Raw genomic sequence first — 57,217 nt, forward strand, 5'->3', positions numbered from 1 at the left:
GTCATAGCGTAGTGAAATAACTTCGCTTGCCGAAGAAATCAGCACGTAAGAGCATTGCCAAAAGTTTAAACAAACAGGGGACATCAATGTCTGAGCCCACGCAGCTCTGGGGTGGACGCTTCAAGTCCGGTCCGTCCGAAGCCCTGGCCAATCTGTCGCGCGCGCCGCTGTCCTACTTCCGTCTTTTCCGGGAAGACATCGCGGGCTCCCGCGCCCATGCTTCCGAATTGAAGCGGGCCGGCGTTCTCGACGAGGCCGAATTCACTGCGATCCGATCTGCCCTTGACGGCATCGAGACGGATGTTGCCAGCGGCCATCAGCAACCGATTGCCGGTGATGAGGATGTCCACACCTTCCTCGAGCGTCTGCTGATGGCACGCCTCGGCGTGCTCGGCGGGAAACTCCGCGCCGGACGGTCCCGCAACGACCAAACAGCCAACAACACGCGCCTCTATCTGCGCCGCTTGGCGCGCGAGCTCTCGCGGGAGATCATCTCGGTCCAGGAAGCATTGATGGATCAGGCTTCGCATCATGCCGAGACTGTCATGCCGGGCTTCACCCATCTGCAGCCGGCCCAGCCGATCGTCCTCGGTCACCACCTGATGGCGCACGCCCAGTCCTTGTTGCGCGACCTGCAACGCCTCGAGGATTGGGATCGCCGCTTCGACCGCTCGCCGCTCGGCGCGGCGGCCCTTGCCGGTTCCGGCATCGCGTGCCGTCCCGACCTGTCCGCCATCGAGCTCGGCTATTCGGCAGCCTGCGAGAACTCCATCGATGCCGTGGCCGCCCGCGACCATGTCGCCGAGTTTTTGTTTATCTGCTCGCTGGTCGCGGTCGATCTGTCGCGGCTGGCGGAGGAAATCTGCATCTGGAGCTCAAAGCAGTTCAGTTGGGTGCGACTGCACGATTCCTATTCCACCGGCTCCTCCATCATGCCGCAGAAGAAGAACCCGGATATTGCCGAGTTGACGCGCGGCATGTCCGGCACTCTCATCGGCAATATCACAGGCTTCCTGGCCACCATGAAGGCCATGCCGCTCGCCTACAATCGCGACTTGGCTGAAGACAAGCGCGTGCTGTTCGAAACGATCGACATTCTCCAATTGGTTCTGCCCGCCTTTGCCGGCATGATCGCAACGCTGGAATTCGATATTGGGAAGCTGCGCGAAGAAGCTCCCAAGGGCTTCACGCTGGCAACGGAAGTCGCCGACTGGCTGGTCGGCGAGAACGTGCCATTCGCGGAGGCGCACGAGATCACCGGCGCAGTCGTCCGCTATTGCGAGGAACGCGGTTACGATCTTGCCGGGCTTACCGAAGATGATCTGCCGAAGATCGATCAGCGGCTGAAGAAGGACGTGCTTGCCGCCATCACGCTCGACAAGGCACTTGCCAGCCGCACCGGCTACGGCGCCACCGCGCCGGTTCGCGTGCGCGAACAGATTGCCCGCTTCGAAACGGCAATCGACGCCTGCCGCGCATTTGCCGGCGCGCCGATCAAAGCAGCCGGTGCCACCTACGGAGAGAGCGACCCTCAGGAGCTTCGAAATCGATGACAGCCGCAAGCGCCAGCCAGTCTCCCAGCGATGATAAATATGAGATCGCCCATCTGCACTTGGTGCCGAAGCGACATATCGGCCGCATGGTCGCGGCAGCCATCGTACTCGTCCTGCTCGCAGGGCTGGTGCGTGCTTTCAGTGTCGGACAGATAGAGTGGAGCTATGTCCGCGAGTTCTTGTTCGCGCCGGCCATTCTCGACGGTCTCACGAATACGCTGCTGATGACCGTAGCCGCCATGGCAGTCGGCATCGTGCTCGGCGTCCTCATCGCCATCATGCGCATTTCCGGCAATCCGGTGCTCTCCTGCATCGCCATCGGCTATGTCTGGATCTTTCGCGGCGCGCCGGCGCTGCTGCAGCTGATGCTGTGGTTCAATCTGGCGCTGATCTTTCCGACCATGGGCATCCACGGCCTTATTGAATTCCGGACCGTTGACGTGATGACGCCCTTCGTCGCCGCCATGCTTGGCCTCGGCATTTCCCAGGGCGCCTACACCTCCGAGGTCGTCCGAAGCGGGCTGCTCTCCGTCGATAGCGGCCAATACGAGGCCGCCCGGACCATCGGCATGACGCAGATGAAGATGCTGCGTCGCATCGTGCTGCCGCAGGCCATGCGCGTCATGGTTCCACCGATCGGTAACGAGGTGATCGGCATGGTGAAGCTGACATCGCTTGCAAGCGTTATCCAGTATGCCGAGATCCTGCACAACGCCCAGATCATCTACTTTGCCAATACCCGCGTTCTCGAGCTGCTGCTCGTTGCCAGCTTCTGGTACCTCGCCGTGGTCTCCGTCCTCTCAGTCGGCCAGCACTATATCGAGCGTTATTTCGGACGCGGTTCGAAATCGATCAAAGCGTCCATGTGAGGTCGACCATGAAACAGGATATTCTCGTCAAGGCCGTCGACGTCACGAAGAACTACGGCGATTTCTGCGCCCTCGACAAGGTCAGCATGGAGGTCGTGCGTGGCGAAGTCAGCTGTATCATCGGCCCCTCCGGCTCCGGCAAAAGCACGTTTCTGAGATGTATCAACCTTTTGGAGCGGATGGATGGCGGCGCCATCTGGGTCAATGACGAGCTGATCGGCTACCGCCGCGAAGGCAACAATCTGCACCAAATCAGCGATGCGGAAATCTCCCGTCAGCGCCGCCGCATCGGCATGGTCTTCCAACGCTTCAATCTCTTTCCGCATAAGACCGCGATCGAGAACATCATCGAGGGACCGGTGCATGTCCTCGGACAATCCGTTGAGCAGGCCCATGAACGAGCCTCCGTCCTTCTGGAACGTGTCGGTCTTGCCGAGAAGGCGAACCATTATCCGTCGGAACTTTCCGGCGGCCAGCAACAGCGCGTCGCCATTGCTCGCGCTATGGGCATGCAGCCGGATCTCATTCTCTTCGACGAGCCCACATCGGCGCTCGACCCCGAACTCGTCTCCGAAGTTCTCGACGTCATGAAGGATCTTGCGGCGTCCGGAATGACCATGATCGTCGTCACCCACGAATTGGGCTTTGCTCGCAACGTGGCTAACACCGTCACCTTCATGGAAGCAGGGAAAGTCGTCGAAACAGGCTTGGCATCGGAGGTTCTCAACACTCCGAAAAGCGCCAGAACGGCGGAGTTCATCAAAGCCGTTCACAGTTGAGAGAATGAAGCTGGCGGAACAAGAAGCCCTCCGGCTTTGAATCAGAGTCAATAATGGGGAACCACATGAACACGCATCTCGTCATGCTCGCAGCCCTATGCACGGCCGCAACCACGGCCAACGCCGAAGGCCTTCCGGAAAGAATCAAATCCGCCGGCAAGGTTGTCGTCGCCAACCAGGCGAACTATCCGCCGATGGAATACAAGGATCCGGCCACCAACAAACTGATGGGCCTCGATATCGATCTTGGCCTCGCGCTTGCAAAACAGCTCGGCACCACGGTGGAATGGTCCGATATCGGCTTCGAACAGATGATCTCGTCTCTGACCACTGGCCGCGTCGACCTCATCCATAGCGGCATGAGCGACCTGCCCACCCGTCGAGACACGCTCGATTTCGTGGACTATATGAAATCGGGCGCGCAGTTCTACACGTCCTTTGCCCGCAAGGATGAATTCAAGACCCCGACCGACTTCTGCGGCAAGACGATTGGCATGAGCCGGCGCACCTCGTTCCCGGACGAAACGGCGAAGTGGAGCGCTGCGCATTGCGAAGCCGCCGGCCTGCCCGCCATCAAAGTTGTCGGAACGGAAGGCTCGGCTGACGCCCGTGTCCAATTGAAGCAAGGTCGCGTCGATGGTGCGGTGCAGGGTTCGGAAACGCTCCCCTACCTGCTTTCCCTGGAGAAGAACACCTACGCAGTCGTTGGCGAACCCTTCACTGCCGTCTATCAGGGCATCGGCTTTGCCAAGAAGGACAAGGAGCTGCACGACGCCTATGCCGCGGCTTTGAAAGCGATGATGGCGTCTGGCGAATATAAGACGATCTTCGCCAAATACGGCCTCGAAGGCGCGATGCTGGACGGCATTTACGTCAACGGCGAAGCCGTAAAGTAGCACCAGTCGTCTGTGGCCTCGGGGTGGAAGCGCCGGGGCTGCAAAGCACATCCCAGTGAAGGCGGCTCTGATGAAGGCAGCCTCGTTCGGGACGATCATTCCCAGATATGAAAGAGCAGACAATCATGTCCCGCGTTCTCGGTGACGCCCCGATCGACCGACTGGCATCCTTCATTTCGGCACTCCGGTTTGAAGCCCTTCCCGCTGATGTTGTCGAAAAGACCAAAATCCATATCGCCGATACATTTGCCGCCGCCCTCGCCGGCGGGCGTTCGAACGAATTCCGGATCGCAAGACGTCTTGGCCGGACGCAGGGAAACGCGAGAATCTGGGGTACCGCTGAGCGGGTATCTGCCCGCGACGCCGCGCTGATCAACGGCGTGGCGGCGCATGCCTTTGAACTGGACGATGCCGGGGGATGTGATCACTCCGGCGCCGTCGTCATGCCCGCAATCCTTGCTGCCATGGCGGAAGAATCGCTCACGATAACAGGCAAGGACCTGATCGTGGCCGTGGTGGCCGGATATGATGTCGGGCGGCGGATTCTGGAGGCAACCGGCGGATATGACAGCCACAACAGCCTCGGATGGCACTCGACGGGAACCTGCGGCACCCTTGCAGCCGCGGCTGCCGTCGCCAATATCTCCGGCCTCGATGCCTCTTCCACACGTGATGCGATCACGCTTGCGACCAGCTTTTCGTCCGGCCTGTGGGCTTTCATCCACGACGGTTCGCAAGCCAAGAAGATCCACGCCGGCCGTGCCGCCGAAGGAGGCCTGCTTGCCGCGCGGCTGGCCGCGGAAGGCTTTGCAGGACCGTCCAAGGTCTTCGACGACGTATGGGGTGGCTTCTTCCGCTCCTTCAACAAATCGGCTTGCGAGGTGGAAAAGCTTAGCGACGCGCTCGGTGAAAGCTGGAAAGTGAAGCGCGCTGTCCTGAAACCCTACGCATCCTGCCGTGGCGCCCATTCTGCCGTGGATGCGCTGGACGACCTCCTTCAGGAAACGGACCGTGACGCCACCGAGATAGCGACGATCGAGGTGCAATTGAGCCCCATGTTGATGGGCATGTGCGGCGCTAAGGAAAGTGATGCGATGGCGCCGACCCAGATGAGCCTGCCTTACGCTCTTGCTGCGCGTTGCATTTTCGGCACCGCCGGGCTGCAGGCTTATTCGGCGGAACGGCGGGCAGATCCGCGTTTGCACGACATTATGGACGGAATGCGCCTCATCGTGGATGATGGTATGCAACCGCTCGACGAACCGGTCGTGACGCTGATCTTCACGGATGGCTCCAGCGCCTCGCGCATGGTGCCGCGGGCCACCGGCTCGGCTGAACGGCCGATGCGGCCGGCCGCAGTCTCTGCCAAGTTTCAGGAGCTCACGACCATGACTCTGGAACTGGAGCAAGCTGATCGGCTTTGGACCATGCTCGCCGATCTGGAGAATTTGGAAGACTGCCGCCGGCTCGAAGCCCTGCTGGCAGGCAATGCGGACAACCGCCCGGTCTTTTGCTGAGGATATTGCCATGACCCACGACCTGACCCCGCGCCCTCTCAATCCGGCTGAGAAAACCCCGCCGATGATCTGGCCGAACGGTGCGCGAAGCGCCCTATTCATCGGCTTTGACGTCGACGCGGAAACCGCATGGATCGGCAATAACCCCTCCAATGTCGACCGTATGGTCACCACCTCCCACGGCGGCTATGACGCACGTGTCGGGATTGCCAAGATCCTTGAGCTGATGGAGGAACTGTCACTGAACGCAACCTTCTTCACGCCCGGATGGACAGCCCTTGCGCATCCTAAAGTCTGCGAAGGCATCCTCAAAGCCGGACACGAGATCGGCCATCACGGTTATCTGCACAAGATGCCGGATCGGGAAAAACTCGATGAGACATTCGAGGAAATCGATCGCGGTTTCGAGGCATTGCAGAAGACATTCGGCATCCGGCCCGTCGGTTATCGCGCACCCTCCGGCGAAAATTTTCCGGAATTGCTGGACTATCTTTCCAAATCCGGCATCCGCTATTCGAGTTCGTTCCGCGACGATATTCTGCCTTACCGGCATCGATCCGCGGGCGATATGCCGGGCTTGGTCGAAATCCCCGTCAACTTCGCCTTTGATGATTGGAACTTCGGCATGTCAAGCCGAACGAGTCCGCGTCCGCTTTTCGGGCGGGACGCAGTGCTTCCTCTCTGGATCGAGGAATTCGAGACAACCCATGCATGGGGCGGAGTGACAACGCTTGTCCTGCATCCGCAGGTGTCCGGCCGACCGATGCGCTGGCACATACTGCGCGACTTCCTGCGCCACGTGCAGTCGAAAGGCGACGTCTGGATCGCGACCGGCGCGCAGATCACAAATCACTTTGAAGCACTGGAAACAGAGCGCAAAACTCTTTCAGCTTAAGAAGCGGGAGTATCCAACATGGCATTCGACCACGAAAAACTGCAGCAATTGCGTGAAAAATTTTCGGAAGGACATGGAGGCAACATCCACGATCCGGAATTCCGTGCCGTAGCCGACAAGATCTTTTCGGCAAGCGGCACGCGTGCTGCGCCCTTTAGCGGCGTGCCGACCCTGCTCGATGCTCCCTATCGGCCGATTGACGCCGAAAATCCGGACTTTGGCGATCTCGACGTCGCCTTGATCGGGGTTCCGATGGATCTCGGCGTCACCAATCGCCCCGGTTCGCGTTTCGGGCCGCGGGCGTTGCGGGCGATCGAACGGGTCGGGCCTTACAATCACGTCCTGAAATGCGCTCCCCTCTTTGAAGCGAAGGTCGCCGATATCGGCGATGTGCCGTTTCGCAGCCGATATCGGCTGGAACTCAGTCACGAGGATATCGAGCGCCACTTCCGACAGATCGTCAGCGCCGGGGTCGTACCGCTTGCCGTCGGCGGAGACCATTCGATTACACATCCCATCCTCAAGGCCGTGGGCGAGAAGCGCCCGGTCGGGCTGATCCATATCGACGCCCATTGCGATACCGGAGGAGCCTACGACCTGACCAAGTTCCATCACGGAGGACCGTTTAGGAATGCGGTGCTGGATGGGGTTCTCGATCCCACGCGCACCATTCAGATCGGTATTCGCGGTGCTGCGGAATATCTGTGGGAGTTCTCCTATGAAGCCGGCATGACCGTCATCCATGCCGAAGATATTGCCCGCATGGGCATCGATGCCATCGTCGACAAAGCGCGTGCGATCGTAGGAGACGGCCCAACCTATCTCTCCTTCGACGTCGACAGCCTCGATCCCGCTTTTGCCCCCGGCACGGGTACGCCTGAAATCGGCGGGCTGACCAGCCGAGAGGCGCTGGCAATCCTCCACGGATTGAAGGGCATCGATTTCGTCGGGGGTGACGTGGTGGAAGTCGCTCCGCAATATGACGCCACCACGAATACCGCCCACGTGGCGGCTCAGATGCTTTTCGAGATTCTCAGCCTCATCCGCTTCAGCCCGTCCTTGAAGCTCTAGAGCGCCGTGCGTTCATTTGAACGCACAAAGGTCGCTCTAGTCTTTTGAACCTAGAGCATCTTATCCGCTTTAAGGTGATTCCACCTGAAAGCGGGATGCTCTAGCGCACATTCCATCGGTCGCTCACGCGCGGCCGGCCGATGATTGCAGAATGCGGGCCTTGAAGCATGCCCGCCGCAAATGAAAGGACTTCCTCCAATGACGCCGGACGCGACGAAAGCGGACCTGTCGGGAGAACAGATACGACCCGAAAGGATTAGGGAGGCGATCGGACGTCTGAAGCGGGCGGTCGGACCTTCCGGCTGGAGCACCCATCCCGGCCTCCTTGAGCCGCATGTCGTCGACTGGACCGGGCTCATTCGCGGCACGTCGCCCTTGCTGTTGAAACCGGCGCGGACAGAGGAGGTTGCCACTATCGTCTCCATCTGCCGTGAATATGGGCTGAAGATCGTGCCGCAAGGTGGAAATACCTCCCTGGTTGGCGGCGCGGTGCCATCCGGCAGGGGCGTCGAGATCCTGGTCAACCTCGCCCGCATGAACCGGGTGCGGACTATCGATACCATCAACGATACGATTGCCGTTGACGCGGGATGCCTTCTCGCTTCGATCCAGGCGGAAGCCGAGAAGAACGAACGTCTATTCCCACTACGACTTGCCTCCGAAGGCAATTGCCAGATCGGCGGCAATCTTGCCTCCAATGCCGGTGGCAGCAATGTCCTTCGCTATGGAAACACGAGAGATTTGGTGCTCGGTCTCGAAGTGGTTCTCGCCGATGGCCGTATCTGGAACGGCATGCGCGCTCTTCGTAAAGACAATATGGGCTATGATCTCAAGCAGCTGTTCATTGGCAGCGAAGGCACGCTTGGCATCATCACGGCGGCCGTGCTGAAGCTCTTTCCGAGACCGACTTCGGTTGCCACCGCCGTGTGCGCGGTACCATCGGTTAAGGGAGCGCTGGATTTGCTCGCACTTTGCAAGCAGCGAACCGGCGGGCAGGTCACAGCTTTCGAGCTTATGCCGGGAGCCGGTTTGCAGCTCGTTCTCAAGCATTTTCCGGCTTGCCGCTTTCCCTTGGAGAGAATTTGCGAGTGGCAGGTGCTTATCGAATTTTCCTCAAGCGATGCATCGACTTCGCTTGAGGAAAGGATGGAGGCGGTGCTCGCCGAGGCCTATGAGGCCGGACTGGTCACGGACGCGGTGGTTTCGGCGTCTATCAGCCAAGGCAAAAGTTTCTGGGCTCTGCGCGAGGGACTAGCCGAAGCCGATATGATGGAGGGCCCAACGATCCAGGGCGATATAGCCGTTCCGATTTCCTCCATACCGGATTTCCTTGCGACCTGCTCAGCGGCGATTTCTGAGGCCGTAAAAGGAGCACGCATCATTGCTTTCGGCCACCTCGGCGACGGAAACATTCATTTCGGGATTATCCAGCCAGATGACGTTTCCGCGGAGGAATTTTTGGCCAGATCGGATGAGGTCCACGGCATCATCAATCGCTGTGCGCTTCGCTTCGATGGGACCGTTTCAGCCGAACACGGGCTCGGCGCTCTCAAGGCGGGCGCGGTGCTCAAATATCGGGGCGAGGTCGAGCAGGACCTCATGGTTGCGATCAAACGTAGTCTCGATCCTTCAGGCATAATGAACCCTGGCAAGGTCCTGGAGATGAACCGTCCATCACTTTAATTCTGTTGTACCCGGTCGCCAATCTCTTCCATTCTGTTCATGTGGCGGGGATTTCAAGCGGCGTGCCTTGTCGGGTTTTCCTTCAAAGCGCGCGGAAAGCACCAGTTTGCGGATATAATCCGATCGACGTCGACAGGTCGACCCGATCAGTCGTGCCTATTCAAGAATTCCGAAACGGTTTTCAAGCAGAGGTCCTTCTCCTCGACATGCGGCATGTGGCTTGAATTCTCAAAGAGCACCCATTCGCAGCCCTTGATGCGGTCAACGTAAGGTCTGACCACCAGCGGCGTGGCCTCGTCATATCTGCCAGAAATCAGCAAGGTCGGCGCTTCGATGAGGGCAAGCCGGTCCTCGATCGTCCAATCCTTCATCGTGCCGATGACATGAAATTCGGTCGGGCCGTTCATATTGCGGTAGACGGTATTGTCCTCGTCCATGATGGCGAAGGTACGGGCGACTTCCGGCGGCCAAGGCACAACACGGCAGACATGGCGATCGTAGAAGACGCGGGAGGCGGCGATGTATTCTGGATCGGTGATCGTGCCGGCTTGCTCGTGTTTCAGCAGCCTGTCCTGCACATCCTGCGGCAGTTCCTCGCGAAGGCGGTTCGCCTCCGCGACCCAGGTATGCATGTTGGCCGGCGAGTTGGCGATCACAAGCGCTTTCAGACCTTTCGGCTGTCGCACGGCATGTTCAGCGCCCAGCATGCCGCCCCATGACTGGCCAAGAAAGGCATAGCGGTCCTCAATGCCGAGATGCTTCAGTAGCGCATCGAGTTCTTCGAGGAAGAGCGCCGGTGTCCAGAAGTCGGGACCTTTTTCGGGCAGGCGCATGGAATTGCCGTTGCCGAGTTGATCGTAGTGGATCACAGGGCGGCCATCGATCTCGGTGATACCTTTGAAGCTATCAACATAATCATGGGTGCAGCCCGGGCCGCCATGGGCGACGACGAGCGGCAGCTTGCCGGAATCGAGCGAGCCGGTGATGCGATACCATGTCCGGTACTCGCGAAAGGGCAGAAAGGCTTCCTGTGTCGGGACTGCGGCCACGGGCTTCTCCATCTCTAGGCTTTGACGGACAAGACCATAACGCGACCCAACCGGAGGCGGCAGCTATCACAAGTTATAGGATGGCCGCTCGTCCAGCAGGCGATAATGCGTGGCGCGGACGACGGCCTGCGTGCGGTTCTTGGCGCCAAGCTTCTTTGCCGCGGCATTAAGGTGCATGACGACCGTCGGCACGGAGCGATCGATAATGCGTGAGATCTCCTTGGCGGAATAGCCTTCGGCGGAATGGCGCAGGCATTCCCTCTCCCGCTCCGTCAGCCGGATCTTTCCGACGCTGAGTGCCGCCGCATCGAAGAGCGAATAGGCTGCCTCGTGAAAGACATGGGCGAGCAGATTGAAATCGGCGATGTAGCGCAGGGCGTCGCGCTCGAATTCCTTGTCGCTACCGAACCGGACCCCGGTGACGGTCGCATAATCGCCACGAGGCATGTGCACCGGCACGGTCACACCCGTCGACATGTCGCGCTCGCTGAGATAGCGGGCAACGGGAATAGTATCTTCGCTCATGAAGCGCCTGATCAGCGTATCGGCGTTGGAATCATAGTTCCAGAAGAAGGGCGCCGAGGTGCGTAACGCCACCTGCTGCACGGGATCGATGCGGAAATAGCCGCGATCGAACCAGTATTCGTACATATCGTCGGAGATATTCCGCAGCTTCAGGAGCGAAGGGATCATGATCTTGCCGTCGAGATCGTAAGGCACCGGCGTATAATCGTAGATCAACGCCTCGAAACCGATCGCCTTCATGGCCTCGAAGACATGGTCGATGCGGCCGTCCAGCGTCTGGTGCGCCGTGAACTGACGTCTGATGGTTCCGATTTGGTCGAGCATAGCGCGGTTCCCATCTGTGTTCCGGCCTCCCAACCTATCACTTCTTATAGCTGGTACCGATCGCGGTTTAAGGTAAAAATTTAGCCATGCTCAAATATTGAGCAAGCAGAATCTTTCGCTGGAGTTGTCAATGTGGCGTGAAATCCCGCCCGAGGCGCGGCACGACATCGAAGTCGATGGCTACAAGGTGGTCGCCTACAGTTTCGGGAGTGGGCCCGAAACTATCTTCTGCCTGAACGGCGGCCCGGGCCTGCCATGTGACTATCTGCGCGAAGCCCACTCCTGCCTGATCGACAAGGGCTATCGTGTCGTCGCCTTCGATCAGCTCGGCACCGGTGCCTCCGACCGACCGACGGACAGGGGTCTATGGACCATCGGTCGCTATGTCGAGGAGACGGAGACGGTTCGCAAAGCGCTCGGCCTCGGCAAGGTGCATATGCTCGGCCATTCCTGGGGCGGTTGGCTGGCGATCGACTATGCGCTGACCCATCCCGAAAACCTGCAGACGCTCATCCTTGAAGATACCGTGGCGGACATGCCGCACCTGATCTCCGAGCTGGAGCGTCTGCGCGCGGCGCTCGGGCCGGAAACCGTCGCCATGATGCAGAAGCACGAGGCGCAGGGCACCTACGATCACCCCGAATATCTCGCTGCCGTCACCATCCTCAACTACCGCCATGTCTGTCGCCTGCCGGAATGGCCGGCGCCGGTGCGCCGCTCGCTCGACGACTGGAACATGGGTCCCTATGAGACGATGCAGGGGCCGAACGAATTCCTCTATATCGGCAATCTCAAGGACTGGAACCGCATTCCCGACCTTCAGCGCCTGACCATGCCCGTGCTGATCACAACGGGCGAGCATGACGAACTGACGCCGGCGTGCGCGCTCCGGATGAAGCTCGCCTTGCGAGATGCGGAACTCAAGGTCTTCGCCAATGCCAGCCACATGCCCTTCTACGAGAACCCGCATGACTATTATCCGGCACTTCTCGATTTCCTGTCGAGACACAGGGCAAGCTGATGCACGATGAGGTGATCGAAACCCGACGACGGCAAGGGGGCGATCGCCGCCATGCATCGCTATAAATTTGTTCTGACACGACCGCTGCAGTTCCTGCCCGTTCTCTTCGGCATCAGCGTCATCACCTTCGTTCTGGTGCGTCTGATTCCCGGCGATCCCGCGCGCAACATCCTCGGCACGCGCGCTACGCCGACGGCGCTTGCCAATATCCGTGCCCAGTATGGCCTCGACCAGCCGATGTGGCTGCAATATTTCTATTTCATCAAGAATCTCGGCAACGGCGAGATGGGCAAGTCGATCCTATACAAGATCGACGTGCTGCCGCTGATTTCAACCCGAATCGAACCGACGGTTGCCCTAGTCCTCTCGAGCGTCATCCTGTCTATCCTGATCGCCGTACCGATGGCCGCAATAGCCGCGCGCAATGCCGGCCGCGCGCCGGATCATATCGTTCGCATTGTCTCAACCTTCGGCATCGGCTTTCCGCCATTCTGGCTGGGGCTGATGTTGATCATCGTGTTCAGTGTCAAGCTTGGCGTCCTGCCGGTGTCGGGCTATGGATCGACGATCGTCGACAAGGTCGCCCATCTCATCCTGCCGTCTTTGACCGTTGCGCTGTCGCTTTCGACAGTCCTGACCCGCAGCCTGCGGGCTGCGATGATCGAGTCGCTCAAATCGGATGTCGCGACCGCCGCTCGTGCCCGCGGCATGCCGGAAGGCATCGTCTTCTGGCGGCATGTCGTGCCGAACTCGCTGGTGCCATCAATCAATCTGCTTGCCGTCAACATCGGTTGGCTGATCGGCGGCACAGTCGTCGTCGAAAGCGTCTTCGCACTACCCGGCATGGGCCAGTTATTGGTGCGCGCCATCTTCTCGCGCGACTACATGGTCGTCCAGGGTGTCGCGATGGTGTTTGCCTGCGCCACGGTGCTTGTCAATTTCCTAGCCGATATCGTGACCGTCGCAGCCGACCCACGGGTGACGCTATGAGCGTCGAAGCGATTGCCCACTCTTCTAGCGGCTGGAGGAAGTTCCTCGGAAAGCACCTGACGCTGACGCTCGGCGGCGGCATCTTGCTGTTCTTCCTATTTCTTGCGATCTGCGCCCCCATAGTCGCGCCCTACGATCCGGTCTTTCAGAATGCCGATGTGCGCCTGCAGGCTCCGACGTTGTCGCACCCTTTCGGGACGGATAATTTCGGTCGCGATATCCTGTCGCGCGTCATCTGGGGCGCGCGCATCGACCTGCAGATCGCCGTCATCGGAGTGTTCTTCCCCTTTCTGATCGGCACCACGGTCGGCACTATCGCGGGCTTCTTTCGCGGCATCGTCGATGCGCTGTTCATGCGCATCGTCGATGTCATCCTCGCTTTCCCCTTTCTGGTGCTGATGCTGTCGATCATTGCCATCCTCGGACCGGGACTGAGCAGCTTTTACATCGCCATGGCGCTGGTCGGCTGGGTTTCCTATGCCCGCCTCATCCGCGCGCAGATGCTGGTTCTGAAGGGCAGCGACTATGCGGTTGCCGCCGTCAGTCTCGGCTTCAGCCGGCCGCGCATCATGTTCCGCCATCTGCTGCCGAACGCCATAGCCGGCTCGATCGTCTTTTCCATGTCGGACGCGGTGCTCGTGCTCTTGAGCGGTGCTGCGGTCAGCTATCTCGGCCTCGGTGTGCAACCGCCGATCGCCGAGTGGGGCGTCATGGTCGCCGAAGGCCAGAGCTTCATCACCACAGCCTGGTGGATCACGCTTTTTCCCGGCCTTTCCATTGTCTGCCTCGCCTTTGGCTTCAGCATGCTGGGCGATGCGCTTGGCGAATTGCTCGGAGTGCATGAATGAGCGCGCCCGTCCTTTCCGTCCGCAATCTCGTGGTCAGAGCCCATCTCGACAACGGCAAGCGGACGCTGATTGATGGCGTTTCGCTCGATCTCGGCAGGGGCGAAATCCTCGGCCTTGTCGGCGAAAGCGGCTCCGGCAAGAGCCTCTTGTGCCGTTCGCTCGTGCGGCTGCTGCCCTCCTCGCTGCTGAAGATCGAAAGCGGCAAGATCCGCCTCGAAGGACGGGAGTTGACCGAGGTCAGCGATGCGGAGATGCTTGAAGTGCGCGGCGGGGAGATCGGCATGATCTTCCAGAACCCGACGAGCCATCTCGATCCCGTCATGCGTATCGGCGACCAGATCGCCGAAGGCATCCGCTATCATCAGGGCCTCAATGCGCGCAAGGCCCGCGCGGCGGCAACCGAGATCCTTGCCCAGGTCGGCTTTCCCGATCCTGTCAGGCAATATGACAGCTATCCGCACGAATTTTCCGGCGGAATGCGCCAGCGCGCCATGATCGGCGTGGCGCTTTCCTGCAATCCGAAGATCCTGATCGCCGACGAGCCGACGACCGCGCTCGATGTCACCATCCAGGCGCAGATTCTCAAGCTCTTGATGGAAATCCGCGACAAGCGCGGCCTCTCCATCATCCTCATCACCCACGATCTCGGCATCGTCGCCCAGACCTGCGACCGGATCGCCGTGATGCGCGGCGGAAAGCTGCTGGAGGAAGGTCCGAAACGGACGCTCCTGTCGCAACCGCGACATCCTTACACGATCGACCTGATTAAGAGCCATCCGTCGATGCCCGATGAGACAGCATCCGTCGCGGAAGCCATGAGAGGCGATACGCCCCTCATGCCCCTCCTTGAAGTCGACGATCTTCACGTCCGCTTCAATGTCGGCGGCGGCTTCCTCAAGGGAAGCAGTAAAAGAACGGTCAACGCCGTCTCCGGCGTCAGCCTGCAGGTGATGCCGGGCGAAACGGTCGGGATCGTCGGCGAATCCGGCAGCGGCAAGAGCACGCTTGCCCGTGCTATTCTTGGTCTGACACCGCTCTCCTCCGGACACATCACCTTCGACGGCATCGACCTGGCGCAGCAGAGAACGGCGGGCCTCGTCAAGCTGCGGCGCGAGGCGGCCATGGTATTCCAGGACCCCTACAATGCGCTCAACCCGCGGCTGACGATCGGCGAGATGCTTTCCGAAGTGCTTAAGGTGCGGGGCAAGGTCGTATCGGCCGATATTCCCGCCCGCGTCGGCGAGCTGCTGGACCTCGTCGGCCTGGAGCGCGAATTTGTCAATCGCAAGCCGCGCAGCATGAGCGGCGGCCAGTGCCAGCGCGCCGGCATCGCTCGAGCACTCGCCGTCGATCCTACGCTCATCATCGCCGACGAATGCGTCGCCGCTCTCGACGTCACCATACAGGCGCAGATCATCGAGCTCTTCCGCGAGCTGACGCGGAAGATGAACCTGACCCTGCTCTTCATCGCCCATGACCTCGCCATCGTCCGCAATCTTTGCGAACGCACCGTCGTCATGTATCGCGGCGAAATCGTCGAGGAAGGCCCGTCCGAGGAGGTCTTCACGCGGCCGAAACATGCCTACACGGCCTCGCTCATCGCCGCCATCCCGGACATCGATCCGGACAAGCCGCTCTTCGCCGACACCGATCTTCGAAGCGAAAGGGGAGTTGGCGAAATCCTGCCATTCAAACGCATGCCATAACAACCAAGGGAACGATCTTATGACCAGCAAATGGAAATCAATCGGGCTTGCGGCCATCGTCGCCGGCCTTACTCTCACTGCAACCTATGCCGAGGCGGCAGGCGTTCTGACCATCGGCCGCCGCGAAGATTCGACGACGTTCGATCCGATCAAGACAGCGCAGAACATCGACAATTGGGTCTTCTCGAACGTCTACGACGTGCTGATCCGCGTCGACAAGACCGGCACCAAGCTGGAGCCCGGTCTCGCCGAAAGTTGGACGGCATCCGACGATGGCCTGACCTATGTCTTTAAGATCCGCGACACGAAATTCTCCGACGGCTCGCCGCTGACGGCCGAGGATGCCGCCTTCAGCCTGTTGCGTATCCGCGACGACGCGGCCTCGCTCTGGAGCGATTCCTACAAGGTGATCGATACCGCCGTCGCGACCGACGCGCATACGCTGACGATCAAGCTCAAGCATCCCTCCGCGCCCTTCCTGTCGACGCTGGCGCTACCGAATGCCTCCGTCATCTCCAAGAAGGGCATGGAATCGCTCGGCCCCGACGCCTATGGCGAAAAGCCGATCGCCTCGGGTGCCTTCGTCGTCAACGAATGGCGGCGCGGCGATCGTATCATCCTCAAGAAAAACCCCTATTTCTGGCAGGCCGACCGTGTGAAGCTTGATGGCGTCGAATGGATCTCCGTGCCGGACGACAATACCCGTATGCTGAACGTCCAGGCGGGCCAGCTCGATGCAGCGATCTTCGTGCCCTTTTCCCGCGTGGCGGAGCTGAAGAAGGACCCCAACCTCAATGTCGATATCGACGCTTCGACCCGTGAGGATCATCTTCTGATCAACCACGCGCATGGCGTGCTCGGCAAAAAGGAGGTTCGCCAGGCCCTCGACATGGCGATCGACAAGAAGGCGATCGTCGATGCAGTCACCTTCGGCCAGGGAGCGGTTGCCAATTCCTACATTCCGAAGGGCGCGCTTTATCACTATGCCGACAACCTGCAGCGCCCCTACGATCCGGATAAAGCCAAGAAGATGCTGACTGAGGCCGGCGTTTCCAACCTGACGCTGACCTATCTTCTCCGCGCCGGCGACGAAGTCGACGAGCAGACGGCCGTGCTGGTGCAGCAGCAATTGCAGAAGGCCGGCATCACCGCCAACCTGCAGAAGGTCGATCCCAGCCAGGAATGGGATATGACGGTCGCCGGGGACTACGACATCTCGGTCAATTATTGGACCAACGACATTCTCGACCCCGACCAAAAAACGACCTTCGTGCTCGGCCACGATTCCAACAACAACTATTCGACCAACTACAAGAACGAGGCCGTGAAGGAGCTGGTCGCCAAGGCCCGCCTTGAGCTCGATCCCAAGAAACGCGAACAGATGTATATCGATCTGCAGAAGATGGCGAAGGACGACGTCAACTGGGTCGACCTCTACTACAGCCCCTATATCAACGTCTCGCGCAAGAATATCGAGAACTTCTACCAGAACCCGCTCGGCCGCTTCTTCCTGGAAGATACGGTCAAGAACTGAATTTCTTCTGCCTGATCTATGCTCCGCCGCCCGGCGGAGCATCGCTCTTTGAACGCGGAGATTGATCGTGCCGCCGGACGAGATTGTCACCCATGTCTTAGGAACGATCTGTTACCTATGTCTCCGGGCTGGACACCGTGGAAAATGGCGCGCCGGAGAGGATGAAACCGGGAACTGTTATACTCTTGCGGCGGCACTATAATTCAGAAAGCGGTGTTGGTTTGCCTCGCAGCTTGCAAAATCTGGCCCGTTACCGGGTCGGAAGCACTTTCCTTATCCCAAGCCTGAGCCGCTATTCGCCAAACACCCTTATCCTTGACGAGTAACATCATTTCGACAGTCCGATTGGTCTCGGCAGCGTTCTCGATATTCTCGCAGACCACTACGTCGACCGCCACATTGCCGAAAGCGTGTACCACACTTTCTAAGGCTCTTTCGTGGAAGCTTTCCAGTGAGGTTCCGACGAGACCGTTCATGCGTTCAGCAAACTGCTGAATCGACTGCGGATGTATAGGGCGCGCAGACGCATAAAGGGGCGCCTGAGAAACGAAGTCCGCGATGAAGGCCGTCCAATCGGGCACCCCGTCTGGTCCCCAGCTCACACTCCTGAACTGGCGGTCGATAAGCGCACGGACCGCCTCAATTTCAGGGGTCACATCCCTATTCAACAAAACCATCGAGCCAACCCGAGGGATGTGCGTCACGCGCCTTGTGCTCTTCCTACCACAAATCAGAGCTACACGCAGCAGCAGTTGCCACCAGAGAGCCAACGAGGCAAGTCCATATCAATCGCGTCCCGAGATCATCGTGGGTGTTGTCACCATTCGCCTTGAAGAAGGCGCATCTGTTGCCCGCGTCGCCGCTGTTGCGCGGGCCTGCGCGTGGCTCAGACGCTCGGGCTCCGAGCTTGATTTCCACGCGTTCGCAAAAGAACAGAGCTTCGGCAAGTAGCTCTAAGTTCGTAGATTTCATGCAGCGGGCAAAACCGGATGGGGTTCAGCAAAGCCAGCCAATGGATCGGGATGGCGGCTTGCCGAGGATTTTTTCTTGTGGTCTAGTCCTCGTTGACATGGCACCCAAATGCGCGTCGCAAACCGACACGTAGGCAGAGCAAATCCAGCAAGTAAATAGTTGTGCCGAGATGGTTGAGCGAGCGTTTCGATGAACGAGCGACGTGATCTCCGACATGGGAGGGTCTGATTTGAACGAAACTATACAACTGTGGGAATGGCGCGAGAAGATCGCAAATCTCTACTACCAGGTACGTTCTAGTCCGGACGCAGTTGCTGCCTGGAGGCTTTGGTGCGACACCCGTTCGACCCTGTTTCGCGACCATCCTCAGTCGCCAATTGAATCGGTCGACCGCAAGACGTTCGAAGGACCGACGACGTTTCCTTATGATCCCTCGTTGCGCCTGACGGTTCAGCTTGTCCCAGTCACGCCGGAACAGTTAACCGTCGCAACAGGGGTGGATGGTGACCTGTCGATGCATACGTTCGCCCGTACAAGCGGGCTGGAGGCCAGATTGGGTGGCGAATTGACCCTTTACTGGATTGAGGGGTACGGCGGTGGCGTGTTCCTGCCGTTTGTCGACGCGACCTCAGGGACTGAGACGTATGGCGGTGGCCGATATCTCCTCGACACCATCAAGGGAGCGGATCTCGGAGTTGTCCGTCCAGACGGCACACTGGTGCTGGATTTCAACTTCTCCTATTTTCCTTCGTGCGCCTATTCGTCCCGCTATGTTTGCCCATTAGCGCCATCGGGCAATCGACTGAGAGGCGCGGTGAGAGCCGGGGAACGGCTTCCTATCTCGAAATGATAAGTGCTGGGGCTATAAGCCTGAACCTTCGTACCCGGCTATTCAAAGTCGCGAGGAGCGCTGGTCATATCGCTCAAATCAATGATTTCAGTGAGATCGGAACCGCACCGGAGAGGATTCGAACCTGCGACCTTCCATTCTTTCTGTATTGATTACGGCTAAGCTATTGGAGTCGTATTCCAACTTGCTTTCAGGATTCCCGTGGGTCTGCCCATCGTTACCAAGGAAATTGAGCTGGTCAATCGACCAGATCCGTCTTAGGGTGGCTGCGCTCAATGCAACAGCCTGCCCGTATGAAACATGCTCCATGCGCACTCTTCCTGTTGTGTCTTTCATTGGAGAATTCCTATGAATTTTTTACTCGACGGTAAGCTGGCTCTCGTCACCGGCAGCACCGCCGGCATCGGGTATGCAATCGCAACTACTCTCGTTCACGAAGGCGCCCATGTCATCGTCAACGGACGAACCCAAGATGCCGTCGATCGAGCCGTCGCCGAATTTGCCGCGATTGGAAATGACAACGTTGAAGGATTTGCCGGCGATCTCGGAACTGCGGAAGCCGCCGATGCGGTCGCGAAGCGCTTCCCGAGTGTCGAAATCCTGATCAACAACCTCGGAATATTTGAACCGAAGCCGTTCGAGGAGATCCCGGACGCTGACTGGCGCCAGTTCTTCGATGTCAACGTGCTATCAGGTGTTCGTCTCGCCCGCCTGTATCTGCCGTCGATGCGCCAGCGTAACTGGGGCCGCATCATCTTCATTTCGAGCGAAAGCGGTGTGCAAATTCCTGCCGAGATGGTGCATTACGGCGTGACCAAGGCGGCGCAGATCGCAGCGGCGCGCGGGATCGCCGAGTCCGTGGCCGGCACCGCGATCACCGTCAATAGCGTGTTGCCAGGCCCAACGAAATCGCGTGGCATCGTCGATTTTGTCGCCGCCTTGCCTGGATCCGAAGGAAAGCCTTTCGCGCAATTCGAGAGCGACTTCTTCGAAAAAGTTAGGCCGACCTCCTTGATCAAGCGCTTCGCGCAACCTGACGAAATCGCGACCATGGTCGCCTATGTCGCGAGCCCACTATCCTCGGCCACCAATGGTGCCGCGCTCAGAGTCGATGGCGGCGTTGTGAAGAGCGCGTTCTGACTGGCGCGGCGGAATGCCGTGCGATGCCGTAAGTCGGCGCTTGTGAATTTTGCGATCATAAAGATCGGCCTGCGGCGCCAAGCGCTGATATCCGCCCCAGGAATAGCCAAGACCGGCGTTTGACGGCGCGAATGCTTGTGGCTAACCGTCGCCAAACTTCGGCATGGAAGCAATGAGTTCGCGGGTATAGTCATGGCGAGGTCGCTCGAAAACCTCCTCGACCGAGCCGGCCTCGACCACAGCCCCGTCCTTCATGACGACGATCCGTTGGCTGATATGCTGGATGACACCCAGATCGTGCGAAATGAAGATTATCGACAGGCCGAGCCTTGCCTGTAGATCGACCAGCAGATCGAGAACTTGCGCCTGCGTCGTGACATCGAGCGCCGAAACCGGTTCGTCGCAGATCAGCAACTTCGGCGTGGCGGCCAAAGCCTGCGCAATCACTACGCGCTGGCGCTGTCCTCCGGAAAGTGCAGCCGGTCTTCGTAAAAGCAGATTCTCCGGCAAGCCGACCAGGCCCATCAGCCTGACGGTTTCTTCGCGGCGCCCGGACCTACTGAGATTGCTGTAGAGCCGCAAGGGTTGCCCGATGATACGCTCGACCGTGAAGCGCGGATCGAAAGAGCTGAGCGGGTCCTGGCTGATGGTCTGGATTCCCGCCCGCAAAGGACGGCGTGCCCGTTCGGAAAGCGCGCTCCACGGTCGCCCTTCGAACAACACCTCCCCGGCATCCGGATGCTGCAGCGCCAGCGCAATCTTGCCAAGGGTCGTCTTGCCAGACCCGGATTCTCCGACCACACCCACCGTTTCGCCGCTGTCGATATGAAGCGACACGTCGGTGACCGCTCGTAGAAGACTGCCGTCCGTTTTCCTGAAGCTCATCGATACGTTGCGGATGTCGAGCAGGCGTTGATCCGAAGAAACAGCCGCTCGAGGCGGCAGGGACGTACCGGGCGCGCTGAGCCGCTGGCCGCGATTGGCGGCGGTCGGCACGGCCGCCAGCAGCTGCCGGGTATAATCGTGGCGTGGGTTCGACAGGATGCTGCGTGCCGGGCCGGTTTCCACCAGTTGGCCCCTCTGCATCACGGCGACCCGATCGGCCAGTTGGGCGGCGACGGAAAGGTCATGGGTGATCAGCAGGATGCCGTGACCGGCGGCGGCCAGCTCCTTGAAGATGGCAAGCACCCTTTTCTGGACGCTGACATCCAGCGCCGTGGTCGGCTCGTCGGCAACGAGCAATCGCGGCTGAGCGGCAAGCGCTGAGGCGATCAATGCCCTCTGTCGCAACCCGCCCGACAGCTGATGCGCATATTGCCCTACCCGCAATTCCGGCTCGGGAACACCCACGCGCTCCAATAGTTGCGCGACGTGCCGCGATACCAGCAAGCGCGGTGCCAAACGATGCGTGAGGATAGGCTCGGCAATTTCCCGGCCGATGGTCCTTAAGGGATCGAGCGATACGAGCGCATCCTGAAGGATGAAACCGATTTCACGGCCCCGCACATGCCGCCACGCCTTTTCCGGTAGCTCATGGAGGTTCAGCAGCCGGCCATCATGGGCAATCAGTTCCATCGCGTCCGCTTTCACAGCCGCGCGTGGACCGGCGAGACCCACAATCGCGCGCGCGGTCACCGATTTTCCGGATCCGGATTCGCCAACCAGCGCAAGGATCTCACCGGACGCGATCTGCAGCGACACGTCGCGAACCGCATCGACGCGGCCCTGCGGGGTCGAAAAGGCCACCTGCAGCCCCTTGACTGTGAGCAGCGCCCTCTGCTCGGACGCCTCTGGACGAAAGTTTCCGCGATCGGCTTGCATGTTCATCGCAAGTCCCCCGTTGCAAGAAGGGTTTGCAGCCGGCGACCGAGCAGCGTGATCGAAATGACCGAAAGCGCAACCACGGTTGCCGGCAACAGGCTGGTCCAGGGCGCGATATCGAGGAAATTGCGACCATTGGCGAGAAGCGCGCCCCATTCCGCCGCCGGAGGGACCACACCGAGGCCTAGAAAACTCAACGCGGAAGCCGATAGCACCGAGCTTCCAACGCCAATGGTCGCAAGGATGAGAAGCGGCCGGATGGCGTTGGGAACGATATGCTGGGTGATGATCGTCCATGGATGTTCGCCGAGTGCGACCGCATGTTCGACATAGCCGGACAGCTTGATGTGAAGCACCTGGGAACGGATCAGCCTGGCATAGCTGGCAATGCCGGCGAGCCCGACCGCCAATAATGTATTGGCGGGTCCACGGCCAAGAACGGCGATCACCAGTAGCGCCAGCAGCATTTCCGGAAAGGCAAGCAGGATATCGATGATGCGCAGCAGAAGCCCGCCGATCGGCCTCGGCGCCAGCGCGGCCGTCGTGCCCAGCACAATCCCGCCGATGCTCGCAATCAGGGTCGCGCCGATGCCGATGGTCAGGGATTGCGAGGTTCCGTACACGACGCGCGAAAACAGGTCACGCCCGAGTTCGTCCGTCCCAAACCAGTGCTGGGCATCGGGCGGCAAGAGTATCGCATTCGGATCGACCTCCTCGGGATCGAAAGAGGAAAGCCATTGTGGTACCCAGACTGCGATGCCAAGAACGACCACAAAGACGCAGGGAATGAGCAGTCCAAAGGACAGCCAAGGCGAGCGTCTACGCCTGTTGTGGCGCGCAAACCCACTATCAGTTGGAACGACACCGCTCATAGACCTGCCCTCCGTAAACGTGGATCGATCAGAAGGTAGAATGCGTCAACCAGAAGATTGACGATGACGAAAACAAGGGCAGACAGCATCACTAGGCCGAGGATCAGAGGCATATCGCGGGTCTTGATCGCTTGAAGCGTGATCTGGCCGATTCCCGAGCGGCCGAATACGGTTTCAGTGAGGATCGAACCGCCAAGAGTGCTGGCAAGCAGAGTGCCGGTAAGCGTTGACGCGGCTAGAGCGGCGTGGCGCAATCCGTGCCTGACACGCAGCACCGTCTCGCCGACGCCGCGTGTTCGCACAGTCAGCGAGAACGGCTGGGATAGTGCTTCCTCCAGACCGTCGCGCAATACCTGGCTTAGAAGAGCGGCCAAAGGCAGGCTCAGCGCAATGGCGGGAAGCACCAAGGCAGATGGCCCATCATTACCGGTCACCGGAAACCATTCCAGATTGAAACTGAAGATCGTGAGCAGGACGATCCCGATCCAATAGACGGGTGTACTCAGGAGGATCAATTCTATCCCGGAAGACAGCAGCGTCAGGCTTCTGCGACGGCCTGCCGTCGCAAGGGCAATGGTGACCGCCAGGAAAAGAGCAAGGACGACCGCGCTGCCGGCAAGCTGCAATGTTGGTCCGGCTGCGTCGTAGATCACCTCCGAAACCGGCTGGCGATATTGATAGCTCTCTCCGAAATCTCCGGTCAGAGCCCTGCCGATATAACGCGCATATTGCGGCGCGAGCGGCTGGTCCAGGCCATATTGATGCACCAATGCGGCTCGCTCGGCCTCGTCGACGACGTTCTCCCCGCCAGCCAATATTGCAACGGGATCGCCGGGAATAAGCTTCACCGCGATAAAGGCAATCGTTGCCGCACCCCAAAGCACGGCAACGATCACACCAGTCCGCCGCACCACGGACTGCAGGAGCTTATTGATCCAGCCAGGCATCGTAGAAATTCGGCTTCGCATTGGTGGCCCAGGAGATGCCGCGAAGCTTCTTCGAGGCGCCGAGTTGATAGGCCGCCACGAAAAGCGGCACGGCATAGGCCTGATCGATGACTTCCTTCTGCACTTCGCCATAGAGCTTTTTGCGTTCGGCATCCGATGCTCCGACGGCTTTGTTCAGCTTCTCATCAAGGCTTTTGATCCGAGAGGCATTCTGACCATTGGGTGGAATGTAGGCCGAGTGAAATACGGTACGTAGGATATCCGGCTCGGCGCGCACATAGTAGAACGAGACAAGATCGTAATCATTGGCGTTGGTGCGAGCGGTCCAGCCGCCGGCATCAACGGGATCGAGCTGTAGATCAAAGCCTGCCTGCCGCACCTGATACTGAACGGCCTGCGCCAGGGTCACTTCCGTCGCGGCAAGTGACGTGCTGTCATAGACGTAATGCAGCGTCAGCCGACTGCCGTCCTTCTTGCGGATACCGTCGGCATCCTTCTGCGACCAGCCGGCCTCATCGAGCAATCGGTTGGCTTTTTCCGGATCGAAACCCCACGACCGGGGGATGTCGCGATCATAGTAGAGCGTGGAAGGGCCAAGGATGTTGTCGGCCGACTTCAGCGTTCCGAAAAAGGCGGCCTTGATGGCGGCAGGCCCATTAACCGCGCTCTGGAAGGCCTGGCGAACCTTCACGTCCTGGAATGGCCCCTTCGAGGTGTTCAGGAAATAAGAGCTGTTGACGCCGGGATTTTCCCGCGTCACCACCTGCAGCTTGCCATTGCCCTGAACGGAACGAAAATTCGCCGGCGGCACCGCGTCGATCGCCTGCAGCTGGTCGCTTGCCAGCGCGCCGAGACGGACTGAGGCTTCCGGCAGATATTTGAAGACGATGTGATCGAAATGGGCCGGTCCCCTATGCGCGGCGTAGCCCGGACCCCAATTGTAATCGGCACGGCGGCTGAGCTTGCTGCCGTTGCCCTTGGTGAAATTGTCGAGCACATACGGGCCGGATCCGATCACGGTATTCGTCGTGCTCTGTGCCTTTTGAAGGTAGGTCGGGGACTGGATACCGAGATAGGGAAGGCTCAACCCCTGCAGCAAGGGCGCAAAGGACTGACGATAGCGGATCACGACCGTGCGATTATCCGGCGCCTCGATCTTGTCGATCGGCCCAAGCAATGACTTGGAGTAGCTGGAGGCCGTCTTCGGATCGAGAATGCGATCGAAATTGTATTTGACTGCGGCTGCGTTGAACTGTGTGCCGTCGCTGAACGTTACACCCTGACGCAGATGGAAGGTGTAGACGGTATTGTCACCATTGACGTCCCAGCTTTCGGCGAGCCAGGGCGTGAACTTATTGTCTTCGCCCTGTCCGACGAGCGAATCGACAATATTGCGGGTAATCAATGCCGTGATGGAATTGCCGGTGATCGAGGGATCGATGATCGAAGCATCGGTTGCCAATCCGACATTGAGAATACCGCCATCAACCGGCCTTGCCGTGTCGGATGCGGCATGCGCCGCGGTGCCTGCCATTGTCAAAAGAGAAAATGCCAGGGCAATGCCGATTTTGCCTCGTCTCGCATCGCCGACGCTCAAATGCCTTTTACTCATATCCCGTCCCTGTTTTGGTCGCTGCCATCGATCGTGCGGCCGAGCGCCTAACCGACATCGTGCAGCATGAACGGCATGATAATTGTCTATAAAAATACTAGACTAAAGGCATCGTGATGCGTTTATGCAAAGAGAGGCGGAAATCCGTTTCAATATCCAAGTGTGAACTGCCGTTGCGCCGTCGGAAGAAGCGCACGTCTTCAGCGTACTTTCGACAAAGCGCGCGAAATCCCGACCGGCGCTCGCAGCGGATCTTTTTCTTGAGGTGCTCGATCAGGCAGACATTCGATTGCCGAGGACAAACTTGTATCGCTCTGGCCGGATGAAGAATTCCGACCACTCGGCGCAAGCGCCGTGATCGAAATATGAGGTTCGTTCGAGGACGAGTAAGACCGCATTCGCGGCAGCGCCGATCAAGGACAAGATGCGAGGCGGCGCGCCGCGCGCGGCAATTGCTATTTCGGCGGAGACGATATCGGCACCCGCTTTGTCCTTAAGGAGTGCATAGGTCGGCCGTTGTTCGGCCGTTTCCAAATCCAGCTCGGACATGACGGCAGGCAATAGGCTCCGACCCAAGGCAATGGGCTCGTCGTCGACCATGTGAAGACGCTCCAACAGTGCGCATCTTGCTCCAAACAACGAGACAAACGCCGACGGCGTCTCAATAGCAGTCAGTTCGACGATCCGCATCGTGGCACCGAAACCTTGCACTTTCAGCGACTCGTGAAAGCTGCGCAGGGTATCGATCTGATGGCGGACCTGCTTGCCGGCCACGAAGGTGCCCTTGCCCTTTCTGCGCTCGATCAGCTCGTCTTTGTCGAGCCGATCGAGCGCAAGGCGGACGGTGACGCGGCTGACGTCGAAGCGCGTCATGATCTGCGCTTCCGATGGCAGCCGTCCGGAGGGCTCGTATGCTCCCCCGGCGATCTCGCGACGAAGGCGATCAGCAATCTGGAGGTACATCGCCACCGGGTTGTTGCGTATCAGGCTCATCTCATTTCCATCGGGGTTAAAAAGACCACGGACTCCAGCAGCTTTGGAATAGCGTTCTCTTCTGCCGCCGGACAAGGAAAGACACCACGTTGATAACATGTATTATAATGTATTAAAAGTTGGAGCAATTCCAACGTCGGATTGTTCGAACGCAATATGGCATTTGTTTCCCCAGCTCCGCAGCTTTCACACGGCGCCACCTTTTCGGTGAATGGCATGGGTTTCGCCTATCCCGAAAGCCGACGCAGCATATTCGAACGGTTTTCTTTGGAAGCCCACCCGGGAGAATTCGTCGCGGTCCTCGGTCCGTCGGGCTGCGGCAAGTCGACACTGCTCAATCTCTTGTCCGGCTTCCTGCGCCCGCAATCGGGTCATATCACCATAGACGGTGCGCCGGTTGCGCCGGAGCATCCGGCACTCGGATATGTGTTTCAGTCGCCCAACCTTTTCCCCTGGCTGAGCGTGCTGGAAAATGTCCGCTTTGGCCTTCGTATGAATCGCAAGGGAACGCCGCAGGAGCAAAGGGCCGTCGCCCTTAATTTTCTGCGGCTTGTCGGCCTGGAAGAACAAGTGGACGAACCACCTCACCGATTGTCGGGCGGCCAGCGTCAGCGCGTAGCACTTGCACGTTCGCTGGCGCTTGAGCCGCGCCTTCTGCTCATGGATGAGCCTTTCGCGGCACTCGACGCCATGACGCGCTCGGCCCTCAACGACGAACTGCTTCGCATCTGGTCGAGCCTGGGCCAGACTGTGCTGTTCATCACGCATGACATCGACGAAGCGATCTATCTGGCAGACCGGGTCCTCGTCCTCGGTCTGCCTCCGACCGGCATAACGGCCGAAGTGACGATCAGCTTGCCGCGTCCTCGCGACCAACGAGGCACGCGCGCCAATCCATTGTTTGCGCAACTGCGCGAACGGCTCGCCGAGCAAATCGCCGCAGTCATGACCCGACAATCAACGCCTTACCTGAAGGGAACCATCGGATGAACCGCATTTTACCTGCAGCTCTTCTTGCACTTGCTGCCGTATGGCCCGCCTATGGGCAAGAGGTGCAGCCACTTCGCGTCGGCTGGGTCCAAGCCATGGCGAATGCGCCGGTCCTCATCGCCGAGGAGAAAGGCTACTTTCGCGAAGAAGGCTTGAACGTCGAGCTCAAGGGATTTGGCGACGGGCCAGTCATTCAACAGGCCGTGGCGGGAGGCGAAATCGATGTGGCCTATATCGGCGCCCCACCCGTCTATCAATGGGCCGCGCGCGGGCTCGAGGCGAAGATCATCGCCAAAGTGAATTATGGTCAGGCAGGCTTGATCGCGAAGGCCGATGGCTCCATTCAGTCGCTCTCAGACCTCAAAGGCAAGAAACTCGCTGGCGTCAATAGAGGAAGCGGCATGGACGTGCTGCTGCGCGGCTTCGTCCTGAAGGAGACGGCCGGCCTCAATCCGGACGCCGATCTCCAATTGTCGCAGATGCCCGTGGGCAATATGAACGCAGCGCTTGATACAGGCGTGGTGGATGCAGCCTTTTCATGGGAGCCCTTCATCAGTCAGTCAGTGCTTCGCGGCACAGGCCGTGTTGTCTTCGATGTGAACGGCGCTCTGCCGGGCTATCCATGGTATGTCGTGGCAGCGCCTGCAAAGACGCTGAAGGAGCGGCCGGGCGATCTCGTCAAGCTGCTGCGGGCCAATGCCAAGGCCATCGCCTTTCTCCGGGAGCAACCCGAAGAGGCCAATCGGATCATCGCGCAGAGTTTCAAGCTGGAATCCGTGAAGGCCGCGGACGGCAGTGTCGTTCCGCCGGAAAAAATCGTTGCTGAAGCCAGGAAACGCCTTGGCTGGTCGGCTGAAATCGAACCGTCCGACCGCGCCTTCATCCAGCGCCTCATCAACTACTCCGTTAGCCTCGGCATTCTCAATAAGCCATTGAATGTCGACGACATCATTGACGATAGTTTTGCCGCGAAAGCGGCCGCTCAGCGGTGAGGTCCGATCGATGAAGACATTCACAGCGCGGCTGCGTTTTCCGCAGCCGTCCTGGCGCTGGGCAGCGCTTCCCTTCCTGCTTGCCGTGTGGTGCCTCGCAGCCAGCAGGGTTCCGTCTTACGTGCTGCCACAGCCCTGGGAGGTGGTAGCCGAGGGACTGCGTTGGGCCTGGTCCGGCGAGCTCGGCCGCCAGTTTCTGGCCAGCTTGTTGCGTGAGTTCGGCGGCTTCGGCGCGGCTATCCTGGCGGCACTCGCCATCGGCGTGTCTGCCGGGCTTTGGCGGCCGTTCCGTGAGTTCGCCCAGCCGCTGCTCGGCCTGTTCATGGCCATCCCTCCGATTGCCTGGGCGCCTCTCTCCCTGATTTTCTTCGGTCTAGGATATCTTTCGATCGCTGTCGTCATATTCATTGCGTCGGCCTTCCCGATGGCGATGACGATCCAGGAAGGCGTGCTTTCGATCGGGAGCGGTGAGGTGCGCGCAGCCCGCATCCTAGGTGCCAAACGGTTTCAGTTGCTGGCTTATGTGTATCTTCCTGCCTCCCTCCCCTTCCTGACCACCGCATTGCGCATCGGCTTCGCCCAGGCATGGCGAGCGCTGGCGGCGGCCGAGATGATCGGCGCCTCCCAAGGGATCGGCTGGATGGTCGCCATGGGCGGACAGGTCGGCAATTCGGCGCAGGTGCTTCTCGGCATCGCGCTGATCGGACTAACAGCGTGGCTCATGGAGAGCCTCGTATTTCGACGGATAGAGCGCCGCTACGAAGGCTGGCGCGGACAATAACGGACCTCTCCCATGACAGAGACTTTGCCACATAAGGCACCCCAAACCGCAGTCCATTCGCCAACGGGCCTTGCCGCCAATTTCGACATGCTTCCCTTCCTCGGCCGCCTCACCTGTCAGAGACAGACGCTGACCGCCGGCGAATGGACCGAACTGGAACTCGTCTATGAGGTCGGTGCTGTCGGCCTTGCCGACAGCGCGTGGCTGAAGCTCGCCTTCAAATTCTATTCCGATTGGGCGCTGTTCCAGACAACGGACCCAACGGGCGCCAACTATGTTTCCGCCGAATACCACGCCGGTCCGCTGGTCCCTGGTCAAAGTCCGGCAACTGTGCAGGCGCTGAAGGTCCGTTTCGACCAGAAGGGACACGAACGTCCTTTCCAGAAGGCCATCATCATCGATGTCGTCGATGGCTATATCAATCCCGGCGACAGGATCGTCATTCGTCTCGGAGATCGGCGTCAGGGCGGGGCCGGCACGCGCGTGCAGACGTTCGTCGAGAAAGCATTCCGGTTCCGGCTGTTCATCGATCCGCTGGGCAGTTCGAAATTTGCCGAAGTGCCTGACGACTGCAAGCTGGAAATCCTGGCCGGCCAGCCCCACGCCCTTCATGTCATTGCGCCGCGCCTTGTTGACCTTGGTCAATCCTTCGATGCGATCGTACGCGTCGACGACATATGGGGAAACACCTGCCGCGATCGCAATTTGCGGGGCACGCTGGTGATCACCGCTCCCGATGCGACCCAACGCACGGAGCCGATCGCGCCGGTCGCGGAGGACTGGACATTCGCGCGGATTTCCGGCCTTTCCTTCACCGAAGCCGGGGAGTGGAAACTGGAAGCACGGCTAGACGACGAACCCTTCGTCGTCGCAGCCGTCGCCTACGTGCAGAGCGAAGAAGGCGCCTTGCGTCCTCTCTACGCGGATCTGCACGTTCATTCCGACGACACTGTCGGCACCAACGACGCGACCTACAATCTCACCTACGGACGGGACATCGCCGGGCTTGACGTGGTGGGCTATACGGTCAACGACTTCAACATCACCGAAGCGAACTGGGACAAGGCCGTGGAGATTATTCATGGCCTCAACGAGCCCGGTCGTTTCGTCTGCTATCCGGGCACCGAATGGTGCGGCAACTCCGCAGCCGGGGGCGACCGCAACGTCGTCTTCCTTCGTGATGGTAAACCCCGCTTCCCCTTTGATGAAAAGGGACGTTCCCTTCGCTCTTTCGAATGGAATGAGACCACGGCTGGAACAATCCGGCCCGGCGTATGGCCCGTAGACCGGCTCCATTCCGCCTATGAGGATGATCCGGAGGGCCATTTGCTGATCCCGCATGTGGGCGGTCGACGCTGCATTCTGGATTGGAATCATCCCGAGCTGGAGCGGCTCATCGAGATTGGGTCCGCCTGGGGACAATTCCATTGGCTCTACACCGAGGCGCTCGCACGCGGATACAGGGTCGGCGCTTCCGCGGCCAGCGACGAGCACCAGGGCCGCTGCGGCGGCGGCGCACCGGCAACCGGAACGTTCGGTTCGCGCGGCGGGCTGACGGGCGTCATCGCCGACCGCTTCGACCGCGCCGGCGTCGGCAGCGCACTGCGGGCACGGCGCACCTTCGCCACGACCGGTGAACGCAGTTTTGCTGTTCTGTCCCAGGGAAAACATTTCATGGGCGAAGAATTCGATGCCGAACCTGAAACGCCGCTCTTCTACCGTCTGCTTGGCCAAGCCGGTTGGGAAGAAGTCGAACTCTATGACGGCGACCGCATGGTGTGGCGACGCGATCTGCATGCTGAGGCGGGCTTTAGCGAACGCGGCGTTCGTATCCGCTTCGGTGGCGCGCGCATCAAGGATCGCTACCGGGCAGCCTATTGGAGCGGCGCGGTCGCCGTGACCGGCGCGGCGCTTCTCGATGCGCGCGGAGTTGGCTTTGACCACCCCGAACAAAGCGTATGGCGCACCGGACTCGGCACGCTCGGCTTTAGAACGGCAACCCACGGCGATGTCGACGGAATTGAGCTCACGCTTTCCGAGCTGAACGACGCCCACATCAGCATTGCTGCTGACCTTCATGGCTACAGCAAGATCGGCGATCCGTTGCAGCCACCACCGCATGTACATGCCCCCAAAGCGAGTCTGGAAGTAAGCGGGAAGGATCTGCTTGCGAAGGGCTCCGTCACGCTCGATCTGCCGGGCGTCGAGCTGCGTCTTGTCGTAGAAAGGGTCACCGACCAACCGCTGCCGAGAGATCTTGCGGGCGAGATCTCGTTGCACGAACTCGAGCTCGCTCCAGCACGAGAACATCCATTGTTCATAACGGCGCGTCAGCGGGACCAATCCCGAATTTGGACGTCTCCGCTGTTCTTGAAGCTTCGATAATTGATGCACTGGCTTGCGACGGTCGGTGGTGGCTCCCTGTCACCATCGGCCTGCTCTGGTTTTTGATAGTGCAGGCCATACTGGATTGTTCGCTAGTTGGCTTCGTCATTCGTCTGGCAGAGGCGGATCGCAGCAACGAAAGTCGTGAAGGACAGCCGAGCATTGGTCACCTTGAAGGGATATGAACCGACTGCCTGTTGTAAAAAAAGCCATGCGTTTGAAATTCCTCGACATCAGACATCGACTTCGATGGAATAACCGATTTGGGGCCGCTTCCGGAATGTCGGGTTGCGGCGCGATTGCCCCAATAGCCGTCAATTGAGATACATACGTTAGCTCTATCAATCAACCTTAGCTTGCCTCTCGGCTTTGCTTGATAGGGTCATAGCTATTCGTGAAAATCCTGAGAAATCGCATCGCCTGTAAGCTCTTCTTAAACCAGATTTGAAGGGGCCGAAGCGATTTATCCGCTCCGGCTTTTTTGATTGCTCCGCTTGAAATTGAAGTGCAAAGTTAGGGCACGGCAATAAAGGGAGATGAAGCTTGATCGCGGTGGAATTGCAAGTCCGGGAGGTCGTGGCGGCATTCAATTCCGGAAAGCACGCCGACGCGCTGCGACTGTGCCGCAATGCCCTGAACGACAACCCGGATGATGCCGTACTCAATCACCTCCTCGCTGCGGGGAGCTTCGCGGTCCAGGATTTCGTCACGGCGCTGGATTGTGCCGAGGAGAGCCTCAAAGCCAGGCCGGGAAATCCGGCAACATTGTTCCTCGCAGGGCGCGCTGCTCGCGCTCTTGGCCGGCTTGACCTTGCCGAAAGCTATTTCGCTCAGCTTCCAGTCGCCTTTCCGGACGCGCTCGCCGAGCTCGCCAGGACATTTGAACAGAATGGCAAACGCCAGCAGGCAGCTAAGGCCTGGCAGCGGGCATTCGAGATCGATCCATCCTCACGGGAGGCCGCCGCAAGGCTTGGCCGTCTGCTTTGGGAAGCCGGGGATTTCGAAAATGCCCGCGAACGGCTGGAGTTTGCGGTGAAGGCAGATGCACCTCACAGCGCTTGGTTCGACCTCGGCCTCGCGCGTCAAGATTGTGACGATCTTGCCGGTGCCGTGGATGCCTTTAAAACGGCGCTCGCGCGCAAGCCGGATGATCCGCAAGCTCAATTCAACCTCGGTAGCGCTCTGCAGCAGCTTGGTGATATGGAAGGTGCAATTGGCGCGTACCGGGATGCCTATGCGCTCTCACCTGCGACGCTGGGCATGATAGCAAATGTGCTGAGTTCTGGACGCAATGGACTTCTATTCCTCAACAAGGCGGAACTGCGCTCTTTTCTTTCTAGGTGAGCGGGAACGCTTGTCCCTGAATTTCTTGCGATAAATGCCAGGCTCGACCAGAATTTGGCCGACTGTCCGGTCGTAACCGTCGATCTGCTTGCCGTCAAAGCTTTCGTAGACAAGCTCAAGGTCTTCCCGCCGGACGGGAAAGCAGTGTGCGACCGGCAACCCCTTGGGCAATACGCCCTCGAAATCCGGTCTTGTCCAGATTGCCGGGAAATTGATGCCTGCGTCGTGGAATTTATCGCAATCTACCATTCCGGTCACGGTTCGAAACGGGAGGTCTTCCCGATTGGCAGGATGCGTCGCAAAAAGCGACCACTTTTCCTCAAGCTCAATCGTCCAGAAACTGTTGAATTTGATCGCTGCCAGTTGGGATGTTCCCTCTTTGGCCAGCGCTGATCCAAGGATTTGTTCAGGCACATGGAAACTCATAGGCGCACGGGGGTGGTTTTTCGCAGCCGGTATTGGCACATCCCAGTCCCAGGAGAATTTTCCAGCTTTTACCGTCACATCGCATGGCAGCAGGATCATGAAGCCATGGGTCATGGCGTCGACAAAAGGCGGACATTGCTTGACGGTTCGTATGTCACGTCCATGAAATTCCGAAAACGAGGTACTCGACATCTGGCGAAGCCAATCGGGCAAACATGACCGCGCCGCCGCTGGTTTCGGCAAATAATCATGCAAATTCGGGTCGCAACGGAAAATGATCTTCATGCGGCTCACAGAACAGCTCAGCGCTTAATACCAATGTCTAACTTTGTCGCCGGACAGTGTCCCCTCAAGCGATTTGGAAATTAGTATGCCTTCTCAAAGACGGCAACAAGCGGAAAGGTGTTCGATGCCGAGATAGCCCCAGTCAGAAAAATCCCGGTTACTGAACCGACTTACGGACTGACGTCTGCGACGGTGCCCGATAGGGCATTTTGTGGCTGATGCGACTAATACTCGATAAACAGCCTTTGGCATATTCGGCACTTGAGGACGCCTAACAGAATGCAATAAACGGCCGCTTGTGGAAGCTGGTTCAAATTCGCGAACGACCGAAAAAGCGGCGCGAAGCTGACGATCTAATCTTCTATTTCCGATTGGGCGCCATTGCGAAAGTGAGCGATGCTCGCCTTGAGATCCCATCCCGAGCCGGTTCCTATGCCCAGCCGGTTCCTGAAAGCCCAAGATTTCCGGTAGTTCAGGATCGAAAGCTCGGCATAATAGCCCGCGATGTTAGGTGCCTGATCTTCATATTGAGACGCTCCAGGTGAAGAGCCGGAATTTTCAGTGAAAGGTAGGCATCACAACCATTCATGCTCCGTTCAGCTGTTCGGTTTCAAAATGATGACAGGAATGGAGGTTCGCTATGAAAATCCTTAAAAGTCTGCTTGCGCCGCTTCTGGGTGTCGGCCTGTTGATCGGTGCGGGTGCTGCATCGGCTGCACCGATGATGAGCATGACGAAGCCGGAGGTCCAGTCATCCGTTCAAACGGTTGGTTATCATCACCGTCGTCATTGGCATGGCCCGCGACATCACCGGCCTCACCATTGGGGCTCGCATCGCAGCTACCGGAGCCATTACTGGCGTGGCCATCATTACGGTTGGTACAAGCATCGTCATCACCACCATCACCGGTACTATCGTTACTGACCGGAGCTCGCGGAACGCTGCATAAGGATCGCGAGTATTTGGAGCATTGGCCGAGGCGAGAATCGAATCTCTCTCGGGGTGTCGGCCACAGGGATGACGATGCCTCGCCGACACGATCAGCGGTCTCTGTACGGCCGCGGTTTTCGTCGTCCTGCACCGCGGCGTGGTTCCGAAACGGTTGAATTCACCCTGAGGGGATCGACTTATTCAACCGTCGACGGTTTCTGAAGCCCATCAGCAACATCCCGCCAACTAAATCAATCAGCCTCCGGCGAACCCGGTACGTGTGTGGATGCCCCCGGTTTGGCAAGAAGATTTTTTGACGGCTGGCCGCGAACAAGGAATTCTATCGGTCGTGTGTCAGGCCTCTTGATCTGGCCTGAGTAGCCACGGGCGCGCAATTGAAAGCCGAAGGCAAATGCCCCGACAACCTTGTGCACCGGCAGGTCAAATATCTTAACAATGTCGTCGAGGCGGATCACGGTAAACTGAAGCAGCTGATCAGACCGATGAGAGGGTTCAAGACGTTGAAATCCGCCTACGCGACGATCAAAGGTTTTGAGGTCATGCGGGCTTTGCGCAAGGGCCAGGCAGCTGTTTTCAACCTGACGCACGACATCCGTGGGGAGGCACGCATTGTCGAGCGAGCTTTCAACATCGGACCATGCGCGTTGACGGAAGCGGTAGCTCTGCTCGCCCATAATCTCGACGATCGGGCAGCCTAACTGTAAAAAGCACGGAAAGATCTTCGCAGTTTGGAAAATTTGCAACAGAGCCCGACAGCTCGACGTTGTCTGGGGCGCGAGCCACTTATTGCCGTGCCCGGAAGCTGTCGATCCACTGGTAGGTGAATTGAGGCTCACCGCTGTTGGAACTGCTCACACAGGTTTGGTTGCAATAGAGCGGGTTGAGCACCCAGGGATCGCTCGTTGCGGTGACACTCGCCTGCGACTGGTACATGGCATAGGTTGCTACAGTCAGTCCTTGGGCATCGAATAGGCTGTCGGCATTTTCGAGCCAGTGGCGGACGTTCATCAACCAGGCGCTGCTCTGTAGGAAGGCGACCCATTCAGGTCGTGGTCGCGGAGTTTGCAGAGCATAGTTGATGTACTGCCAGACCTTCCAGCTCGAATTGATGCCGTACCGCTTCGCGAAGGCAGGAACGATCGTGTCGCCGAGGTGCGACCTGAAATAGTTCTTCAGCGAGAACTCACTGCTGATCATGGACTTGTTGCCGAGCCGGTCGCGTGCCCAAAGGATTGCGTGCCGCATGTCCTCGATCGATGCAACATGCATGTGCAAGTCTATTCCGGTCACTCCCGGCGTGTTGCGGGCATAGGAAATCAGATCCTTCACCGCTTGGATCTGCAGCCTCGGATTCTGGAGATTATTGAATGCGCCCACATAAAGCGGGATATTGCGACCCGAGTTGTGATCGTAGGTAATCACATGGTTGGCCATGTGCTCGTAGAACAACACTAGATTGCTGTTGAGATTGGCTGAGTCAGTCTCAATGAACGGTTCGTTGCCGACGACGATCAGGTCAGTCTTGGGAAAGACCCGATCGAGCAGCTTGGTGGTGAAGACGCGGATGTCCTTGAACGCTTGACTGTCAGGATCGCTCGGGATGGCACCATCCTTGTAGTCGTACTTGAGGTTCAAGATAACCTTGTAGCCGTCGTCGTGCATCTTGACGAAGCTGATGATGTCGGGATCGGTCGTGAGCGCGGCCTCGCCCCGCGCCTGCAGCCGGCGGACATCGAGGAATGCGCGGACCCAGCGGGTCCCGGTGAGCGCGGCGTCAGCTTTGCTATAGTTTCGCGTCAGGCCGTTGTAGTTAACACCCAGATCCGATGCTTGGGCGCTGCCGGTAGCTAGACCTAGCACAATCGCGGCGGATAAGTACTGTCGCATTTCCTCTCCTCGTACTCTTTGACAACTGCGGTTCGAAAATCACTGTCCGCCCGGACCGCAGGCTTGGGTCGCGCTTGCGGTTGTTCAGTATCCTCGTGCCATCACCCGAGCGATGGCAGCTTATGCCGTGCGCAGGACCGTGAGCTTGAACGGACCGCCATTTGCAGCGGCGTGCTCTACCGCCTCATTTGCCGCATGAAGGTCGAATTCGCTGACCTTGTAGAGCCCGAGATCAAGCATTCCGCCACGGACCAATCCGACAATGCTCGTAACGGCCTCGGGCGAATACATCCATTGCCCCTGGATCGTGATGTTGTTGCGCATAATCCAGGGGTAAGGGAGCGACAATTCCTCGCCGCCCAGCATTCCGATGCCGCCCATCAGCACCGCTCGGCCGTAAGGTCTGACCGCCATGATCCCGGCGCGCGCGACATGCGCCGGGACCGAGGGCGGAAGGAAGTCAAGAACAGCGTCGATGGGCGCAGGCGCGGCCTCTTTCATCGCGTCGGTGTCACGCATCGGATCCCCGCTCAGACGAACTGTAATGAGGCGCGGCCCGAAAAGCCGTTCGAGCCGGTCAAGCGCGGCCACATTTCGTCCTGGCGCGAGCACTGCACGCGCACCCATGGCAAGCGCGGTCGCAACAGTGGCGCTGCCGAAATTGCCTGTAGCCCCGCTGACCAGAAGTGTCTCGCCCGGCCGGAAGTTCATCGCAAGCAGACCTCCATAGGCGACCAGAAGGACGATGATCGCGCACCACTGGCCGGCCTCCCGAGAATCGATATCGCCGATGGGAATTGCATTTTCCGTAGGCACGCGGATGCGCTCGGCGAAGGCGCCGTCACGGTAATAGTGCTGAAGCCGAGCGCCGCCTTCTCCTCGCGCGCTCCAGCCCTGCAGAACGATGTCCGGCATCAGCGCATCGTCGCGTGACCGAACGGTAGGGTCGCAAAAGACCCAATCGCCGGGCTTCAGCTTCGTCGCATCCGGACCGACCTGCCGCACCTTTCCGACGGCGCCGCAACCGGGCACCATCGGAGTCGGCATCGGATATCTGCGCGCGCCGCTGAATACTTCATCCGCATAGGAAAGAACCGGTGCCGCCGCGACCTCCACGATGACCTCCCCGGTTCCGAGCGTCGGATCCGGCACGTCTTCAATTGTTAGCGGTTCACCGAAGTTGTTCAAGATTGCTGCCTTCATGAATGTCTCCTCATCAGGCCATGCGCTCAATCTAAACATCGGACGTGAGTTGCCAAGAGCTGCTATGATACTAGTATTATCGAGTATCCCCTAGGAGCCGTATCATGGATACCAATGAGGAACTGGCGGAATTCCTGCGTTCGCGCCGAAACCGCCTCACGGACGCTGCCGATGGGATTGCCGGGCATCGCCGCCGGAGAACACCTGGGCTGCGGCGGGAGGATGTCGCGCGGAGGGCGGGTATAAGCATCGAATGGTACGTAAAGCTCGAACAGGGGCGTGCCGTCTCCCCATCCGACGCAACCCTGAACGCCTTGTCTGAAGCGCTCGAACTGAACGCGGTGGAGCGGGCACATTTGCAACGGCTCGTAGGCAAGGCCAAACGCGCGCGTTTTTGCAGGGAGGTCGTGCCGCCGACGATCAAGACCCTCCTTGAGAGCCTGCCGCAGCCTGCCTATGTCACGGGTCAGCGCTGGGATATTCTGGCCTGGAATCCTGCGGCGGCCAATCTTTTTGGCGATTTCGCGGACATTCCCGTCGAGGATCGGAATATCCTTCTATTCGTGCTCGCGGATCCAAAAGGACGAGAGCTGTTCGGCTCCGGATGGGCCAACGAGGCAAGGCGCATGGTCGCGCTCTTCCGCGCCGAACACGACCTCTGGAACGGCGACAGCGCCTTCGCAGAACTGGTCGAGCGGCTGCATGCGGGCTGTGCAGAGTTCGACAGCTGGTGGCGATCCCACAACATCGCCGCTCCCGTCGGCGGATCAAAGCTGTTGCGTCATCCGGTGCGCGGCGACGTCAAGTTTGGCTATGCCACATTTCAAGCCAATGACGACCCAAGATTAAAGCTCGCTCTCTATTTCGAGAGCTAAGGGGCGCCCGATACATCCGCCGTTAGGAAAAGGAACGGCGCGGGCACTTGGTGTTGCATGAGCAGGCGCCTGAAACGCCGTGGCGCAATCAGCTTCGCCGGGCACAATGTCGGCAATCCGGGCATATGCCCGAGGATGGTCCGCAGTCAGACACAACCCAATGGCCATCGCCGTTAGACAGGATGCTTTGCACCTTAATACCCGGACCGGGCGACCATTTCGATTTTGTTCGCATGCCAGCCCATAGCGGCGTCACTTCTAGCGATTTCTTAACCGCGCAAAGAGAGGAAGACCCCGATTAAATGCCAAACGACAAGCATTTCCAGGGGAGTTTGGCCGACACACTGGCAGACGTCGGTCATAGGGATTTCCCCCGAACTGCGCCCCCACCCGGAACAAAGCTTTCGCATGGCCGTTCGTTCTTTTGATGAACGGAAAAGGAAAGGCCAAGCCCCGTGGCAATCAATCCAGGTACACGGACACACAGGAACACAAGGCCAATCACATCGCTAATCGACACTACACCCGAAGCCAGAGGAGGAATAACTCGTGGATCATAGCAACCACATACGACTGACCGAGGAAGAGCTCACACAAGCTAATCTGGAAGGCGCATCGATCTATGGTGCTGATGACCACAAGGTTGGCACCGTTGACCACGTGCACGGAGCCGGTAGCGGCAGCAGCGTCGTGATCGACGTTGGCGGCTTCCTTGGCATCGGTGCAAAGCCGGTGTCCGTTCGAGCGACCGATCTCGATTTCATGCGTGACGAAAGCGGCGAGATCCATGGCGTGACTTCCTGGACAAAGGACCAGTTGAAGGCAATGCCCGAGCATCGAGATTAAGACTGGAAAGGGAGCTTCCGCATGTGCAATGGGCTCCCCTTCGAACCGAGATTTCCATATGTGAGAGGTATCGAAGCCCACTGGACACATTCGCGGCATCCAGCGGAACGATGGTGGTTCGCGCCGATGTTATTAGCTCCCCGGCGATTGGCAAACCCCGCGGGCGGGCGGCAGCAAAATGGCGGCGGGAACTATGCGCCAAACTGCTAGGCAAGATGGACGAACACACCTCTTTCAATTGTTATCAACCGGGAAACGCTAGTAGAGCGCCCGTTAACGATCTGAGCGAGCGGAGTCTTTCTACGATGACATCTAAACTTCCATCGACCCGTTCTGCAGCTAGATTGACGCTTAACCGAGCTCTTTCCTCGTTGGGATGGGCGCCGGGACGCTGTCAAGTCATGCATGGGCGATGCCTCGCGTGCCTCTGAATTCGCGCACTCTGATCACACCCCGCCAGACAACCCACGTCGTCGAATGCGGACCTACCAAGGGTCCGTTGATGATCTTCCTCCACGGCTGGCCGAGCATCGGTTTGATGTGGCGCGCCCAGATGGACGTCTTCGCCGCCGAGGGATGGCACTGCGTTGCCCCTGATCTGCGCGGCTACGGCGGTTCTTTCGCACCTGCAGCCAACGACGCTTATACAATCAAGCAAGTCGCTTTGGATGTGGCGGAACTCCATGATCATCTGGGCGGGCGGCCCACGATTTGGGTTGGCCACGACTGGGGCAGTGTCGTGGCCGGAGCGTTGGTCGCCCATGAGCCCAATCGCAGTCGTGGCGTCGTGCTGACCTCGCTTGCCTATCAACCGGGCGGCCACGCCCTGCGCACGATCGTTCCGTTGGTCGACAGGACAATTTATCCCGCTGACCAATATCCGGATGGTCAATGGGATTACTACCGCTACTACACAACTCATTTCGACGCCGCGGTCGCCGACCTCGATGTCGACAAACGGGCATCGCTGGCATCGATCTTTCGATCAGGCAGCCCAGAAGGCGTCGGCAAGGTTTCACCGAACGCGGTGATCACCCGAAACGGCGGCCGTTTCGGTGCTGCTCACGAGGCTCCGCCGACCCAACCCGACCCTGCTTTGTGGCCCGCCGCGGATTTCGAGGTCTTGGTGAGTGCGTTCAAGACTCGCGGCTTCCGTCCCGCCTGCGCCTGGTACATGAACGATGACGCCAACATCGCCTATGCTCGCGAGGCCTCCGATGGCGGCCGCCTGTCGCAACCGGTCCTGTTCATCAACGGTGACTTCGATCAGATCTGCACCATCAACGGAAATCGCCAGGGCGATCCGATGCGCCGCGCTTGCCCAGACCTCACCGTGACGAGTGTAGCAGGCGGCCATTGGCTGCCGCTGGAGTGCAAGGCTGAACTCGTCGAGATCATCCGCACATGGCTTCAGAACGAAAAAATTTGATGGCGAGGGCACGAGCATAAGAACGGATTGAAAGGCATGAGCAGCAAAGTGCATAACACACTCGTCGATGCTCCAAAGCAGTCCGTCTACGGCAAGCGGCTGCCTTTCAAACTGGCAAGGCGCAAGAGCATTTACCGAGGCAAGGCGCGAAAATGTGACCTGATATCTGCGACCAGCTCGCTCGGCTTTTCCATCGCAGCAAAATGGCCGCCCGCGGCGTGCTCGCTCCAGCGGACAACGTTGTAGACCCGTTCAACCCAAGACCGAGGCGGCTGCGGCAGCTCCTTGGCAAAGTGCGAGATGGCGACAGGGGGAAGAATGCGCTGTCCTTTTTCGAATGACAGAGGATGCGCACGGCTCTCCTTGTAGAGCCTGAATGAGGCGCCGAGCGAGCCGCTGAACCAATAGAGGCTGATCTCGGTCAGCAGAGTATCCATGCTGAAGACGTCGAGGACATTGCCATCGCAATCGCTCCATGATCGGAACTTCTCAACAATCCAGGCCGCCAATCCCACGGGTGAATCGGACAATCCATAGGCCAGCGTCTGCGGCTTGGTGCCTTGGACATGCGCATAGGCGCCCTCTTTGTCCGTCCACTCCGCCGCAACTTTCCTAAACTCCAATTCCTTAGGGGTAAGAGGCGGCAGACCATCGCCGATGGGTGGGCTGAAGCTGCCGGGAATATAGTTCAGGTGAATGCCGACCACGTCCTTTGGAAACCGGAAGGCAAGCCAGCTGGAAACCGCCGCGCCGATATCGCCGCCCTGAGCACCGAAATTTGCGTATCCCAATCCAAGCATGAGCTTACGCCAGAGGCCCGCTATCTCAAATGGGCTGACGCCGGCTTTGGTTGGCGCCGACGAAAAGGCGTAGCCGGGAAGCGCAGGAACAATGAGGTCGAATGCATCCTCGGGATCGCCGCCATGTGCGCCCGGATCTGTCAATAACGGGATGACGCTCTCCATCTCCAGGAACGAACCCGGCCAGCCATGAGTCATGATCAGTGGAGTTGGTGACGGTCCCCGGCCTTTGACATGGATGTAGTGAATTTTGAAACCATCGATCTCGGCAACGAAATGCGGCAACAGGTTCAGGCGTGCTTCTTGAGCCCGCCAATCGAATTCGCCTTGCCAATAGTCAACGAGCTCACGCATGAAGCGCAGGCTACTTCCGTCATCCCACCCCTCTGGATCAATAGAGGCAGGCCATTTGGTTTGAGTGATGCGACGGTGCAAATCATCAAGGGCATCATCGCCAATATCGATTTGAAACTCTGCGATTTGCATTGGGGCCTCCAAAATGCCGTCCGGCAATTGGGTTTGCAGTTAAAGAGATCAGACCCGTCGATCCCGCTAATTCGAGCCGGGGACGGCACTTATCGCATGAGCGGCTAGGACGAGTGGCCGGTATTCAGCCCTATCCCTGGTTCCGGCTTAATGAAAATCAGGTGTCACGTACCCGTCTATGTAGGTTTCTCCGCGGGGGCGTAAACAGGCGTCCCGAACAAAACAGCAGGCTTCGGAGACGTCAGTGAAAAAAGGAGAAGTGCCTTGCACCTACGCTCGCCGGTAGGCTGAACTCAAGCGACCACTGCCAAGCCCGGCGAAGCGCGCAAGCGGGCTATGTCGCGTGCCGGCGGCTCTCCAAAGTGGCGGCGATATTCGCGACTGAACTGCGTCGGGCTTTCGTAACCCACACAGAAGGCGGCAGTTCTGACGTCGATGTCCTCAACCAGCATCAGGCTGCGCGCGTCCTGCAGCCTTAGTTGCTTTTGGAATTGCAGCGGCGTCATCGCCGTCACAGCGCGAAAATGCTCATGCAGGCTCGACGGACTCATGCCTACTTCGGCCGCAAGCCGCTCGATGCTGAACCGTTCCCGGAAGTTCTTCCCGATCCAGGCGATGGCGCGGCCGACCTGGCCCACCCGACCCTGGCCGGAGGTGATGTGGCGCATCCTGGCACCGTCCGGGCCGGCGAGCAGATGATAGAGAATTTCCTGTTCGGCAAGCGGCCCGAGCACGGGCAGCGCTGCCGGATCGTCGAGCAGGCGCAGCAGGCGAAGCGCCGCATCGAGCAGACCGGCGCTGGCGTCGGACACCGTCTTGCCTATGGGCGGAGATGGCGCTCCCGGCGGCTGCGGCACGCGCAACGCCAGGTCCCCCAGCATGACCGGATCGAAATCGAGGTATAGGCAGAGATAGGGCTTGTCGGGCGTCGCCTCGACCACATGGCCAATCGCCGGCAGGTCGTAGGTCACGACGCCATAACGGCCTGGCGTATATCCAAACACGCGGTCGCCCAGCGTGACCTCCTTGCGTCCCTGCGCGACGAGGCATAGTTGCGGCCGGTAAACATTCGGCATCGGCATCGTCACGGTGGAGGATCGAACAAGCGTCACACGCTCGATGGGGGTGGCCTGGAAGCCATCCTTCGAGACGTGCCGGGCAATGACGGCCGCGATTTCGGTCAGTTTTTCCATGAACCGGACCATCGCATGCGAGGGGGAATGCGACAAGGTGAACGGCAGCTTCTGGAGGATTGGGCAGCAATCCCGGCGCATCAGGCTAACGGCTCTGCAGCGTCGCGCATCATATTGTCGGCAGCGCCGGGGTCACAGCAAACCCGGCCGCAGAACAGGAATGGAGTAGACATGACCACCGATAATCTGAAGATCCCTACGGTCGCGCTGGGAACCTGGGCCTGGGGCGACAGCGGCGCGACTGGCGACGGCTACTTCGGCAGCCACCTCACTCAGGCTGGCCTGGAAGAGGTCGCCGACAAGGCGCATGCGGCCGGGTTCACCCTGTGGGATACCGCCGTGGTATACGGCATGGGCCGTTCAGAGACCGTACTCGGGGAGGTACTGAAGCGCTACGCCCGCAGCGACTACCAGCTCTCCACGAAGTTCACCCCGCAGGCTGCGGGGATCAGCGATGATCCAGTGGCGGACATGCTGGAACAAAGTCTAACCCGCCTCGGCACCGACTACATCGACCTCTACTGGATTCACAATCCAGCCGACGTGGTGCGGTGGACTCCGCACCTAATTGCGTTGCTGAAGAGTGGGAAGGTCAAACATGTCGGCGTCTCGAATCACAACCTCAGCGAAATCGAGCTCGCCAACCAGATCCTCGGAGAAGCAGGATTCCGGGTCGAGGCCATTCAGAACCACTATAGTCTCCTCTACCGAAGCTCTGAGCAAGCTGGCATCCTGGACTACTGCCGCAACCACGGCATCCCATTCTTCGCCTATATGGTGCTTGAACAGGGCGCCCTGACCGGCAAGTACAATCCGGAGAACCCGTTGCCGGAAGGAAGCAACCGGGCAAAGGCTTACAATGGCATGCTGCCTCAGCTGAAGGCGCTGACGGACAAGCTCGCCTCAATCGGCCAGAGCCAAGGTGCGGCAGCTCCCGATGTCGCAACAGCATGGGCCATCGCCAAGGGCACAACGCCGATCATCGGCGTCACCAAGCCCCATCATGTCGACGGTCTGGTCCGTGCCAGCAGCTTCACCCTCACCGGCGATGACATTGCAGAGCTGGAAGCCCTCGCTGAGACCGCTGACGTGAACACCCGCGGCTGGTGGGAAAAAGAGATGTAAGCCCGCAGCTCCGCTGCCCTAAGATTTTGGAGCCGCTCCGAAGGCCACTTCGCTCGCGCTGAAGAGGCCTCGGTGCGAGCGGCCTGCACAAGCCGCTGCAATCGGTGGCAGCAAGATCTATTCAGCCGCCACCACATGCCTGCTCCTCAGCACTGCGATCGAAAGGAGAAATACGATGGCCGAGCAGATACCGATGATGACTACCATCGGTCTCGCCGTACCGTCCATAAACATACCGCCGATGCCAACCACCAGCGCCGATGTCATGAACTGCATCGTCCCCATCATCGCCGAGGCCGTGCCAGCGATGCGCCCATGGTGTTCCAGCGCCAGGACAGCTGCATTCGGCACGATCATTCCAAGGAAAGCGTAGCCCGCAAACAGGAACGCCGCCATGGTGTCGAGGCGGTCAACGCCGACAGCCATGACGACGGCCAGCGTCACCATCGTCAGCGCATAACCGGCAACTGCACCGCGAATGACTTTGCGCAAGCCGATACGGCGAGCAAGCCAGCCGTTCAACTGCGACATGCCGATGAAGCCGACGGCATTCACGGAAAAGACCACGCTGTAGAAGGTCGGCGAGAGCCCGTAATGGCCAATCAGTATGAAGGAAGAGTTGGCGACATAGATCATGTAGCTTGACATGCCGAAGGAGGCCATCAGCACCAGACCGAGATAGTATGGGTCCTTAAGGAGTGTTCCATAGGCTTTCAATGCCCCGCCGAGGCTGCTTTCACTGCGAGCCGTAACCGGACGGGTCTCCTCAAGGAAAAAGCGGCCCGCGATGACGCCGACAACACCGGCGAAGACCATGACCCAAAAGATCAGCCGCCAGTTCCCGAACACTGTCACGATGCTGCCCGCGAGCGGCGCCAGGATGGGTGAGATGCTGAAGACCAGCATAAGCCGCGACATCAGTTGCGCGGCGGCGGCCCCCGTATGCAGGTCGCGCACGATGGCGCGGGCAATCACGACGCCGGCACAGGCGCCGGTGCCCTGAATGAAACGGAAGGCGACCAGCCAGCCAATATCGGTGGAGAGCGCGCAGCCGATCGCGCCGAGGATGTAGAGCACCAGACCGACATACAGAGGCCGCTTGCGGCCAAACATGTCCGACAGTGGACCATAGATAATCTGCGACACAGCCATGGCTGCGAAGAAGGAAATCAGGCTTGCCTGAACTGCATGGCTGTCAGCGTGAAGATCCAGACTGATCGTCGGCAACGCGGGAAGATACATGTCGAGGGCAAAGAGACCGACGGCTGAAAGAAGGCCAAGGACGATGGCATGGCGGGAGCCGCCGGCCCCGGAGGATGAAACGGAATTCTTGCTCTGCACGGAAAAAACCTTTCCCGCACACCATTCCCCGGACGAAGCAAAGTCTCATACAAAAAGCATGTGACGGGGATTGAGTGGGCGATTATAGATGGGACAGCGGAAAGACGAAGATGGTTCCAACGCATGGCCCGTCATTCCTGTAAAATATTTTGGACAGTATTGTCCAATTGGTCAAGTCCTTTATGGTGGTGTCATGAAAACTTCGCCCGCAGCGGTTTCTTCCGAGACAGAGAGTCCGCCCGCCACCAGCAAACGTCGGGCGATCCTGAACGCGGCCGCAGACGTTTTTGCCGAGGATGGGTTTGCGGCGGCGAGTATCGATGCGATCGCAGCAAGGGCCGGCGTGTCACGTCAGACAGTGTACAATCAACTCGGTGACAAGGATAATCTGTTCAAGGTTGTGGTTGCGGAGATCACGGAGAGGTCGAGCGCCGCCTTCTTTCGGGTGTTGGATACATTTCCCGTGGCGCCTATCGATCTCGAAAAGGAACTGACCGAATTTTCGGCGCTACTCCTGCGCAAGGCGGTCTGCGATCCGAATGGTCGCTGGCTGCGCAAGCTCATCGAGACCGAAGGTGGCAGATTTCCCGAATTGTTTGAGACCTGGAAGGAATACGGACCGGGCAAGAAATACCCCGCCATCGCGGCCCGCCTAGCGCAGCTCACGCTGGCTGGCCATCTAGACATAGAGGATCCGGCACTTGCCGCGCGCCAGTACATGGCGCTGCTCGCAACAGATCTACGGATCAACCAACAGATCGGCCGTCCAACTCAAGAGGAAGAGGTCCACCGCATGGCAGGAGAGGCAACGAAGACCTTTCTGCGCGCATTCGGCAAGCGCTAATGGCATCGCGGCCGCAATTTAATAGAAAACATGACGCTCTCGCAGGCAAACTTCTCGCCTCCGCTGCGCGCTGGACATAACCCCTGGTTGCGGGCATAACTACGTCCGATCGAAGACGTTCGGCGCCATGGGCCGAAGTCTGGCCGTCCTTGCTGCGGCCAATTCGCCCATATCGACCGTATGAGCAACGCAAGCACCGGGTGTTGGCTCCGCCTGTGTGACTAACGCCGAGCAGTTTTCGAAGCTCTTGAAGGGATGTGAACCGAAAGCCCGTTACCGCTTAGCGGCGCGGCAGTTGAATTTCCTTTTGAAGGCAATGACTTAGATCGGCATGCCTCAAGATGAGCCTGCGGCAGAGATTGAGGAACAACTGCAGAGATTCGCGTCTCTATCGCTAGTTCCTCAAACCAAGCTGACCCGGAGGTCATTGATCACAGCGGCAAGGCCGGTCGCGCCTATCAAGGGCACGATCCGTACCGGGGCGAGTTTCGAGACGGCCCGTCCGAATACCACGATGTTCGTGTGCCCGTTGAGCCGCGAAGGATGGATGATGCTTGTCCGGTAGGGATTTGTGTTCGTGGAACGCCAGCGACCACGCGCGCGCCAAGCTTTGGCGCGAGGATTTCGCAACGTCAGTCGGAACACCCATTCTGACAGCATGATCATCGCGCAGGTCGACAAGTCGAAGTTTTTCTGCCGTTTCGATCTCGGCGAACCGTCGTGCATGGATTTCGTCCTCCTCAATCGGGAGATCTCCGATCAGACCGTCGCGGCGATCGCGAAGCACGGCCTCCAAAAAGCACACTTTGAGCGTATCACCCAAATAGTGCACACCGAACCGCCTTGCGGCTTCACGCCGGCGTGGATCGCTGAACCGGCTCGGCGTCTTTCCAAAGCCCAACGGGTCAGGAAAGACGCTCGCATAGATCCGGCCGAAACGAGAGCTTGAAGGAATGACTTCGAGATCGAGGGACGTATGTTCGAAACCGGCAGGCGGCTTGATACCGGTCATTTAGCGAAAGTCACCGCGGGCAACACTTTCGGCCGCGGCGATCGCATCGGCGTCCCGACCTCGCTTCAAGGCATCGAGTCCCGTGCGACCGTCAAGCGCCCCATGTGACGAGACCAGAAAGCGGTAGGCCGCCCAGGCTCCTGCCAAGATTTCATGCAGTCTCGGGAGCGCGGCATAAGGGCGACCGTCCTGATCGAGTTGCCATGCAGGGAAACGAAAACCACGTTTGGCACCATCCAGGCCAAGCACCTGTCCGCTTTGACGCTTCGTGTTGACCGTGACCCGCGAAACGCCCAAGAGATCCGAAAACGCGTCTGCACTCAGCATCTCATCGTCGCCCAGGATCTCCGCTACACCGAAGGCGGGAATGAGCAGTTCACCCAGATGGTTGCCCGCCTCGTTGATGAGCGCTGCCTCCGGACAAACGATGCCCAGCGCCGCCTCGGCGGAGCTCGGCATCGCCACGACTTAAGCTTGCGCCATGAATGCCTGCGTCGTGATCGCATTTGCGTAGAAAGGTGCGATGTCGCTCAGGAACGAGGTCTGCTGTTCCCTGGTGAAGGCCGCCGACGCATCGTAGATGACGTTGGTGTGATAGCCGAGATCGTGGGCGTTGCGCACGGTCGACTCGACGCACTGCCGCAGCGCGAAGCCCATGACGTAGATGTCGAAGATCCGGTTATTGCGCAGATAGCTGTCGAGCGTGGTGGCGGCAAAGGCGCTGCTGCCGCCCGTGCGCTCGCTGATGACATATTCGCCGTCACGAGGCTCGAACCCTGGGAAGAAATCGGTCTGATCGCCGAGGAACGAGCCATAATCGCGCACCATCTTGCGCAGCCCGTACTTCCCTTCGCCCAGCACCCGGTAGGTCGATTCGAGCACCATCCTGACGTGGATGACCTCGATGTTGCGGCGACGGGCTTCTTCGAGGAGCTTCTTCGAGTTGGCGACCGCGGTGTCGATCTGCTCGCGGTCCTGGAACTGGCCGCTGATGCCGCCGGTGGGAGCCAGCCAGTCGTTCTGATATTCGATGAGGATCAGCGCGCTCCTGGCGTTGGCATCGTTGGATGCATGGTCGATCATGATGTTACTCCTTTGTTTGGATGATGTTCGGGTGCTCGCCCCTGCAATCGGCGTCAGGCCGCGAGGAGAGCCTGATGCTGGCGCAGATGTTCGCGGAAGCGGTCAGCATAGTCCTCGACCACCGCGTTCCTGACGCTCGGGCGCGCCGCTAGTGCCGCCCGCCACGCCAAGACACGCGGGAAGCCTTCGAAGATCGCTTGCGATACCGCGGGATCGATGATCGCGAAATAGCGGAAGAGCGGGGCATAGACCGCATCGACCATGCCGAAGGCGGCACCGGCGAAATACGGCCCCGATCCCAGCTCCGCCTCGAGCTTCTGGAGCCGGTCGCGGAACGCGGCCCGCTTGGCGTCCGCGATCGCCGGATCGGTGGCGTTGAGAAACTGCCAGCCATCGGCCAGGGTCTGCGTGGCGAACTCGATCCACGCGCGCTGTCGGGCGCGCTGCAGCGCATCGTCGGGATACATCGACGCGCCGCCCTGCGTTTCCTCGAGATACTCGCAGATCACCACGCTTTCGAAGAGGATGGCGTCCTCCTCGTCGGTCTGGTGCACCTTGAGCAGCGGGACCTTGCCGGTCGGCGACAGCGCCAGGAACCAGTCGGGCTTGGCCGAGAGGTCGATATTGATCCGCTCGAACGGTACGTTCTTCTCGAGAAGGACGATCGCGGCGCGTTGAACGAACGGGCAGAGCGGATGGCTGATGAGCGTCAGGCTGGGGTCGGGCATGATGGCCTCTCGATGTGACGGCAATTCCGGATGGAGGGCGGCGCGACGGTCAGATCGCCTGACCGCCCGAGATGTCGAAGGTGGTGCCGTTCGCCCAGCCCATGTCGTCGGACAGGATGGCCGCGACCGCACCGCCAATGTCGTCGGGCTGGCCGACGCGGCCGAGCGCGATGGTCTGCGCGACAAAGGCGTTCACATTCGCATCGTCGCGGACCACGCCGCCGCCGAAGTCGGTCGCGATGGCGCCCGGCGCGATCGTGTTCACGCGGATCTGCCGCGCGCCCAGCTCGACCGCCATGAACTTGGTCAGCGTCTGGATGGCCCCCTTCGCCGCCGCATAGAGGCCGTAGCCCGCCATCGTCACGCGCACGAAGCCCGACGAGACATTGAGGATGCGCCCGCCGTCCGCGATCAGCGGTAGCAGCTTCTGCGTCAGGAAGACCGGGCCGCGCAGATGCGTGTCGATCAGGGAGTCGAATTGTTCCTCGGTCGCGTCGGTCAGGAGTGCGTACAGGCCGTGGCCGGCGTTGTTGACCAGGTAGTCGAACTGCTCGCGGCCGAACCGGGTCTTCAGCGTGTCGGCGACTGTCTCGGCAAATGCCGGGAAGCTCGCCGAATTACTGACGTCGAGCGCGACCATCGCGGCCTTGCCGCCCAGCGCTTCGATCTCCTGGCGCAGCGTATCGGCCTCTGCCTCCCCGCTGCGATAGGTGCCGATGATGGCGACGCCACGCTTGGCAAGATGCAGCGCCATGCTGCGGCCGAGGCCGCGGCTGGCGCCGGTGACGAGTGCGATCTGCTTGGTCATGGTCTGTCCTTTGTTGAATGATCTCGCCGGAATGCCGCACCGCTGCGGTGTCGTTCCGATACCAACCAGATAGGCCGAGCGGGCCGCGACCGCCCGCCCAATGCTCTCAATCTATTGCCTGATTGTCTCAAGGTCTTTGCTTGTCCGAAAAACAATGCCATAGAAGGCTCATGACCGAGCATCTCCAGCCGCATATCGACCTCGCCCTGCGCCACGCGCGATCGGGGGTGACCGTTACGCCGATCCCGCGACTGGAGATCGGCGTGGGGCAAGCGACCTCCGGCACGTCGCCGTGCCTGTACCGCTCGATGATCTGCTTCATCCTGCAGGGATCGAAGGACGTGGCGATCCACGACAATCTGTTGTGCTATGACTCCGCGCAGTATCTCGTCAGCGCGCTGGATCTGCCGCTGAGCGGCCAGATCCACAATGCTGGTGACGGCCGGCCCTATGTTGCGGTTTCGCTCGTCCTGGACCCAGCACTGCTGGCCGAGGTCGCGTCCACTATGCCGCCGGTGCGCGACGCCGATGCGCCTGGCATCGGGATTGCGATCAATCCGATGACCCCGCCGCTGCGCGACACGCTGCTGCGCCTGCTCGCGTTGCTTGACACGCCGGGCGACATTCCGGTTCTGGCACCGATGGCGGAACGCGAGTTGCTCTATCGTCTCCTGCAGGGACCGCAGGGGCGTCTGCTGCGTCATATCGCCCGGCCCGAGGGGGCGCTTGGCCGAATCCGGCGTGCGGTCGAATGGATCCGCGATCACCACAACACGCGGCTGCGGATCGAGGCCTTGTGCGAAGCAAGCGGTATGAGCCGCGCGAGCCTACATCGCCACTTCGTGGCGCTGACCGGCCTCAGCCCGATCCAGTATCAGAAGCAGCTTCGCCTGCAGGAGGCGCGACAACTGCTGCTCTCCGGTGACCGAACCGCTTCAGATGTAGCCTTCGCAGTCGGTTACGAAAGCGCCTCGCAATTCAGTCGCGAATATCTCAGGCAATTCGGCGCACCCCCTGTGCGCGACATGCGTCAGCTCAGGCAGGCGATCGGCAGCTCAGCGGCGGCGTAATCGGCCGTCATGCATAGTGTTTGCGATGCTCGGCTGCCGAGATAAGGGCGCGAAGCCTGAACGCCTTGACGGGATATAAACCATCGGCGTAGCTATTGATTCGGCTAAACCATTGAAAGTCATGACCCCGCGTGGCGTAAGCCGCTATAATGGCACTTACTAGGCCGCCATCGATCTGCTAGAGAGCTGGATTGTCGCGACGCTCGAGCGACGTCAGCTAGGCGACAAACCACTCCCTTCGCGCGATCAGCAAGCGAAGCCAGCATACCTCCTTGAACATTGCCATGATCTCCGACTTGGAAAAAAATCCTCAAGACGACCCAAGAAGTGGAACGACCGGTCTTTCTCCTCCCGAGATGGCGGTTTAGAAGAGATGCGATCATGCCCTCGACCGAGCGCCCAATCGAGCGATATCAAGCCAGAAAGTTATGAAAGCTTCCATCTCAGATCACATCCTTGCGTCAGCCGGCGCGCTCTTCTACCGCGAGGGTATCCGCGCTGTCGGCATCGATCGCATCATCGACGAAACCAAAGTCGCCAAGGCAACGCTTTACCGGCATTTTCCATCCAAGGACCATCTCGTCGCGGCCTATCTTCAGGATCGCCATGAGCGGGTCATCCGCTCTCTCGAATCCGTGCTGGACGAGGCGCCAGATTCGCGCGATCAGCTGAAGCTGATCTTCGAACGTCTGCACGAGAAGGCAGATAGCTTTGAATTTCGAGGCTGTGCATTTGCTCTTGCGGTCGCCGAGCACGGCGATTCAGAGCGCGTCGTCGCTGTTGCGCGCGCCCACAAGGCAACGGTAAGCCAGATGTTTGCAGCGCTCATGACAAGAGCGGGCGTAGAGACAGGTCAGCCGGCCGGTCATCTTTCTCTTCTCTACGAAGGAGCACTGGCGACAGTTGCCGTCGGCCGCGATCCACGGGCTGTGCTGACCGCCAGAGACTGCGCCCTTTTCGTCTTCGACGCCGCACTTTCCCTGATCAAGGATGCTGAAAAGGCATAGCATGACAAAAGCAATTGACTACTTCTTCGGCATCGGTTCGCCCTGGTCCTTCATCGGTCTCGATGCCTTTTCGGAACTTGCACGAAGGCATGGAGCGTCGATCCGACCGCTCGTCATCTCGGTGATAGAGGACAACGGCGGCATCTATTCCCGAAACAGGCCCGAGGCGCGGCGCGCGTACTGGACCAAGGACCTGAAGCGCTGGGCGGCATTGCGCGGCAAGACGCTCAACTTCGAAAATCGCGCTGCCCTTTCCGATCCGACTCCCGCGGGCTTCATGGTCATTGCTGCCATCGAGGATGGCCTGGACTGGTTCAAGCTGACCCGCGCCCTTCAGGCCGCCTTCTGGACGAATGGTGATGATATTGGCCGAAGCGCAGTGCGCCAGGCGATAGCCGAGACGGCAGGCTTCGATGGAGCAAGGCTCGAAGAACGAGCCCAGTCGGCGGCGATCCATTCAGTCTGGCGCTCCAACATCGACGGCGCTAAGAGCGCCGGTATCTTCGGCCTCCCGACATTTCGCTATGAGGACGAGCTCTACTGGGGGCAGGACAGCTTGCCATTCCTGGAACGGCATCTGAATGGTGAGAAGATCGCCGTCTGACACCCCGTAAGAGGCTCGGCGAAGACGCGCTGCGTCTACGCCAGGCGAGATTTCTCTCGCCGCCAGCACGGCTGACAGAGGAACTGAGAAATGGCGCCTTATCCGCCAAGCTATTCCTGAGAGGATGACGTTTATCGCCAGATAGAACGACATCGCCCAATCTCGCCCGCTCGGCGATCAAGCGCTGGAAATCCTGATCCTCGCGCTTCACTTTGTCCTGATAAAATAATCTACAATTTTGGTAGAAAAAGAACAACCAGTCTTTCTCGAAACCGATCCACTCACTTAGGCTCCTGTTTGTAACCAGCCCGGCAATCAAACAGGACCGCTTCATGAACGACCGTTCTTCTCACTTTCCTCTTTCCCGGCGTCGTCTGCTGACCGCCACCTCTGCATTGGCATTTGCCGCTCTGGTCGCAACAGCGGGTGTAACCCCGGCATTGGGTGAGGACGGTGCACGTGACGGCGGAGATGTCGTCTTCCTGATCGACTCGCTCGGCGACACCTGGATTCCAAACAATAGCGCCATCTCCAGCTTTCAGGGCCATATCTGGGGCCATGTGACCGACAAGCTTCTCTATGTCGATGCCGACGGAAAGGTCAGCCCCTGGATCGCCGAACGCTGGGAGCAGAACGACAACGCGACCGAATTCACCCTTCATCTCAAGAGTGGCGTGACCTTTTCCGATGGCAGCCCGCTTGATGCATCGGCCGTCGTTGCAAACCTCGACATCTGGTATGCAGGGCGCAAGAGCGAGGGCATAAACCCGATCGGCCTCTTCCCCAAAACCTATGACCATGCCGAAGCCATCGATGCGACGACGGTGAAGGTCTTCTTCAAGAAGCCGACCCTCGGCTTCATCCCGACGCTCGGCTACCACGGCTCGATCCTCATTTCCCCGAAAACTATCGCTTCGCCGGCGAGTGCCCAGGCGGATCTCAGCAAGACCTCGGGCAGCGGCCCCTATGTTGTCGAATCCTGGAAGGAAGGCGATTACGTCAAGCTCACCAAGCGCAAGGATTACAATTGGGGTCCCGCGGCCGTCGGCCAGACCGGCCCTGCCCATCTCGATACAATCACTTACAAGCTTGTCTCGGAACCGTCGCTCCGCGTTGCCGCGGTCCAGTCCGGCCAGGCCGACGTTGCCTATAATGCATCGCCTCAGGAGCTCGAATCCCTCAAGTCGGAAGGCCTGACAGTGGCGACGCCTCGCTACCTCGGCTTCGTCAACGGCTGGGCTGTTAACACCAAGCTTGCCCCTTATGACGACGTGAAGGTTCGCCAGGCGCTTCAGGCCGGTATCAACCGCCAGGAGATTATCGACACCGTCTATACGCCCGACTGGAAGCTTGCGACGTCTTTCATCCAGAGCAACGTTCCAGGCGCGACCAACCAGAGCGCTCTGCTCGCCTACAATCCTGAAAAGGCAGAGAAACTCCTCGACGAGGCAGGATGGAAGAAAGGACCGGGCGGCATCCGCGTCAAGGATGGCAAGCCACTATCCCTGACTCTGAACTCGAACCCCTACCTTGCGACATCGAAATCGATCGACGAACTAATTTCGCAGCAGCTCGGCAAGATCGGCTGGAAGGTCGATATCCGTGCCTATGACGTCGTCACCTTCGGCCAGAAGGTAAAGTATGGCGGCGCGGGAGTGCCGGCCTATGAGGTGACGCGTTCCTTCATCGATGCCGGCACCGTCGCCAGCATCCTGACGAATGCCAACAATGGCGAGAACTGGTTTGCGCTTGACGAGAGCGACAAGACCCTTAATGACCTGCGCGACAAGATCGCCGGCGCCGGCTCCATCGAAGCCCGCAAACCGCTGCTCGACGAACTGCAGAAATATGTCCTCGACAAGGGCTATTTCATTCCGCGAACGCAGATCGTCCAGCGCATCTACGTGCAGTCTTCGAAGCTCAAGGGCGAGGTCTACAACGGCGTCGCCTATGCCAGCTACTACACCGCAACGAAGAGCGAGTAGTCCGGCCCTTCAACAGACACAGAGGTGATGGGCATGAGCAAAGCCTATTTCAACTACGCCGGAAAGCGGCTCCTGCAGGCGATCGTCGTGATCCTGCTGTCTTATGTCTTCACCTTTGTCGTGGTCAGCATCCTACCTGGCGATCCGATCACCAACGTCTTAAACAATCCGCAGAACGGCTTCACGCCGGATGAGATCAAGGAGATCATCGCGGCACAAGGGCTGGATAAGCCGATCCCCGTGCAGCTTTGGAACGCCTTTTCCGGCTTCGTTACCGGCGATCTCGGTCTGTCGATGCGGACCAACCGGCCGGTCGCGACGCTGATCGCGGAGGTTCTGCCGTCGACGCTCGTGCTTGCCTCAGCGGGCCTCGCGGTTGCTCTTTTCCTAGCGGCAATCATCGCCTACGGCACGCAATTTCTGCCCCGGCGGTTTGGCCAGGGTCTGCTGCGCGGCTTCCCTTCGCTATTCCTGTCGGTTCCGAACTTCGTGATCGGCCTGGTGTTGATCCACCTCTTCGGTTTCCAGCTCGGCGTCTTTCGCGTCATCGAACCCGACAGTTTCTGGGCAACGCTTTTCGCAGCGATCGCCCTCGGCATTCCGATCTCCGCGCAGATCGCCGAAGTTCTCATTGCCAATCTCGACCATGAATCCGGCCAGGACTACGCCGCCGTCGCACGCGGACGCGGGCTCGGCCAGATGCGTCTCTTCGTCATGCACCTGCTGAAGCCATCATCGCTCCCCGTCATCACCGTCGTCGCTTTGACGATCGGCGAATTGCTCGGGGGCTCGCTGATCACCGAGACGGTGTTTGGGCGAAACGGCCTCGGAAGCCTGGTGCAGAGATCAGTCAGCACGCAGGACCTGCCGGTGCTGCAGGCGGTCGTTTCGCTCGCCGCGGTGGTCTTTGTGGTCGTCAATCTGATCGCCGACCTCGCCTATCCGCTGCTCGATCCGCGCGTAAAACTACTCGGCACGCAGCAGCGCCGCCCGACAACTGCCGACGACAGTTCGCTCGACATCTCCAAGGCGGTGACCCGATGACGCTTGCCTCCATGTCTTCCAGCCCGCGCGCGATGGCGATCAGCCGGCTAACGGGCCTGCGCGTGCCGCCTGTCGTCATCCTTTCGTTCCTGGTCCTCGCTCTGGCGATCGCCTGGTCCTTGGCACCTGGCCTCTTCACCAGTTACGATCCGGTAAACGGCACTCCCGCCCAGAAGCTGCTTGGCCCCAGTGCGGCACATTGGTTCGGCACCGATCATCTCGGCCGCGATGTCTATGCCCGAGTCGTCCATGGCACGGCCTCGTCGGTGGCCAGCGCACTGATCGCCGTTGTCATCGGCGTTGTCGCAGGCGGGATCATTGGACTGTTGGCCGGCTTCTTCGGCGGCTGGGTCGACACGGTCTTTGCCCGCCTCGTCGATGTATTGCTGGCCATCCCCAAATTCCTGCTGGCGGTCATCGTCGTCACCGCAATCGGTTTCGACACGACGAATGCGGCGATCGCAACGGGCGTCTCCGCCGTCGCCCTCTTCGCCCGGGTCATGCGCTCCGAAGTCATCAAGACACGGGCTGCGACCTTCGTCGAATCGTCGTTCCTTCTCGGCGGATCGCGCTGGCACATTCTGTGGCGTCATGTGCTTCCGAATGCATCGCGATCGGTGTTGCCGCTTGCCGTGCTGCAGTTCGGCGACTCCATCCTGGTGATCGCCAGCCTCGCCTTTCTTGGCTACGGCGACTCGCCGCCCGCCTCCGACTGGGGCCTGCTGATCTCGATCGGCAAGGATTATCTCAAGTGGCCCTGGCTGGTTTACGCCCCGGCCCTCGTCACGATCGCAACCGTTCTTTCTGTAAACAGGATCAGCCGATGGCTCCGCAAGACAGACTGACCACGCTTTTAAATCGCCCATCCGCCCCGTTGCTGCGGGTCGAGGGATTGTCGGTCGCCTATGGCGCGAACAGGGTCGTGACCGACGTCGGCTTCGAGCTTGCACGCGGCAAGGGACTCGCGTTGATCGGCGAATCCGGATCGGGCAAATCGACAATCGCCCGCGCCGTCTTGCGGCTGCTGCCCGGTACGGGACACGCCGCCGGCCGCGTCGAATTCGACGGCCAGGAACTTCTGGGGCTTCCGGAGCGCCACTTCCGCCCATTCAGAGGCCGCAAGATCGGCTTTGTGCCGCAGGATCCGGGCAACTCCCTGAACCCGGTTCGCACGATCGGCGCACAGGCAATGGAAGCCGCGGCACTTCTGGACGAACCGGACAAG

General features: G+C 59.5%; 52 protein-coding genes and 2 pseudogenes (1 of these 54 cut by a window edge). 35 read left to right on the plus strand and 19 right to left on the minus strand.

Annotated elements, in window-relative coordinates:
- The first annotated feature begins 86 nt into the window (after window positions 1–86).
- From argH to CCGE531_RS25365, 8 genes are all read left to right on the plus strand, one after another.
- Window positions 87–1,553, plus strand: coding sequence for an argininosuccinate lyase (gene argH, locus CCGE531_RS25330; RefSeq protein WP_120668886.1), 1,467 nt, complete (start codon window positions 87–89; stop codon window positions 1,551–1,553).
- Window positions 1,550–2,422, plus strand: a complete 873-nt coding sequence (locus tag CCGE531_RS25335; RefSeq protein WP_120668888.1) for an amino acid ABC transporter permease — start codon at window positions 1,550–1,552, stop codon at window positions 2,420–2,422. Before argH ends, CCGE531_RS25335 begins: the two co-directional genes overlap by 4 nt.
- A gap of 8 nt (window positions 2,423–2,430) precedes the next feature.
- Window positions 2,431–3,201, plus strand: a complete 771-nt coding sequence (locus tag CCGE531_RS25340) for an amino acid ABC transporter ATP-binding protein (protein ID WP_120668890.1) — start codon at window positions 2,431–2,433, stop codon at window positions 3,199–3,201.
- Window positions 3,202–3,266: 65 nt separating this feature from the next.
- Complete coding sequence (locus CCGE531_RS25345; RefSeq protein WP_162944002.1) at window positions 3,267–4,097, plus strand: ABC transporter substrate-binding protein; 831 nt, start codon at window positions 3,267–3,269, stop codon at window positions 4,095–4,097.
- A 125-nt stretch (window positions 4,098–4,222) separates the two neighbouring features.
- Complete coding sequence (locus CCGE531_RS25350; RefSeq protein ID WP_120669425.1) at window positions 4,223–5,614, plus strand: MmgE/PrpD family protein; 1,392 nt, start codon at window positions 4,223–4,225, stop codon at window positions 5,612–5,614.
- Window positions 5,615–5,624: 10 nt separating this feature from the next.
- Window positions 5,625–6,509 (plus strand): polysaccharide deacetylase, encoded by an 885-nt coding sequence (locus CCGE531_RS25355; RefSeq protein ID WP_120668893.1) that lies wholly within the window; start codon window positions 5,625–5,627, stop codon window positions 6,507–6,509.
- Between the two features lie 18 nt (window positions 6,510–6,527).
- Window positions 6,528–7,580, plus strand: coding sequence for an agmatinase (speB, locus tag CCGE531_RS25360; protein WP_120668895.1), 1,053 nt, complete (start codon window positions 6,528–6,530; stop codon window positions 7,578–7,580).
- Window positions 7,581–7,778: 198 nt separating this feature from the next.
- Window positions 7,779–9,263, plus strand: a complete 1,485-nt coding sequence (locus CCGE531_RS25365; protein WP_120668897.1) for an FAD-binding oxidoreductase — start codon at window positions 7,779–7,781, stop codon at window positions 9,261–9,263.
- A 146-nt stretch (window positions 9,264–9,409) separates the two neighbouring features.
- Here the strand turns inward: CCGE531_RS25365 and CCGE531_RS25370 are convergent, their stop codons facing one another.
- Together CCGE531_RS25370 and CCGE531_RS25375 are read right to left on the minus strand one after the other, a co-directional pair.
- The gene (locus tag CCGE531_RS25370; protein ID WP_162944003.1) at window positions 9,410–10,324 is read right to left on the minus strand and encodes a proline iminopeptidase-family hydrolase; all 915 of its coding nucleotides are present in this window, start codon (window positions 10,322–10,324) and stop codon (window positions 9,410–9,412) included.
- A 54-nt stretch (window positions 10,325–10,378) separates the two neighbouring features.
- Window positions 10,379–11,161 (minus strand): LuxR family transcriptional regulator, encoded by a 783-nt coding sequence (locus tag CCGE531_RS25375; RefSeq protein WP_120668899.1) that lies wholly within the window; start codon window positions 11,159–11,161, stop codon window positions 10,379–10,381.
- Window positions 11,162–11,291: 130 nt separating this feature from the next.
- Here CCGE531_RS25375 and CCGE531_RS25380 point away from each other — a divergent pair, with 130 nt between their 5' ends.
- From CCGE531_RS25380 to CCGE531_RS25400, 5 genes are read left to right on the plus strand one after another with little or no spacing between them, the layout of a single operon-like run.
- Entirely contained in the window at window positions 11,292–12,182 is an 891-nt protein-coding gene (locus CCGE531_RS25380; protein ID WP_120668900.1) for a proline iminopeptidase-family hydrolase, read from the plus strand.
- Window positions 12,183–12,233: 51 nt separating this feature from the next.
- Entirely contained in the window at window positions 12,234–13,172 is a 939-nt protein-coding gene (locus tag CCGE531_RS25385) for an ABC transporter permease (RefSeq protein ID WP_120668902.1), read from the plus strand.
- Entirely contained in the window at window positions 13,169–14,020 is an 852-nt protein-coding gene (locus CCGE531_RS25390) for an ABC transporter permease (protein ID WP_120668904.1), read from the plus strand. Before CCGE531_RS25385 ends, CCGE531_RS25390 begins: the two co-directional genes overlap by 4 nt.
- Window positions 14,017–15,726, plus strand: coding sequence for an ABC transporter ATP-binding protein (locus CCGE531_RS25395; protein WP_120668906.1), 1,710 nt, complete (start codon window positions 14,017–14,019; stop codon window positions 15,724–15,726). Before CCGE531_RS25390 ends, CCGE531_RS25395 begins: the two co-directional genes overlap by 4 nt.
- Before the next feature lie 19 nt (window positions 15,727–15,745).
- Window positions 15,746–17,260: an ABC transporter substrate-binding protein gene (locus CCGE531_RS25400; RefSeq protein ID WP_120668908.1), complete on the plus strand. Its 1,515-nt coding sequence runs from the start codon at window positions 15,746–15,748 to the stop codon at window positions 17,258–17,260.
- A gap of 203 nt (window positions 17,261–17,463) precedes the next feature.
- Here the strand turns inward: CCGE531_RS25400 and CCGE531_RS25405 are convergent, their stop codons facing one another.
- Window positions 17,464–17,937, minus strand: coding sequence for a hypothetical protein (locus CCGE531_RS25405; protein ID WP_120669429.1), 474 nt, complete (start codon window positions 17,935–17,937; stop codon window positions 17,464–17,466).
- A 130-nt stretch (window positions 17,938–18,067) separates the two neighbouring features.
- Between CCGE531_RS25405 and CCGE531_RS34400 the strand changes: the two genes are divergently transcribed.
- The 3 genes from CCGE531_RS34400 to CCGE531_RS25425 all read left to right on the plus strand — a co-directional run bounded on the left by CCGE531_RS34400 (window position 18,068) and on the right by CCGE531_RS25425 (window position 20,222).
- Window positions 18,068–18,211, plus strand: coding sequence for a hypothetical protein (locus tag CCGE531_RS34400; protein ID WP_162944004.1), 144 nt, complete (start codon window positions 18,068–18,070; stop codon window positions 18,209–18,211).
- A gap of 235 nt (window positions 18,212–18,446) precedes the next feature.
- The gene (locus CCGE531_RS25415; RefSeq protein ID WP_120669431.1) at window positions 18,447–19,082 is read left to right on the plus strand and encodes a DUF1684 domain-containing protein; all 636 of its coding nucleotides are present in this window, start codon (window positions 18,447–18,449) and stop codon (window positions 19,080–19,082) included.
- A gap of 348 nt (window positions 19,083–19,430) precedes the next feature.
- Window positions 19,431–20,222, plus strand: a complete 792-nt coding sequence (locus CCGE531_RS25425; RefSeq protein ID WP_120668910.1) for an SDR family NAD(P)-dependent oxidoreductase — start codon at window positions 19,431–19,433, stop codon at window positions 20,220–20,222.
- Window positions 20,223–20,363: 141 nt separating this feature from the next.
- Here CCGE531_RS25425 and CCGE531_RS25430 read toward each other — a convergent pair whose 3' ends face one another.
- From CCGE531_RS25430 to CCGE531_RS25450, 5 genes are all read right to left on the minus strand, one after another.
- The gene (locus CCGE531_RS25430; protein WP_120668912.1) at window positions 20,364–22,049 is read right to left on the minus strand and encodes an ABC transporter ATP-binding protein; all 1,686 of its coding nucleotides are present in this window, start codon (window positions 22,047–22,049) and stop codon (window positions 20,364–20,366) included.
- Window positions 22,046–22,915: an ABC transporter permease gene (locus CCGE531_RS25435; RefSeq protein WP_120668914.1), complete on the minus strand. Its 870-nt coding sequence runs from the start codon at window positions 22,913–22,915 to the stop codon at window positions 22,046–22,048. Before CCGE531_RS25435 ends, CCGE531_RS25430 begins: the two co-directional genes overlap by 4 nt.
- Complete coding sequence (locus CCGE531_RS25440) at window positions 22,912–23,862, minus strand: ABC transporter permease (protein ID WP_120668916.1); 951 nt, start codon at window positions 23,860–23,862, stop codon at window positions 22,912–22,914. Before CCGE531_RS25440 ends, CCGE531_RS25435 begins: the two co-directional genes overlap by 4 nt.
- Window positions 23,843–25,396: an ABC transporter substrate-binding protein gene (locus CCGE531_RS25445; protein ID WP_120669433.1), complete on the minus strand. Its 1,554-nt coding sequence runs from the start codon at window positions 25,394–25,396 to the stop codon at window positions 23,843–23,845. Before CCGE531_RS25445 ends, CCGE531_RS25440 begins: the two co-directional genes overlap by 20 nt.
- Window positions 25,397–25,747: 351 nt before the next feature.
- On the minus strand, window positions 25,748–26,467 hold the full coding sequence (locus CCGE531_RS25450) for a GntR family transcriptional regulator (RefSeq protein ID WP_120668918.1): 720 nt from the start codon (window positions 26,465–26,467) through the stop codon (window positions 25,748–25,750).
- Between the two features lie 156 nt (window positions 26,468–26,623).
- On the opposite strand from CCGE531_RS25450, the gene CCGE531_RS25455 reads away from it, so the two are divergent.
- The 5 genes from CCGE531_RS25455 to CCGE531_RS25475 all read left to right on the plus strand — a co-directional run bounded on the left by CCGE531_RS25455 (window position 26,624) and on the right by CCGE531_RS25475 (window position 32,959).
- Window positions 26,624–27,457, plus strand: coding sequence for an ABC transporter ATP-binding protein (locus CCGE531_RS25455; protein ID WP_245459299.1), 834 nt, complete (start codon window positions 26,624–26,626; stop codon window positions 27,455–27,457).
- Window positions 27,454–28,449 (plus strand): ABC transporter substrate-binding protein, encoded by a 996-nt coding sequence (locus CCGE531_RS25460; protein WP_120668920.1) that lies wholly within the window; start codon window positions 27,454–27,456, stop codon window positions 28,447–28,449. The genes CCGE531_RS25455 and CCGE531_RS25460 overlap by 4 nt, the downstream gene beginning before the upstream one ends.
- A 10-nt stretch (window positions 28,450–28,459) precedes the next feature.
- Window positions 28,460–29,230, plus strand: a complete 771-nt coding sequence (locus tag CCGE531_RS25465; RefSeq protein WP_120668922.1) for an ABC transporter permease — start codon at window positions 28,460–28,462, stop codon at window positions 29,228–29,230.
- 12 nt (window positions 29,231–29,242) lie between these two features.
- Window positions 29,243–31,615, plus strand: a complete 2,373-nt coding sequence (locus CCGE531_RS25470) for a hypothetical protein (RefSeq protein WP_120668924.1) — start codon at window positions 29,243–29,245, stop codon at window positions 31,613–31,615.
- A 552-nt stretch (window positions 31,616–32,167) separates the two neighbouring features.
- Complete coding sequence (locus CCGE531_RS25475) at window positions 32,168–32,959, plus strand: tetratricopeptide repeat protein (RefSeq protein WP_245459397.1); 792 nt, start codon at window positions 32,168–32,170, stop codon at window positions 32,957–32,959.
- Here the strand turns inward: CCGE531_RS25475 and CCGE531_RS25480 are convergent.
- A complete protein-coding gene (locus CCGE531_RS25480) occupies window positions 32,915–33,670 on the minus strand; it encodes a hypothetical protein (RefSeq protein ID WP_162944005.1) in 756 nt (251 codons plus the stop codon). The two genes, CCGE531_RS25475 and CCGE531_RS25480, sit on opposite strands and share 45 nt — an antisense overlap.
- A gap of 640 nt (window positions 33,671–34,310) precedes the next feature.
- On the opposite strand from CCGE531_RS25480, the gene CCGE531_RS25485 reads away from it, so the two are divergent.
- Window positions 34,311–34,595, plus strand: coding sequence for a hypothetical protein (locus CCGE531_RS25485; RefSeq protein ID WP_120668930.1), 285 nt, complete (start codon window positions 34,311–34,313; stop codon window positions 34,593–34,595).
- Between the two features lie 395 nt (window positions 34,596–34,990).
- Window positions 34,991–35,320 (plus strand): annotated as a pseudogene (locus CCGE531_RS25490) (DDE-type integrase/transposase/recombinase); the annotation flags it as partial.
- Window positions 35,321–35,405: 85 nt separating this feature from the next.
- Here CCGE531_RS25490 and CCGE531_RS25495 read toward each other — a convergent pair.
- Together CCGE531_RS25495 and CCGE531_RS25500 are read right to left on the minus strand one after the other, a co-directional pair.
- Complete coding sequence (locus CCGE531_RS25495; RefSeq protein ID WP_120668932.1) at window positions 35,406–36,509, minus strand: hypothetical protein; 1,104 nt, start codon at window positions 36,507–36,509, stop codon at window positions 35,406–35,408.
- A 120-nt stretch (window positions 36,510–36,629) separates the two neighbouring features.
- Entirely contained in the window at window positions 36,630–37,712 is a 1,083-nt protein-coding gene (locus CCGE531_RS25500) for a zinc-binding alcohol dehydrogenase family protein (protein ID WP_120668934.1), read from the minus strand.
- A gap of 104 nt (window positions 37,713–37,816) precedes the next feature.
- Here CCGE531_RS25500 and CCGE531_RS25505 point away from each other — a divergent pair, with 104 nt between their 5' ends.
- The 3 genes from CCGE531_RS25505 (at window position 37,817) to CCGE531_RS25515 (ending at window position 40,862) form a co-directional block, all read left to right on the plus strand.
- A complete protein-coding gene (locus tag CCGE531_RS25505) occupies window positions 37,817–38,587 on the plus strand; it encodes a helix-turn-helix transcriptional regulator (protein WP_120668936.1) in 771 nt (256 codons plus the stop codon).
- A gap of 549 nt (window positions 38,588–39,136) precedes the next feature.
- Window positions 39,137–39,433, plus strand: coding sequence for a PRC-barrel domain-containing protein (locus CCGE531_RS25510; RefSeq protein ID WP_120668937.1), 297 nt, complete (start codon window positions 39,137–39,139; stop codon window positions 39,431–39,433).
- A gap of 412 nt (window positions 39,434–39,845) precedes the next feature.
- Window positions 39,846–40,862, plus strand: coding sequence for an alpha/beta hydrolase (locus tag CCGE531_RS25515; protein ID WP_120669437.1), 1,017 nt, complete (start codon window positions 39,846–39,848; stop codon window positions 40,860–40,862).
- Window positions 40,863–40,993: 131 nt separating this feature from the next.
- Here the strand turns inward: CCGE531_RS25515 and CCGE531_RS25520 are convergent, their stop codons facing one another.
- On the minus strand, window positions 40,994–42,148 hold the full coding sequence (locus CCGE531_RS25520) for an epoxide hydrolase family protein (protein WP_120668939.1): 1,155 nt from the start codon (window positions 42,146–42,148) through the stop codon (window positions 40,994–40,996).
- Between the two features lie 293 nt (window positions 42,149–42,441).
- A complete protein-coding gene (locus CCGE531_RS25525; RefSeq protein ID WP_120669439.1) occupies window positions 42,442–43,341 on the minus strand; it encodes an AraC family transcriptional regulator in 900 nt (299 codons plus the stop codon).
- A 171-nt stretch (window positions 43,342–43,512) separates the two neighbouring features.
- Between CCGE531_RS25525 and CCGE531_RS25530 the strand changes: the two genes are divergently transcribed.
- The gene (locus CCGE531_RS25530; protein WP_120668941.1) at window positions 43,513–44,466 is read left to right on the plus strand and encodes an aldo/keto reductase; all 954 of its coding nucleotides are present in this window, start codon (window positions 43,513–43,515) and stop codon (window positions 44,464–44,466) included.
- A 117-nt stretch (window positions 44,467–44,583) separates the two neighbouring features.
- Here the strand turns inward: CCGE531_RS25530 and CCGE531_RS25535 are convergent, their stop codons facing one another.
- Window positions 44,584–45,807 carry a multidrug effflux MFS transporter gene (locus tag CCGE531_RS25535; protein ID WP_120668943.1) on the minus strand — a complete coding sequence of 408 codons (1,224 nt, stop codon included), beginning with the start codon at window positions 45,805–45,807 and terminating at the stop codon, window positions 44,584–44,586.
- An 88-nt stretch (window positions 45,808–45,895) separates the two neighbouring features.
- Between CCGE531_RS25535 and CCGE531_RS25540 the strand changes: the two genes are divergently transcribed.
- A complete protein-coding gene (locus CCGE531_RS25540) occupies window positions 45,896–46,651 on the plus strand; it encodes a TetR/AcrR family transcriptional regulator C-terminal domain-containing protein (RefSeq protein WP_348633020.1) in 756 nt (251 codons plus the stop codon).
- A 424-nt stretch (window positions 46,652–47,075) separates the two neighbouring features.
- Here the strand turns inward: CCGE531_RS25540 and CCGE531_RS25545 are convergent, their stop codons facing one another.
- The 5 genes and pseudogenes from CCGE531_RS25545 to CCGE531_RS25565 form a co-directional block, all read right to left on the minus strand.
- Window positions 47,076–47,663: an RES domain-containing protein gene (locus tag CCGE531_RS25545; RefSeq protein ID WP_348633021.1), complete on the minus strand. Its 588-nt coding sequence runs from the start codon at window positions 47,661–47,663 to the stop codon at window positions 47,076–47,078.
- Window positions 47,664–48,014, minus strand: a pseudogene (locus CCGE531_RS25550) (XRE family transcriptional regulator); the annotation flags it as partial.
- Between the two features lie 117 nt (window positions 48,015–48,131).
- Window positions 48,132–48,746: an isochorismatase family cysteine hydrolase gene (locus tag CCGE531_RS25555; RefSeq protein ID WP_120668947.1), complete on the minus strand. Its 615-nt coding sequence runs from the start codon at window positions 48,744–48,746 to the stop codon at window positions 48,132–48,134.
- 53 nt (window positions 48,747–48,799) lie between these two features.
- Window positions 48,800–49,474, minus strand: a complete 675-nt coding sequence (locus CCGE531_RS25560) for a glutathione S-transferase family protein (RefSeq protein ID WP_120668949.1) — start codon at window positions 49,472–49,474, stop codon at window positions 48,800–48,802.
- A gap of 49 nt (window positions 49,475–49,523) precedes the next feature.
- Window positions 49,524–50,282, minus strand: a complete 759-nt coding sequence (locus CCGE531_RS25565) for an SDR family oxidoreductase (protein WP_120668951.1) — start codon at window positions 50,280–50,282, stop codon at window positions 49,524–49,526.
- Window positions 50,283–50,452: 170 nt separating this feature from the next.
- Here CCGE531_RS25565 and CCGE531_RS25570 point away from each other — a divergent pair, with 170 nt between their 5' ends.
- From CCGE531_RS25570 to CCGE531_RS25600, 7 genes are all read left to right on the plus strand, one after another.
- Entirely contained in the window at window positions 50,453–51,352 is a 900-nt protein-coding gene (locus tag CCGE531_RS25570) for an AraC family transcriptional regulator (protein ID WP_120668953.1), read from the plus strand.
- A gap of 428 nt (window positions 51,353–51,780) precedes the next feature.
- Complete coding sequence (locus tag CCGE531_RS25575; protein ID WP_120668955.1) at window positions 51,781–52,359, plus strand: TetR/AcrR family transcriptional regulator; 579 nt, start codon at window positions 51,781–51,783, stop codon at window positions 52,357–52,359.
- Window position 52,360: 1 nt separating this feature from the next.
- Window positions 52,361–52,963 carry a DsbA family protein gene (locus CCGE531_RS25580; protein WP_120668957.1) on the plus strand — a complete coding sequence of 201 codons (603 nt, stop codon included), beginning with the start codon at window positions 52,361–52,363 and terminating at the stop codon, window positions 52,961–52,963.
- 332 nt (window positions 52,964–53,295) lie between these two features.
- Window positions 53,296–54,948: an ABC transporter substrate-binding protein gene (locus CCGE531_RS25585; protein ID WP_120668959.1), complete on the plus strand. Its 1,653-nt coding sequence runs from the start codon at window positions 53,296–53,298 to the stop codon at window positions 54,946–54,948.
- Window positions 54,949–54,981: 33 nt separating this feature from the next.
- Window positions 54,982–55,992: an ABC transporter permease gene (locus tag CCGE531_RS25590; RefSeq protein ID WP_120669441.1), complete on the plus strand. Its 1,011-nt coding sequence runs from the start codon at window positions 54,982–54,984 to the stop codon at window positions 55,990–55,992.
- Window positions 55,989–56,837, plus strand: coding sequence for an ABC transporter permease (locus CCGE531_RS25595; protein ID WP_120668961.1), 849 nt, complete (start codon window positions 55,989–55,991; stop codon window positions 56,835–56,837). Before CCGE531_RS25590 ends, CCGE531_RS25595 begins: the two co-directional genes overlap by 4 nt.
- Window positions 56,816–57,217, plus strand: partial view of an ABC transporter ATP-binding protein gene (locus CCGE531_RS25600; protein ID WP_120668963.1) — the start only. It continues 1,302 nt past the right edge of the window; only the first 402 of its 1,704 coding nucleotides appear in the window; its start codon is at window positions 56,816–56,818; its stop codon lies beyond the right edge, outside the window. The genes CCGE531_RS25595 and CCGE531_RS25600 overlap by 22 nt, the downstream gene beginning before the upstream one ends.

Origin of the sequence: Rhizobium sp. CCGE531 (assembly GCF_003627795.1) — a bacterium.
Lineage (GTDB): Bacteria > Pseudomonadota > Alphaproteobacteria > Rhizobiales > Rhizobiaceae > Rhizobium.

Bases quoted from the DNA above. Each gene is read 5' to 3' on its own strand.
- CCGE531_RS25340 (WP_120668890.1), top strand. From the start codon at position 2,431: ATGAAACAGGATATTCTCGTCAAGGCCGTCGACGTCACGAAGAACTAC.
- CCGE531_RS25365 (WP_120668897.1), top strand. From the start codon at position 7,779: ATGACGCCGGACGCGACGAAAGCGGACCTGTCGGGAGAACAGATACGA.
- CCGE531_RS25385 (WP_120668902.1), top strand. From the start codon at position 12,234: ATGCATCGCTATAAATTTGTTCTGACACGACCGCTGCAGTTCCTGCCC.
- CCGE531_RS25400 (WP_120668908.1), top strand. From the start codon at position 15,746: ATGACCAGCAAATGGAAATCAATCGGGCTTGCGGCCATCGTCGCCGGC.
- CCGE531_RS25590 (WP_120669441.1), top strand. From the start codon at position 54,982: ATGAGCAAAGCCTATTTCAACTACGCCGGAAAGCGGCTCCTGCAGGCG.
- CCGE531_RS25425 (WP_120668910.1), top strand. From the start codon at position 19,431: ATGAATTTTTTACTCGACGGTAAGCTGGCTCTCGTCACCGGCAGCACC.
- CCGE531_RS25335 (WP_120668888.1), top strand. From the start codon at position 1,550: ATGACAGCCGCAAGCGCCAGCCAGTCTCCCAGCGATGATAAATATGAG.
- CCGE531_RS25505 (WP_120668936.1), top strand. From the start codon at position 37,817: ATGGATACCAATGAGGAACTGGCGGAATTCCTGCGTTCGCGCCGAAAC.
- CCGE531_RS25585 (WP_120668959.1), top strand. From the start codon at position 53,296: ATGAACGACCGTTCTTCTCACTTTCCTCTTTCCCGGCGTCGTCTGCTG.
- CCGE531_RS25565 (WP_120668951.1), bottom strand. From the start codon at position 50,282: ATGACCAAGCAGATCGCACTCGTCACCGGCGCCAGCCGCGGCCTCGGC.
- CCGE531_RS25395 (WP_120668906.1), top strand. From the start codon at position 14,017: ATGAGCGCGCCCGTCCTTTCCGTCCGCAATCTCGTGGTCAGAGCCCAT.
- CCGE531_RS25445 (WP_120669433.1), bottom strand. From the start codon at position 25,396: ATGGCAGGCACCGCGGCGCATGCCGCATCCGACACGGCAAGGCCGGTT.
- CCGE531_RS25495 (WP_120668932.1), bottom strand. From the start codon at position 36,509: ATGCGACAGTACTTATCCGCCGCGATTGTGCTAGGTCTAGCTACCGGC.
- CCGE531_RS25540 (WP_348633020.1), top strand. From the start codon at position 45,896: ATGGGACAGCGGAAAGACGAAGATGGTTCCAACGCATGGCCCGTCATT.
- CCGE531_RS25595 (WP_120668961.1), top strand. From the start codon at position 55,989: ATGACGCTTGCCTCCATGTCTTCCAGCCCGCGCGCGATGGCGATCAGC.
- CCGE531_RS25485 (WP_120668930.1), top strand. From the start codon at position 34,311: ATGAAAATCCTTAAAAGTCTGCTTGCGCCGCTTCTGGGTGTCGGCCTG.
- CCGE531_RS25500 (WP_120668934.1), bottom strand. From the start codon at position 37,712: ATGAAGGCAGCAATCTTGAACAACTTCGGTGAACCGCTAACAATTGAA.
- CCGE531_RS25580 (WP_120668957.1), top strand. From the start codon at position 52,361: ATGACAAAAGCAATTGACTACTTCTTCGGCATCGGTTCGCCCTGGTCC.
- CCGE531_RS25375 (WP_120668899.1), bottom strand. From the start codon at position 11,161: ATGCTCGACCAAATCGGAACCATCAGACGTCAGTTCACGGCGCACCAG.
- CCGE531_RS25435 (WP_120668914.1), bottom strand. From the start codon at position 22,915: ATGAGCGGTGTCGTTCCAACTGATAGTGGGTTTGCGCGCCACAACAGG.
- CCGE531_RS25515 (WP_120669437.1), top strand. From the start codon at position 39,846: ATGCCTCGCGTGCCTCTGAATTCGCGCACTCTGATCACACCCCGCCAG.
- CCGE531_RS25570 (WP_120668953.1), top strand. From the start codon at position 50,453: ATGACCGAGCATCTCCAGCCGCATATCGACCTCGCCCTGCGCCACGCG.
- CCGE531_RS25575 (WP_120668955.1), top strand. From the start codon at position 51,781: ATGAAAGCTTCCATCTCAGATCACATCCTTGCGTCAGCCGGCGCGCTC.
- CCGE531_RS25415 (WP_120669431.1), top strand. From the start codon at position 18,447: ATGGGAGGGTCTGATTTGAACGAAACTATACAACTGTGGGAATGGCGC.
- CCGE531_RS25465 (WP_120668922.1), top strand. From the start codon at position 28,460: ATGAAGACATTCACAGCGCGGCTGCGTTTTCCGCAGCCGTCCTGGCGC.
- CCGE531_RS25390 (WP_120668904.1), top strand. From the start codon at position 13,169: ATGAGCGTCGAAGCGATTGCCCACTCTTCTAGCGGCTGGAGGAAGTTC.
- CCGE531_RS25460 (WP_120668920.1), top strand. From the start codon at position 27,454: ATGAACCGCATTTTACCTGCAGCTCTTCTTGCACTTGCTGCCGTATGG.
- CCGE531_RS25530 (WP_120668941.1), top strand. From the start codon at position 43,513: ATGACCACCGATAATCTGAAGATCCCTACGGTCGCGCTGGGAACCTGG.
- CCGE531_RS25525 (WP_120669439.1), bottom strand. From the start codon at position 43,341: ATGGAAAAACTGACCGAAATCGCGGCCGTCATTGCCCGGCACGTCTCG.
- CCGE531_RS25520 (WP_120668939.1), bottom strand. From the start codon at position 42,148: ATGCAAATCGCAGAGTTTCAAATCGATATTGGCGATGATGCCCTTGAT.
- CCGE531_RS25455 (WP_245459299.1), top strand. From the start codon at position 26,624: ATGGCATTTGTTTCCCCAGCTCCGCAGCTTTCACACGGCGCCACCTTT.
- CCGE531_RS25450 (WP_120668918.1), bottom strand. From the start codon at position 26,467: ATGAGCCTGATACGCAACAACCCGGTGGCGATGTACCTCCAGATTGCT.
- CCGE531_RS25405 (WP_120669429.1), bottom strand. From the start codon at position 17,937: ATGGTTTTGTTGAATAGGGATGTGACCCCTGAAATTGAGGCGGTCCGT.
- CCGE531_RS25370 (WP_162944003.1), bottom strand. From the start codon at position 10,324: ATGGAGAAGCCCGTGGCCGCAGTCCCGACACAGGAAGCCTTTCTGCCC.
- CCGE531_RS25560 (WP_120668949.1), bottom strand. From the start codon at position 49,474: ATGCCCGACCCCAGCCTGACGCTCATCAGCCATCCGCTCTGCCCGTTC.
- CCGE531_RS25380 (WP_120668900.1), top strand. From the start codon at position 11,292: ATGTGGCGTGAAATCCCGCCCGAGGCGCGGCACGACATCGAAGTCGAT.
- CCGE531_RS25350 (WP_120669425.1), top strand. From the start codon at position 4,223: ATGTCCCGCGTTCTCGGTGACGCCCCGATCGACCGACTGGCATCCTTC.
- speB (WP_120668895.1), top strand. From the start codon at position 6,528: ATGGCATTCGACCACGAAAAACTGCAGCAATTGCGTGAAAAATTTTCG.
- argH (WP_120668886.1), top strand. From the start codon at position 87: ATGTCTGAGCCCACGCAGCTCTGGGGTGGACGCTTCAAGTCCGGTCCG.
- CCGE531_RS25480 (WP_162944005.1), bottom strand. From the start codon at position 33,670: ATGAAGATCATTTTCCGTTGCGACCCGAATTTGCATGATTATTTGCCG.
- CCGE531_RS25440 (WP_120668916.1), bottom strand. From the start codon at position 23,862: ATGCCTGGCTGGATCAATAAGCTCCTGCAGTCCGTGGTGCGGCGGACT.
- CCGE531_RS25470 (WP_120668924.1), top strand. From the start codon at position 29,243: ATGACAGAGACTTTGCCACATAAGGCACCCCAAACCGCAGTCCATTCG.
- CCGE531_RS25355 (WP_120668893.1), top strand. From the start codon at position 5,625: ATGACCCACGACCTGACCCCGCGCCCTCTCAATCCGGCTGAGAAAACC.
- CCGE531_RS25555 (WP_120668947.1), bottom strand. From the start codon at position 48,746: ATGATCGACCATGCATCCAACGATGCCAACGCCAGGAGCGCGCTGATC.
- CCGE531_RS25345 (WP_162944002.1), top strand. From the start codon at position 3,267: ATGAACACGCATCTCGTCATGCTCGCAGCCCTATGCACGGCCGCAACC.
- CCGE531_RS25430 (WP_120668912.1), bottom strand. From the start codon at position 22,049: ATGAACATGCAAGCCGATCGCGGAAACTTTCGTCCAGAGGCGTCCGAG.
- CCGE531_RS25545 (WP_348633021.1), bottom strand. From the start codon at position 47,663: ATGACCGGTATCAAGCCGCCTGCCGGTTTCGAACATACGTCCCTCGAT.